This window comes from Mucilaginibacter polytrichastri, from assembly GCF_001911425.1.
GTDB lineage: Bacteria > Bacteroidota > Bacteroidia > Sphingobacteriales > Sphingobacteriaceae > Mucilaginibacter > Mucilaginibacter polytrichastri.
Genome location: NZ_MPPL01000001.1, coordinates 2,784,265 through 2,841,935, shown reverse-complemented (window position 1 = coordinate 2,841,935; position 57,671 = coordinate 2,784,265). Strand labels below are relative to the sequence as shown.

Annotated in this window: 40 protein-coding genes and 1 tRNA gene (1 of these 41 running past the window's edge); 22 read left to right on the top strand and 19 right to left on the bottom strand. The window is 40.7% G+C overall.

All coding sequences use genetic code 11. The features are described 5' to 3' along the window. Positions 1-1,782, bottom strand: the 5' portion of a protein-coding gene (locus RG47T_RS12055) for a DUF3858 domain-containing protein (RefSeq protein ID WP_074489697.1). The gene continues 198 nt to the left of window position 1, outside the view; only the first 1,782 of its 1,980 coding nucleotides appear in the window; it begins with the start codon at positions 1,780-1,782; the stop codon falls past the left edge of the window. A 124-nt stretch (positions 1,783-1,906) separates the two neighbouring features. Between RG47T_RS12055 and RG47T_RS12050 the strand changes: the two genes are divergently transcribed. Beyond that, positions 1,907-2,938 carry a 3'-5' exonuclease gene (locus tag RG47T_RS12050; protein WP_074489696.1) on the top strand — a complete coding sequence of 344 codons (1,032 nt, stop codon included), beginning with the start codon at positions 1,907-1,909 and terminating at the stop codon, positions 2,936-2,938. A gap of 105 nt (positions 2,939-3,043) precedes the next feature. Here RG47T_RS12050 and queG read toward each other — a convergent pair whose 3' ends face one another. Beyond that, a complete protein-coding gene (gene queG, locus RG47T_RS12045; RefSeq protein WP_074493387.1) occupies positions 3,044-3,979 on the bottom strand; it encodes a tRNA epoxyqueuosine(34) reductase QueG in 936 nt (311 codons plus the stop codon). Positions 3,980-4,235: 256 nt separating this feature from the next. Here queG and RG47T_RS12040 point away from each other — a divergent pair, with 256 nt between their 5' ends. Both RG47T_RS12040 and RG47T_RS12035 read left to right on the top strand, forming a co-directional pair. After that, positions 4,236-4,454: a hypothetical protein gene (locus RG47T_RS12040; protein ID WP_074489695.1), complete on the top strand. Its 219-nt coding sequence runs from the start codon at positions 4,236-4,238 to the stop codon at positions 4,452-4,454. Positions 4,455-4,763: 309 nt separating this feature from the next. Next, positions 4,764-5,750, top strand: coding sequence for an alpha-L-fucosidase (locus RG47T_RS12035; RefSeq protein ID WP_074489694.1), 987 nt, complete (start codon positions 4,764-4,766; stop codon positions 5,748-5,750). Between the two features lie 97 nt (positions 5,751-5,847). On the opposite strand, the gene RG47T_RS12030 is transcribed toward RG47T_RS12035, so the two are convergent. The 7 genes from RG47T_RS12030 to RG47T_RS12000 form a co-directional block, all read right to left on the bottom strand. Beyond that, positions 5,848-6,690 carry a polysaccharide deacetylase family protein gene (locus RG47T_RS12030; RefSeq protein WP_074489693.1) on the bottom strand — a complete coding sequence of 281 codons (843 nt, stop codon included), beginning with the start codon at positions 6,688-6,690 and terminating at the stop codon, positions 5,848-5,850. Between the two features lie 142 nt (positions 6,691-6,832). Next, a complete protein-coding gene (locus tag RG47T_RS12025; RefSeq protein WP_074493385.1) occupies positions 6,833-9,118 on the bottom strand; it encodes a GH92 family glycosyl hydrolase in 2,286 nt (761 codons plus the stop codon). Between the two features lie 25 nt (positions 9,119-9,143). Further along, on the bottom strand, positions 9,144-10,166 hold the full coding sequence (gene ruvB, locus RG47T_RS12020) for a Holliday junction branch migration DNA helicase RuvB (protein WP_074489692.1): 1,023 nt from the start codon (positions 10,164-10,166) through the stop codon (positions 9,144-9,146). Between the two features lie 148 nt (positions 10,167-10,314). Then, positions 10,315-11,046, bottom strand: a complete 732-nt coding sequence (locus RG47T_RS12015) for a polyprenol monophosphomannose synthase (protein ID WP_074489691.1) — start codon at positions 11,044-11,046, stop codon at positions 10,315-10,317. 46 nt (positions 11,047-11,092) lie between these two features. Further along, positions 11,093-12,595: a POT-type proton-dependent oligopeptide transporter gene (locus tag RG47T_RS12010; RefSeq protein WP_074489690.1), complete on the bottom strand. Its 1,503-nt coding sequence runs from the start codon at positions 12,593-12,595 to the stop codon at positions 11,093-11,095. Between the two features lie 112 nt (positions 12,596-12,707). Then, positions 12,708-13,613 (bottom strand): hypothetical protein, encoded by a 906-nt coding sequence (locus RG47T_RS12005; RefSeq protein WP_074493383.1) that lies wholly within the window; start codon positions 13,611-13,613, stop codon positions 12,708-12,710. 7 nt (positions 13,614-13,620) lie between these two features. Next, the gene (locus RG47T_RS12000; RefSeq protein ID WP_074489689.1) at positions 13,621-14,799 is read right to left on the bottom strand and encodes an acetyl-CoA C-acyltransferase; all 1,179 of its coding nucleotides are present in this window, start codon (positions 14,797-14,799) and stop codon (positions 13,621-13,623) included. A 227-nt stretch (positions 14,800-15,026) separates the two neighbouring features. Here RG47T_RS12000 and RG47T_RS11995 point away from each other — a divergent pair, with 227 nt between their 5' ends. From RG47T_RS11995 to RG47T_RS11980, 4 genes are all read left to right on the top strand, one after another. Further along, positions 15,027-16,037, top strand: a complete 1,011-nt coding sequence (locus RG47T_RS11995; RefSeq protein ID WP_074489688.1) for an SDR family oxidoreductase — start codon at positions 15,027-15,029, stop codon at positions 16,035-16,037. Between the two features lie 123 nt (positions 16,038-16,160). Continuing rightward, positions 16,161-18,224, top strand: coding sequence for an HD family phosphohydrolase (locus RG47T_RS11990; RefSeq protein WP_074489687.1), 2,064 nt, complete (start codon positions 16,161-16,163; stop codon positions 18,222-18,224). A gap of 78 nt (positions 18,225-18,302) precedes the next feature. Beyond that, a tRNA-Ser gene (locus RG47T_RS11985) sits at positions 18,303-18,389 on the top strand. 259 nt (positions 18,390-18,648) lie between these two features. Then, positions 18,649-18,939 (top strand): Arm DNA-binding domain-containing protein, encoded by a 291-nt coding sequence (locus RG47T_RS11980; protein WP_074489686.1) that lies wholly within the window; start codon positions 18,649-18,651, stop codon positions 18,937-18,939. Between the two features lie 359 nt (positions 18,940-19,298). Here RG47T_RS11980 and RG47T_RS11975 read toward each other — a convergent pair whose 3' ends face one another. The 3 genes from RG47T_RS11975 to RG47T_RS11965 are packed head-to-tail and all read right to left on the bottom strand — an operon-like array spanning position 19,299 to position 22,569. Further along, positions 19,299-20,219 carry a hypothetical protein gene (locus RG47T_RS11975; protein WP_074489685.1) on the bottom strand — a complete coding sequence of 307 codons (921 nt, stop codon included), beginning with the start codon at positions 20,217-20,219 and terminating at the stop codon, positions 19,299-19,301. 24 nt (positions 20,220-20,243) lie between these two features. Beyond that, on the bottom strand, positions 20,244-21,272 hold the full coding sequence (locus RG47T_RS11970; RefSeq protein ID WP_074489684.1) for a cupin domain-containing protein: 1,029 nt from the start codon (positions 21,270-21,272) through the stop codon (positions 20,244-20,246). Between the two features lie 34 nt (positions 21,273-21,306). Further along, positions 21,307-22,569 (bottom strand): alginate lyase family protein, encoded by a 1,263-nt coding sequence (locus RG47T_RS11965; protein ID WP_171972523.1) that lies wholly within the window; start codon positions 22,567-22,569, stop codon positions 21,307-21,309. Positions 22,570-23,260: 691 nt separating this feature from the next. On the opposite strand from RG47T_RS11965, the gene RG47T_RS11960 reads away from it, so the two are divergent. The 7 genes from RG47T_RS11960 to RG47T_RS11925 all read left to right on the top strand — a co-directional run bounded on the left by RG47T_RS11960 (position 23,261) and on the right by RG47T_RS11925 (position 35,485). Continuing rightward, positions 23,261-23,842: an RNA polymerase sigma factor gene (locus RG47T_RS11960; protein WP_074489682.1), complete on the top strand. Its 582-nt coding sequence runs from the start codon at positions 23,261-23,263 to the stop codon at positions 23,840-23,842. A 125-nt stretch (positions 23,843-23,967) separates the two neighbouring features. After that, positions 23,968-25,083, top strand: coding sequence for a FecR family protein (locus RG47T_RS11955; RefSeq protein ID WP_074489681.1), 1,116 nt, complete (start codon positions 23,968-23,970; stop codon positions 25,081-25,083). A 156-nt stretch (positions 25,084-25,239) separates the two neighbouring features. Next, the gene (locus RG47T_RS11950) at positions 25,240-28,662 is read left to right on the top strand and encodes a SusC/RagA family TonB-linked outer membrane protein (RefSeq protein WP_074489680.1); all 3,423 of its coding nucleotides are present in this window, start codon (positions 25,240-25,242) and stop codon (positions 28,660-28,662) included. Positions 28,663-28,673: 11 nt separating this feature from the next. Then, complete coding sequence (locus tag RG47T_RS11945; RefSeq protein WP_074489679.1) at positions 28,674-30,080, top strand: RagB/SusD family nutrient uptake outer membrane protein; 1,407 nt, start codon at positions 28,674-28,676, stop codon at positions 30,078-30,080. 193 nt (positions 30,081-30,273) lie between these two features. Further along, complete coding sequence (locus RG47T_RS11940) at positions 30,274-31,410, top strand: TlpA disulfide reductase family protein (RefSeq protein WP_074493380.1); 1,137 nt, start codon at positions 30,274-30,276, stop codon at positions 31,408-31,410. A 617-nt stretch (positions 31,411-32,027) separates the two neighbouring features. Continuing rightward, complete coding sequence (locus RG47T_RS11930; RefSeq protein ID WP_171972522.1) at positions 32,028-33,365, top strand: M16 family metallopeptidase; 1,338 nt, start codon at positions 32,028-32,030, stop codon at positions 33,363-33,365. Between the two features lie 38 nt (positions 33,366-33,403). After that, complete coding sequence (locus RG47T_RS11925) at positions 33,404-35,485, top strand: M16 family metallopeptidase (protein WP_074489677.1); 2,082 nt, start codon at positions 33,404-33,406, stop codon at positions 35,483-35,485. 217 nt (positions 35,486-35,702) lie between these two features. Here RG47T_RS11925 and RG47T_RS11920 read toward each other — a convergent pair whose 3' ends face one another. Further along, entirely contained in the window at positions 35,703-36,776 is a 1,074-nt protein-coding gene (locus tag RG47T_RS11920) for a glycoside hydrolase family protein (RefSeq protein WP_216351048.1), read from the bottom strand. 413 nt (positions 36,777-37,189) lie between these two features. Here RG47T_RS11920 and RG47T_RS11915 point away from each other — a divergent pair, with 413 nt between their 5' ends. From RG47T_RS11915 to RG47T_RS11880, 8 genes are all read left to right on the top strand, one after another. After that, positions 37,190-37,948 (top strand): DUF72 domain-containing protein, encoded by a 759-nt coding sequence (locus RG47T_RS11915; protein ID WP_074489676.1) that lies wholly within the window; start codon positions 37,190-37,192, stop codon positions 37,946-37,948. 218 nt (positions 37,949-38,166) lie between these two features. Next, a complete protein-coding gene (susR, locus tag RG47T_RS11910) occupies positions 38,167-39,783 on the top strand; it encodes a SusR family glycan utilization regulator (protein WP_074489675.1) in 1,617 nt (538 codons plus the stop codon). Between the two features lie 549 nt (positions 39,784-40,332). Continuing rightward, positions 40,333-43,503, top strand: a complete 3,171-nt coding sequence (locus RG47T_RS11905; protein WP_083627389.1) for a SusC/RagA family TonB-linked outer membrane protein — start codon at positions 40,333-40,335, stop codon at positions 43,501-43,503. Between the two features lie 22 nt (positions 43,504-43,525). Further along, a complete protein-coding gene (locus RG47T_RS11900) occupies positions 43,526-45,022 on the top strand; it encodes a RagB/SusD family nutrient uptake outer membrane protein (protein WP_074489674.1) in 1,497 nt (498 codons plus the stop codon). Positions 45,023-45,103: 81 nt separating this feature from the next. Beyond that, positions 45,104-46,531 carry a Gfo/Idh/MocA family protein gene (locus RG47T_RS11895; protein WP_074489673.1) on the top strand — a complete coding sequence of 476 codons (1,428 nt, stop codon included), beginning with the start codon at positions 45,104-45,106 and terminating at the stop codon, positions 46,529-46,531. A gap of 71 nt (positions 46,532-46,602) precedes the next feature. Then, the gene (locus RG47T_RS11890; protein WP_074489672.1) at positions 46,603-48,336 is read left to right on the top strand and encodes a GMC family oxidoreductase; all 1,734 of its coding nucleotides are present in this window, start codon (positions 46,603-46,605) and stop codon (positions 48,334-48,336) included. Between the two features lie 13 nt (positions 48,337-48,349). Further along, on the top strand, positions 48,350-48,985 hold the full coding sequence (locus RG47T_RS11885) for a gluconate 2-dehydrogenase subunit 3 family protein (RefSeq protein ID WP_074489671.1): 636 nt from the start codon (positions 48,350-48,352) through the stop codon (positions 48,983-48,985). A gap of 49 nt (positions 48,986-49,034) precedes the next feature. After that, the gene (locus RG47T_RS11880; RefSeq protein WP_074489670.1) at positions 49,035-51,494 is read left to right on the top strand and encodes a glutaminase family protein; all 2,460 of its coding nucleotides are present in this window, start codon (positions 49,035-49,037) and stop codon (positions 51,492-51,494) included. A gap of 30 nt (positions 51,495-51,524) precedes the next feature. Here RG47T_RS11880 and RG47T_RS11875 read toward each other — a convergent pair whose 3' ends face one another. From RG47T_RS11875 to RG47T_RS11850, 6 genes are all read right to left on the bottom strand, one after another. Further along, positions 51,525-52,793: an Hsp70 family protein gene (locus RG47T_RS11875; protein ID WP_074489669.1), complete on the bottom strand. Its 1,269-nt coding sequence runs from the start codon at positions 52,791-52,793 to the stop codon at positions 51,525-51,527. A gap of 145 nt (positions 52,794-52,938) precedes the next feature. Beyond that, the gene (locus tag RG47T_RS11870; protein ID WP_074489668.1) at positions 52,939-53,706 is read right to left on the bottom strand and encodes a hypothetical protein; all 768 of its coding nucleotides are present in this window, start codon (positions 53,704-53,706) and stop codon (positions 52,939-52,941) included. A 2-nt stretch (positions 53,707-53,708) separates the two neighbouring features. Further along, the gene (locus tag RG47T_RS11865; RefSeq protein WP_074489667.1) at positions 53,709-54,629 is read right to left on the bottom strand and encodes a helix-turn-helix domain-containing protein; all 921 of its coding nucleotides are present in this window, start codon (positions 54,627-54,629) and stop codon (positions 53,709-53,711) included. A 15-nt stretch (positions 54,630-54,644) separates the two neighbouring features. Then, positions 54,645-55,607: an SDR family oxidoreductase gene (locus RG47T_RS11860; protein ID WP_074489666.1), complete on the bottom strand. Its 963-nt coding sequence runs from the start codon at positions 55,605-55,607 to the stop codon at positions 54,645-54,647. 211 nt (positions 55,608-55,818) lie between these two features. Then, a complete protein-coding gene (locus tag RG47T_RS11855) occupies positions 55,819-56,886 on the bottom strand; it encodes a metallophosphoesterase family protein (protein ID WP_074489665.1) in 1,068 nt (355 codons plus the stop codon). Continuing rightward, positions 56,886-57,671, bottom strand: a 786-nt coding sequence (locus tag RG47T_RS11850; RefSeq protein ID WP_253187514.1) for a universal stress protein, incomplete at its 5' end; no start/stop codon positions are given. The genes RG47T_RS11855 and RG47T_RS11850, both read right to left, overlap by 1 nt.

Sequence of the window (57,671 nt, the reverse complement as noted above, 5' to 3'; positions counted from 1 at the left end):
TTTAGTGCCGCTTTCTACTACAAAATTGGCTGGTAAATGTATGGTTAGGTTAAACCTGTCTTCCGTAGGCATACCCATATCTATAGGGAAACTCCTGTCTTCTAATTTAAAGGGATTTACTTTAATATGGCCAAAAATAAATGGGTTGAGGCTTAACGATTGATGATCCAGCCCTTTGTAAGCATTTATTTCAACCTCATAAGATTCGGCCAGATATCCGCTAAGGCTATCCAAGCCTTGTATTTCTGATTTTAGAATCTTAACTTTAGGATAACGGCCATCCAAATCTTCTACATATTCATCAACAGAATTAAATTTTTTAATTTCTTTGCGTTTCAAATATCCGGCATACCCGCTCGAAAACTCTTTAAATGTGCCGGTCAGTTTTCCATCCGGCTGCAAGGTAAGATCGAAAGCGGTAGTTGTAGTTTTCTTTTGCGGTTCTGTAATGTCGAGCCAGTAAGATGGTTTCTCAAAACTAATTACCCGGCCCTGGTCATTAATACAACGAAGTGGCAACATGCCAAATGCAAGCAAGGGGTCTGAGGCATCTAGCAGGTAACTTTTGTCGCCAATGTTAATCTTGGCTACTACGTAATCAAAGTCGCTCGCCACTGGGAAAAGCCTGTTGATAACCCCATGGTCACGAGTGGATATTAACACGGCTTCTGTATTAATATCTGCAGCTTTAAGTGCGGCAATTAGCGAAAGGTTTATATCGCCTATGTTACCTGTATGTATATCCTGTGCTTTGCGTATGCCATCTTCGCTAAATACACCGTAGTAGTCATTCCACTTAAATGTTTTTTGCATGTACTGATAAATGGCCTGCGCTTTTGAAAGGTCATCTGGCTTATTAGCAATTAAACCGCCAATGCGGTCTTTCATTAAACCGCTCCGTTTTATCTGGCTGCCAAAAAGCTCATGGGTTTTAAAAAGATAATCTATATCCTTCCACTCTTTGGTAAGCTTCATTTTTACACCATTATTAAAGTTAACGTATTCTGATAGCTCGAAATAAATGGCCGACATGAAGTTTTTAGATGCCGTCATATGCTCTTCCTCAACAAACGCGGGGATATTATCCATTATAAACGTGAGGTTGCTGCAATCGCACTTGGTGCCGTAAAACGAAAAGCAATCCCTATCCAGTTCTGATGTGTTTTTTGTAAGTTTTAAAGCGCCTCTTAAACTAATGTTATATTGATAAACAGCCGGGATATTAGCATGGTACTCCGAATGTATTTTAGGAATCTCTGACTGAAATTTCCAGGTTTCAAAATTGAATACAAATGGCGACTCTGTGGTATACTTATATTCAATAACACAGCCTTTACGCATATTAGGCATATCAAACTTAACCAGGTTATGGTGTTTGTTTTGGTTAACCTTGAAAATTTTTGCCGGGTCTAATTGTGTTTGCCGCATAATACCATCATTATCAAGGTAAGTGGTTACGGCATCAATATTACCCGCTGTTTCAAAACTGTCGTTATCTTCCTTATAAAGGTCTATAACAATGTTGCCTTGCTGCTCAAAAGCCTTGCTGTCAAAAATCTTAATTTTAACGTGGTGCTCAAATTGCAGCCTGATATGGTCGCCGCCAGTGGTCATGTAGGCTTTGCCGTATTCATTCAATACAACGGCGTGCGCACTGGTATCCTTGTCATAGCTTTTCATCTGCATTTCCTGTTCGGTGGTTTTTCCGAAATCAAAATTCTGGGCAAATGATTGATAATAAGTAATAAAGGATAAAAAAAGAAGGGGTAAAAAACGCTTCATTAAAATTGCAATTAGGTGGGCATTAAATTAATACTTTATCTCAGAATGCTAAATACATTTAAAAAATATATTGTGCGGGTATAAGCAGACTTTTTCCGATTTTTGCAGTGTAGACTTTACACAAATGAAATTGAATTTAAAGCGCCCATTGGCTTTCTTTGATCTGGAAGCAACAGGTACACACATAGGGGTTGATCGTATTGTAGAAATTTCTGTTATCAGGTTATTGCCCGATGGTAGTGAAGAGGTGAAAACATGGCGTGTAAATCCCGAAATGCCGATCCCTTATGAAACATCTATCATCCATGGTATATATGATGAAGATATTAAAGATGAACCTAACTTTAAAGCGTTAGCGCCAGCCGTTGCCGAGTTTATTGGCGACAGCGACCTGGCCGGGTTTAACTCTAATAAATTTGATATCCCGATGATTATGGAGGAGTTTTTGCGTGCCGGGGTACCGTTTGATATTGATAACCGCCACCTGGTTGATGTGCAAAATATATTTCACCAAATGGAGCAGCGTACTTTAAAGGCGGCCTACCGCTTTTACTGTGGCAAGGACATTATTAATGCGCACAGCGCCGAAGCCGATACCCGTGCCACTATGGAAGTATTGCTTGCACAACTGGAACGTTACGAAAACACCGAGTTTGAAGATCGTGAAGGCAATAAATCTGTACCTGTAGTTGCTGATGTTGAGGCGTTGCATGTATTTACCAACATGAATAAAAATGTTGACTTTGCCGGCCGTATGGTATTTAATGCCGATGGTTTCGAGGTGTTTAACTTTGGCAAACATAAAGGCAAAAAGGTAGAGGATGTATTTGATGTAGAGCCAAGCTATTATTCATGGATGATGCAGGGTGATTTTCCGCTGTATACCAAGCGTAAAATAGAAACCATTTACAAACGCTGGAACGATGCCCGTAATGCCGCCAGGCTTAAGCCTGTGCAGCAGCCCAAGCCGGCCCCGGTAGCAAAACCGGCAGAAGGCGCCGCAACTGCTGCAAAACCTGCAGAACAACGCCCATACACTAAACCATACCAGCAAAACCCTAACCAGCAACAACCGGTTAGGAAAAAAGACGAACCGGCTAAACCTGTTAATGAGGATATGCTGAAACTATTGGCTGATAAGTTTAAAAAGGGATAATTTCCTATTTTGTCATTGCGGGCGAAGCGTGGCAATCTCATCGCGTGCTATATCTGTATAGCTATGAGATTGCTTCGTATCTCGCAATTGACAAATTTTTAATTACTATATTTTCTTCAAAAAGCTGATATTCCTGGTCAGCCCGTCAAATTTGGTGCGCTTTACGGCCGAGTTTTTAAATACTTTTCTAAACACATCTTCGGTAATGTCATTCCAGTCGGCGGTGTTCATGCCTAAAAGTTCGGGATGGGGGGCAAAAGATTGTTCCTGATGTAATAAAGAAAACTTGTTCCATGGGCAAACGTCCTGGCAAATATCGCATCCAAACATCCATCCATCCATTTTGCCCTTAAATTCTGCTGGTATTTCGTTTTTAAGTTCGATGGTAAGGTAAGATATACAACGGCTGCCGTTAACTACCTGCGGGGCCACAATTGCCTCGGTAGGGCAGGCATCAATACAACGGGTGCAGGTACCGCAATGGTCGGCAGTGGGTTCAATGTCGTACTCCAGTTCGATGTCTACAATCAGTTCGGCCAAAAAGAAAAATGAGCCGGTTTTTTTACTAATGAGGTTGGAATTTTTACCAATCCAACCCAACCCGGCTTTTTTTGCCCAGGCTTTATCCAGCACCGGGGCCGAGTCTACAAATGCACGGCCGCCAACTTCGCCAATCTGTTCGTTAATTACTGCCAGTAGTTGCTTCAGTTTATCTTTAATTACCGTATGGTAATCGGCCCCGAAGGCATATTTGGAAATTTTAGGGGCGTTGGGGTCTGACTGTTGATGATCTGAGTAATAATTTAAGCCTAGCGATATCACCGACTTTGCACCATCCACGAGTAACCGTGGATCGAGCCGCTTATCGAAATAGTTTTCCATGTAAGCCATTTCTCCGTGCATACCCTTTTGCAGCCAGCTTTCTAAACGGGGGGCTTCCTGCTCCAAAAACTCGGCCTTAGCTATACCGCAAAACAAAAAACCAAGCTTTTGGGCCTCAGCTTTAATGAGTTGACTATATGCGTTGCGGTTATTGAGCATTGATGCAAAGATACGCATCTGCATTTAAGTTAATAACAGTAGGTTTTAATTTGCAATTAATTAAATAATCCTTGAGTTTAAACTGGGCAAACACATTGCGATGTATAACGTTGTACTTATAACAAAGAGAGGTTGTTAAAATAATAAACAACACTCATTTATTTACCTGTAAAACAACAATTATGATGAGCGATCAAATAAAAACAGCCGATCCTAAGAATAAGGATATAGCCATAGTACAGACAAAACTGATGATATGCTTGGCGAAAACGTAGGGGATTCGGCTCTTGACCAGAGCGACAACGACCCCAACGTACAGGATAAGCCATACGAGAACCGCGTTAAAACGGTTACCCCATCTAGAGATGGAGATCCAAGCCCAGAAGATAGGAAACCGATTACCAACTCATCTGCAGAGCAACCGGTAACCAATTCATCCAACAAAGGCCAGGGCCCATCGGGCGAAAATTTATAAGAAGCTGTCTCATAATTATGGCAATATCCTCTTTTTCTTTAAATTATTCGGGTAGGTGGTGGCAAACGTTTTCGTATAGACGATACTCAGAGTCCCGGTTTTACTTATGAGACGGCCTCTTGCATTTAACTATATAAATATGAGGCATATTTGTGTAGTTAAATGGTTTTAAATATCGTCTGCGTGTTTTGCACTCATTTGTTTACAGCATTAACTATCAATATGGGTATTATTTGTGCCAGGTAATATTTATAATATAAATGGAGCCACATTTAATATTACTTAGACATATTACTAACTCAACACCTTATGAAAAAAATCGGTTTATTATCTATTATATTATTTACATTAACAAACTGTCTTTTTGCTCAAAGGGCAAAAACTAAAAAAATGCATTTTGGCGTTTTTTTTCACTATTTGCATTTTTTTCAAAATGAAAAGGAACCATGGAATCAAGGAAAAACAACCTCTTGGGATAGTTGCGTTAATTCTTTAAATGTTAATTTAATTGCAGATCAAGCAAGTAAGATGAAGGCAGAATATGTGATTTTTACAACCCAACAAGCAGACCAATTTTTATGCTTGCCGAATGCAACTTATGAAAAAATGACAGGTTATAAAAGAGGAGAAGTAACCCCTAATCGCGATTTGATTTCCGATTTATATACAGCATTGGCAAAAAAACATATTAAACTATTTTTGTATGCAACGGGCGACGGACCCCGTGCTGATAGAAAAGCAAGTTTAGCCTTGCATAACCCAAGTATCAATCCTGATGCTAAACCAAACACTTTTAATGTAGATCAACAATGGGTAACAAGTTGGTCAACTATTATTCGTAGTATTAGCCTTAAATATAAAAATAAAATTTCGGGATGGTGGATTGACGGATGTTACCCTTTTATTGGCTACAACAAAAAATTCTTAATTCAAATGGTAGCCGCTGCAAAGGCCGGCAATAAAAATGCGCTGGTTGGATTAAATAGCGGCCCGGCGGATAAAGTTGTTGTTTATAATGTAGATGGTTACAATATTGGTAATTATACAGCAGGCGAATCAAATAAATTTGAAGATTTGCCTGCTGTTAAATCTAAAAAAGGGGTTCAATGGCATATACTGTCGTACTTGGGTTCCAATTGGGCTCAACCTGGATTACGTTATTCGCCTGAATATATGTCACTATATATTAATAAGATCGCAAAGGCTAACGGTATGGTTACGGTAGATTTGAATTTAAGGCGAGACGGTTCTATTGATCCGCAACAGTATGATTTTATGCTGAAATTAAAACACTAATATGTTCAGAAAATTTAAAAGCAGATACACTTATTGAGTATCTGCTTTTAAGTTATAATCATTTGGCCTTGCCTCTTATTAAATATTCTGCTACTTACTAAAAACTATGTTTAATGCTGTTGCTTAAAGTTTTGGTGCTCCAGTAACCGCTATCCAAGATACGCCTTACGGTCATTAGCGGGTCATTAGCACCACGTTTATCAGCTAATTGAAACGCCATAATAAAGCCACGTTTGTGCAGCTCTGGCAAGCCTTGTTCGTTCCATAAACCAAACGGGTATGCGAAGTATTTAATTGGTTTGCCGGTAATTTCAACCAGTTTTTTGGTTGGTTTATCAATCTGGGTTTCCCAGTCTTTACCTGCAAATTTTTTAAAGTTATGGTGATCCCAGGTATGGCTGCCAATTACGTTGCCTTCGTCAGATAATTGTTTTACCTGCTCTTTGCTCATGTAATGCGGTCGTCCCAGCGATACCGTCATAATAAAGAATACGCCTTTAAAGCCATATTTTTTCATTTCCGGGCGGGCAATGGTAAATTGGTCGAGGTCTGTATCGTCAAACGTTAATACAATAGGTTTGCTTGGCAATGAGCCTCCGTTAGCCAGGTAGGCGTATAGCTGATCTGGCAATATGGTATGGTAACCACTATCGGCCAGCATTTTCATATGTTCTTTAAAGGCAGCAATAGGGATGATATAATCTTTAGCTGTTTTAGAGTCGGTAGGGCGCCAATCGCGGATCTGGTGGTAACATAATACCGGCACTTGTTTGCGACCCATAATAACCGATGCCGAAGCAACCGGACCAGATGTTACCAATTTACTAACTGATGTTTCTGTTGATGTTTTAGTAGTGGTGGCTTTTTCAACCGGTTTTGACTGGCATGAAGCTGCAGCCAGCAGACAGAGGGGTAGGATAGTAGATAACAACTTTGACATATTAGAAATATAATTTATTAGCGGCTAAATTAAGATAATAAATGTACTGTAAGTAAAATTATTTAACGTAATGGCACCTTATGTATAACAAAAAACCACCATGAGGCAGAGAATAAACTGCATCATGGTGGTTGGGTATATTTTATTTGTCGCCTTGTACAGACAGTGAATAAGGGAATGACGTTTCCTTAGTACCCCTGCTTTTATTGGGCTGGGCAGTCATGTTAAAGTTGATAGTTGCGCCCTGCATTAAACCGCTATGGCTTACCCAGTTTAAATCATATGGTTTGCCATTGTATTGCATGGTATTAACATACTTGTTTGTAGCGCTGTTGGCAGGTGCGTTAATAACAACTGTTTTACCATTCTCTAATTTTAAGGTTACTTTCTTAAATAACGGCGCACCCAGTACGTATTGGTCTACCGCGGGGCAAACCGGGTAAAAGCCCAGTGCCGAGAATACATACCAGGCCGAAGTTTGGCCGTTATCCTCATCACCGCAATAACCATCTGGTGTTGCTTTATACAGGCGGTTCATTACCTCGCGTGCCCAGTATTGGGTTTTCCATGGCTGGCCTGCATAGTTGTACAGATATATCATGTGCTGGATGGGTTGGTTGCCGTGTGCATATTGGCCCATGTTCATGATCTGCATTTCACGGATTTCGTGAATTACCTGACCGTAATAGCTGTCATCAAATGTAGGTGGAAGCAAGAATACAGAATCGAGTTTGTTTACGAAATTCTGTTTACCACCCATTAATTTAATAAGGCCGTTCATATCATGCATAACGCCCCAGCTGTAGTGCCAGCTATTACCTTCGGTAAAGGCATCGCCCCATTTAAGCGGGTTAAACGGCGTTTGGAAACTTCCATCCTTGTTTTTACCTCGCATTAAACCGGTTTGCGGATCGAACAGGTTTTTATAGTTTAGTGAACGGTTTTTGTAAAGATCAGTTTCTTCTTTAGGGCGATGAAGTGCCTTGCCTAGCTGGTAAATTGCAAAATCGTCATAGGCATACTCAATTGTGCGGGCAGCATTCTCGTCAATTTTTACATCGTAAGGTACATAACCCAGTTTGTTATAATATTTTACACCGTAACGGCCAACAGCCGATATAGGGCCTTCATTGTTCGCACCGTGCAACAAGGCTTCGTATAGTTTATTAATATCGTATCCGCGTAATCCTTTGGCATAAGCATCAGATACTACCGAGGCCGAGTTATTACCCACCATAATATCTGAATAGCCAGGGCTAGACCATTCGGGCAGCCAACCGCCCTCTTTGTAATCGTTGATCAGGCCTTCCTGCATTTCTTTGTTTATAGAAGGATACATCAGGTTTAAAAACGGATACAATGCTCTGAAGGTATCCCAGAAACCTGTACCGGCAAACATATAACCAGGCAATGTTTTACCATTGTATGGGCTCCAGTGCACAATTTCATTTTTGGCGTTAACCTCATACAGTTTGTTTGGGAAAAACAGCATGCGGTACAAGCACGAATAGAAAGTACGCATCTGATCTATGGTGCCGCCTTGCACATTAATGCGGCTTAGGGTTTTAGTCCAGGTATCATGCGCTTTTTGTTTGGTTACATCAAAGCTGTCGTGGCCCAGTTCGCGCTGCAGGTTTAACTCCGCCTGGTCTGCACTGATAAATGATGAAGCTACACGCAGGTGTACCTGTTCGCCTTTAATTGTTTTAAAGCCGATGATAGCGCCTGCATGGTCGTTCTGCAGTTCTAAAGTATCTGCGCCTGCAAAGGTTTTTCCATGCCAGGTACGTTTGTAGGTAAATGGCTTATCGATATATATTACAAAGTAGTTTTTAAAATTGGTGTACTTACCGCGCGAGTAACGGGTAGTATAGCCGATTATCTTTTGTTCTTTAGGCAAAATTTTAATGTACGACCCTTTATTAAACGGATCAACTACAATAAAAGAACTGTCTGTTTTAGGGAAGGTGAAGCGAAATTGTGCTGCACGTTCTGTAGGGGTTATTTCTGTAGTTACATCTGCATCGGCGAGGTAAACACTGTAATAATACGGTTTAGAGATCTCCGCTTTGTGGCTAAACCAGCTTGCGCGATCATCTTGTGTAAATTTAGCCTTGCCGGTTACAGCCATAATAGCAAACTGCCCATAATCATTCATCCATGGCGATGGCTGGTGGGTTTGCTTAAATCCACGAATTTTGTCGGCATCGTAAGTGTACATCCAGCCGTCGCCCATAACGCCCGTTTGCGGCGACCAAGTGTTCATACCCCATGGCAGGGCAATGGCAGGGTAGGTGTTCCCGTTAGAAAGATCTACTTTAGATTGGCTGCCCATTAAGGGGTTAACAAGATCAGCGGGATCGGTTACCTGCTGGGCAAACGTGTTAATCCCCGCAAGGAGCAGTAACGGAAGAAAAAGTTTTTTCATGTTTGATATAGAATGGATGGTTGTATTAAAATAAGGTAGCATTGCCTCCGGCTCTAAATAATCCTAAATGTTTGTAAGCAAAATCGGTAACCTCACGGCCGCGTGCGGTGCGCATCAGGTAACCTTCTTGTATTAAAAAGGGCTCGTATACTTCTTCAATAGTGCCTTCGTCTTCGCCTACAGCGGTGGCAATGGTTTTAAGCCCTACCGGCCCGCCTTTAAATTTCTCGATGATGGTTACTAATATTTTATTGTCCATTTCGTCGAGGCCATGCTCGTCAACATTCAGGGCATTCAAGGCATACTTGGCAATCTCGGTATCAATGGTTCCATTGCCTTTAATTTGAGCAAAATCGCGCGTGCGGCGTAATAGGGCATTGGCTATACGTGGTGTACCACGGCTGCGGCGTGCAATTTCATAAGCGCCCTCATCATTAATGGGTGTTTTTAATATGTCTGATGATCGTAGTACAATGGTAGTTAATAACTTGGCATCGTAGTATTGCAGCCTCGAGTTAATACCGAAACGTGCACGAAGCGGGGCTGTAAGCAAGCCGGAGCGGGTAGTAGCGCCAACCAGTGTGAATGGATTTAAAGAGATCTGCACCGAACGGGCATTTGGGCCAGATTCGAGCATGATATCAATCTTAAAATCTTCCATGGCCGAGTATAGGTATTCCTCAACCAGTGGGCTCAGGCGGTGTATCTCATCTATAAACAGGATATCGCCGGGTTCGAGGTTGGTAAGCAGGCCGGCAAGGTCGCCGGGTTTATCCAGCACCGGGCCCGAGGTGATCTTGATACCCACACCCATCTCGTTAGCAATAATTTGCGACAGGGTAGTTTTACCCAAACCCGGGGGGCCATGCAATAAAACATGATCGAGCGCTTCGCCACGCTGGCGGGCAGCCTGTACAAAAATCCTTAAGTTGGCTAATATTTTATGCTGACCGGTAAAGTCTTCAAATGATTGCGGCCGCAACACTTTTTCAATGTCGCGCTCTGCAGATGTGAGGCGCTCGTGGTCGGGATCAAGATTTTCATTCATTACCAACGAAATTAGCAAAAATAGTTGATGTGCAAATGTGCGGATGTGCAAATGTGCAGATAATTAACAAGGGCTGTTGGCTTCAAATGATGAAAGGCATTTAACACCAACAGCCATCTCATTCGCACATCTGCATATCTGCACATCCTCATCCTTCCGGATACTTCCTGAATATACTGTTGATCTTCATCTGGATCACACCGATAAAGGCTTCGCGGAAAATACCTGTCGACATTTTAGAGGTGCCTTCGGTACGGTCTGTAAATATGATTGGTACTTCTACCAGGTTAAAACCATGTTTAATAGCCGTATATTTCATCTCTATCTGGAAGGCGTAGCCCACAAACTTAATTTTATCGAGATTTAATACATCAAAAACACGGCTTTTGTAGCATACAAAACCGGCAGTTGAGTCCTGCACATTAATGCCGGTAATAAACCGCACATATACCGATGCAAAATAGCTCATCAGTACCCGGCTCATGGGCCAGTTAACTACGTTTACACCTTTAATATAACGGGAGCCCACAGCAACATCGGCACCGTCAACACAGGCCTGCCTTAATTTAATAAGATCATTGGGGTTGTGTGAAAAGTCGGCATCCATTTCAAAAATGTAGTCGTATTTGCGTTTGGTAGCCCATTTAAAACCATGGATATATGCAGTACCCAAGCCTTGTTTGCCTGCGCGCTCTTCTAGAAATAATTTGTTTGGATACTCATACTGCAGATTTTTCACAATGTTGGCTGTGCCATCGGGCGAGCCATCATCAATGATCAGCAAATGGAAATCATGAGCAAGAGAAAACACCTTACGGATCATCCGTTCAATGTTCTCTTTTTCATTATAGGTGGGAATAATGACTAAGCTGTCGGGCACTTAATAAATAGGATAAGTTAACTAATGTACAAAACAAATGTTTTTTTTAGACAATCGGGTTATCCGGATGTATTTCGGTTGTTGTATTACCATGTATATTTAAACCATCTGCTAGTGTAGCATCCTCTGCCAGGTATACCTTTTCTTTAATATAAGGGCTTACCAGCAAAAACAGCACAAAAAAGAAAGCCATGATACCAACAAACAGCCAGTAATATTTCTCTCCCGAAAAATAGGCAAAAAGGCCTTTGTTGGATATGTTGACGTTAATTAAGGTAGTAAAAAATGTACCGATAGAATAGGTTAAATACCAGATGGCGGTCATGGTGCTTTTCATTGACGGGGGCGATTGCGTATAGGCATACTCCAAACCAGTGATAGATACTAATACCTCACCGGCAGAAAGCATAAAGAATGCAAAGATCTGCCACCAAACAGATGGGTGGCCGCCTGCATCTATATCACGTTGCAGGAGCGCTACAATTACAAAGCTAAAAGCGGTAATAAATAAACCGGCACCAATTTTTTTTAATGGTGTAAGCTTAATGCCCATTTTGCCCACAAGTGGATAAATGCCGTAGTTAAACACAGGAATCATCAACAATAGAAACAACGCATTAACAAACTGAATTTGCGATGGTAAAATATGGATGTTGTAGAAACCGATGCTCAGATCGAGTTTTGTAGCCTGTAAAATCCATTCAGAACCGTTCATGTCCCACATGCCCCAAAAAATAGGGATAAAGGCAAACACAGCAATTACACCCCAAACGGCTTTTATGGCTTCTACTTTCTCAATGCCATACTTGTCTATAGCTTGTTCCCAGGCTGTTTTGCCCGGCGCTTTTTTGGCAATAAAGCTTTTTAAAACAAAAAAGTTTACGGTTACAAAATTGTCTTTCTTAATGCCTCCGGCCGGTAGCTTTACATACCGTTTACTCCCAGAGAAGAAGATAAGCGTTGCTAAAGCCATTAATATACCCGGTACGCCAAAGGCCCAGGCAGCGCCGAATTTATCATATATTAAAGGGATCAATAAAAGGCTGATCATAGAACCTGCGTTGATACTGAAATAAAACCAGCCGTAAATACTGCTCATTAAATGCTGGTTCTTATGATCGAACTGATCGCCCACATTGGCCGATACGCAGGATTTTATAGCGCCTGCCGAAAAAGCGATCACTATTAAACCGGTTACAAAACCCGGTAAAGAGGTATCGAACATGGACAATAAGAAGTGCCCGATTGTATAAATAAGCGAACCAATTAAGATTACCCGGTATTTACCAAAAAACCAATCGGCCAGTATGGCACCCAGTAAAGGGGTAAAGTATACTAAGGTTGAAAAAGCGTGGTTTATGGCGTTGGCTTTGGCGTTAGCTACATCAGAGGTTTCGTGACTGAAAAATTGATGTACTAAAAATACGGCAATGATGCTGCGCATGCCGTAAAAACTAAACCTTTCTGCAAATTCATTCCCTATAATAAACGGAACGCTACTTGGTATTTTCCCTATTTGCTTATTTTGATCGGCAGTTTTTTCTTGCATTATTGTTATATAAAAAATTTTCTAAAAATAGGATAAATCTTACAAATCAAAATTAAATTCTGTTAACACTGGTATTGGTTACTATTGCTTCTGATAATGCGATGTAGATCAGTTAATTATGCCCGGCCCTGGCGGCGGCTCCGTCCTGGCGTGCCTGCTTCTTAGGGTCTATGTCTACATCGTTGGGGTCCGCAACATTGCGCAGATCTATGTTCTCCTGAAATATCCATACAGCATTTTGTAGGCGGTAATTATCGTAACTTAGGTCAGGGCCAAACGTATCGGGCTTATCCTTAAATCGCTTATCGGGCGGCGAAAGGTGATCGAAAATAATGGTGTGCTGCTCGGGCAAATACTTTAACATCATAGATACCTGGCGCGAGTATTCAAATACCACCCGGTTTTTGGACCCAAGCTTATCAGTAAATACGGGTAAGCCCAGCACCGGCTTGCCGTTTTTAAAAGATAAAACCTCAATTACTTTTTTTGTTGATTTTACGGTATTGCCCTTCCAACCTAATAATACATAATAAGGGTTAGCGGCATTTACCGGGATAATCTGGTAATACTGTGCACCATACCAATGGGTGTTGTCTGTTACAGTATCTTGCGGATTAGCTATAAACGGCGAATAATCTGCAAGAGGATACATTTCGAGCGGGGCAGTACCTGTGTTTATTTGTATAGTACCGTAAAAGCGGTAACTGCCGTCCTGGTTCATTACATGCCAGCTAAAAATACGGAAACGGTCATCGGGCGAGGTAATGATGCTTACAGTTTTAACAGAATCGAATTTAAAGCCAAATGATCCCGGCAGCTTTAACGTGGCGGTTAATGTTTTAATGAAATCGTAATTGGCGCTCTTGCGTTCCACATCCTCTTCATTGTTTATCATTTTATAGCCGAGGTGCTTAAGGCTGTCCTGATAAACGGTTAGCATGCTTTTTTGCGGCCGAACCTGTGCCTGTATTAACGCCGGGACGAAAATTAAAAAACAGATGAGCAGTCGTTTGATCATAAATTTATTAACGCAAATTTTCAATAACCATTGCGCTGGCACCACCACCGCCGTTGCAAATTCCGGCAGCACCGTAGCGGGCTTTGTTTTGTTGGAGAACATGCACTAAAGTAACAATAATTCGGGCACCCGATGCACCCAGTGGATGGCCTAATGATACCGCACCACCATTTACGTTTACTTTTGCTGGGTCGAGCTTCAAAATCTGGTTGTTTGCAATAGACACGACAGAGAAAGCCTCATTAATTTCAAAATAATCAATTTCATCGGCCGGGAGCCCTGCACGCTGCAAGGCCAGGGGGATAGCTTTAGACGGGGCGGTGGTAAACCACTCCGGTGCTTGCTGTGCATCGGCATAACTTATAATGCGGGCAATAGGCTTTATACCAAGGGCTTCGGCACGCTCTTTACTCATAAGTACCAATGCGGCAGCACCGTCATTAAGGCTCGATGCGTTGGCCGCAGTTACTGTACCTTGTTTGTCAAACACGGGTTTTAACCTGGCTACTTTATCATATTTAACAGTACCGGGTTCTTCATCCTGGTCAAAAATAGTAATGTTGCCTTTTTTATCTTTGATTTCAACAGGGGTTATCTCTGCCTTAAAAAGGCCATCGGCCTGTGCATTTTGTGCACGGTGATATGATTCAATAGCGTAAGCGTCTTGCGCTTCGCGGCTAATATGGCATTCTGTAGCACATAATTCTGCAGCTGAGCCCATGTGATAATCGTTGTAAACATCCCATAAACCATCTTTTACCAAGCCGTCTGTTATCTGGCCGTGGCCTAAACGATAACCTGTGCGGGCTTTATCTAAATAGTAAGGTACATTGCTCATGTTCTCCATGCCGCCTGCTACAATAATATCTTGTTGGCCTAATGCAATACTTTGGGCAGCCAACATAATGGCTTTCATGCCAGATGCGCATACTTTGTTAACCGTGGTAGCGGGGATATCGGGCAAACCGGCAAAGCGGGTAGCTTGGGTTGCAGGTGCCTGCCCCAAATTGGCCGACATAACGTTGCCCATGTAAACTTCCTGCACATATGCGGGTACTAGTCCGGCTTTTTCTACAGCCGATTTAATAGCCAGTGCGCCTAATTGCGTTGCAGTAAAGGGGGTAAGGCTGCCCCCAAAACTGCCAATGGCTGTGCGGGTAGCAGCAACTATATATACTTCTTTCATAATCTGCGTTATAATTTGGTGACGCAATTTAACTTTTTGCTTTGAATGATAAAGATTAACTTATTACCATGATTGTTTAAATACTGAAAATATAGTAGTTAATGTAACGCACAGAAATTTTTTAATTTCGGAGGCGAATGTGTGAGAATATGAGTAATATTGAACTAAATGCGATGCTAACAATATTAAAACTCCTACCCGGATTATAGTAATAATTTAATTAATACATGAACTTATATAATTCAAAATATCACCTTCAAGACATATCTGCAAATACTTTTTTAGTAACTGGTGGCGCTGGTTTTATTGGCAGTAACCTGGTTCAATATTTAATAACACATGGTGCAGGTCATGTTAAGGTACTCGACAACCTGTCTAACGGTTATTACAGTAATATTGAAGAGTATGAAGGGCTTGGTAATTTTGAGTTTATTAAAGGTGATATACGTGATCTGGAAACCTGCAAAGCGGCACTTGCCGGGGTTGATTATGTTAGCCACCAAGCGGCACTAGGCTCGGTGCCTCGGTCTATTACAGACCCCATCACCACTAATGATGTAAATATATCGGGCTTTTTAAATATGCTTACTGCCGTTAAGGACACACCCTCTGTTAAAAGAATGGTTTATGCGGCCTCATCGTCTACTTACGGGGATAGTAAAGCGCTGCCAAAGGTAGAGGGCGAAGAGGGTAAGGCGTTATCGCCTTATGCTGTTACTAAAGCAGTTAATGAAATGTACGCCGATGTTTTTAGTAAAGTATATGGTTGCCATACCATAGGGTTACGTTACTTCAATATTTTTGGGCCAAAACAAAATCCGGATAATCCTTATGCTGCGGTTATCCCTATTTTTTGCAAATCTTTTATAGACGGTGTACAACCTGTTATTAACGGTGACGGAAAAACGAGCCGCGACTTTACTTTTGTAGCCAATGCGGTACAAGCCAACATAAAATCGATGTTGTTTGAAAGACTTACCGGGCACGAGGTTTTTAATGTAGCCTGCGGCGGCCAAATTGATTTAAATGGTGTTATAGATATCTTAAAACAAATCACCGGTAAAGATATTAGCCCTATATACAGGCATGAGCGCGCAGGTGATGTGAAGCATTCGCTTGCCAGTATTGACAAAATAAGAGGGGCAATTGGTTATGAGTGCGAATACTCTTTTAAACAAGGCCTCGAGCTTGTTTATGAATGGTATTTAAGCAATAATAACCAAAAGGTTTTAAGCTAATTGTTATCTTTCAATTGGTTTTCAGGAGTTTTATGTGTTAATTGTTTTTTAGCTTAAACAGTTAATTTGCACACTTAAGGTAAGTGGCAGAAACTTTCTTAATTTTGTGAGCTAATATATTCAATGGCAAAACTCTCGTCTTCGCGCCAAAAGGCCCTTTTACGCAAGTATGCATTTAATCTGAAGATCGTAATGATTCTGACGAGTATTTGTGTAATTGTTTTTACGCTCCCCAAACAAGCCAAATTCAGATATGAATATGAAAAAGGCCGGATCTGGAACCAGAAAGATCTGATATCGCCATACAATTTCGCGATCCTGAAAACCACTCAGGAAATAGAGAGCGATAAGGCATCGGCGCTTAAAACTATAAAGCCTGTTTACCAGCTTGATAATGATATAAAGCAGGAACAAGAAGATGGCTTTAAAAACGATTTTGAAATTAAGTGGCATGATGCTGGCTTAAATGACCGTTTAAAGGCCCGTTATCTTACGGTAGGGCTTAATCTATTGGGCGATATTTATGATAAAGGCGTATTATCATTAAATGTAAAATATCAGCACAATGCAGAGAATTACCCGGTTACGGTATTAAACCATAACGTGGCCGGCGAAAAGAATACGGCCGACCTTTTAACTAAGGAACGCGCACAAAGCTATTGTGAAAAGGTGCTTAATACCACCAATCTTGATAAGGCATTTTTACTAAACCTGCTGCAGAACCGGATACAGAATAACCTTATTTATGATGATAAGCTTACCAACCGTTTAGAGAAAGAAGTACTGGAAGGTATTTCTGTAACCAGCGGAATGGTACAAAAGGGAGAGGTTATTGTAATTAAAGGTTCTGTTATCAATAATGATGTATATCAAAAGCTTGAATCGTACAAGAAAGCATTTGAAGACAATGCCCGTATAAATGGTAACAGAAACCTGGTACTGCTGGGGCAATTTTTGCTGGTTTCTATCGTAATTACGTTACTTATCGTTTTCCTTTATCTTTTTCGTAAGGATATCTATTACGATAACCGGCTGGTCGGGCTTATTTTATTGGTAATAACGGCCATGCTGGGTACGCTTTCATGGGCAATTAAAATACAGTTACCCAACCTTTATTACATTCCTTACTGCATTGTGCCGCTCATCATCCGCATATTGTTTGATACGCGTTTGGCGCTTAATATACACCTGCTGGTTATATTGGTTGCAGGCTTTTTTGTACCAAATAGTTTCGAGTTTGCCTTTTTCGAGATCACCTCGGGTATGGTTGCCATCTACAGCATTAAAAATCTTATCCGTAGAGACCAGTTCTTAACATCGGCAGCTATTATTACCTTTAATTATTTTGTGGCCTTTGTGGGGATCTCCTTTATTCGTGAGGGTAGCTTTATGAATATAGATTGGATGGACTTTTTTCCATTTGTGGTAAGTGTACTATTAACTTTATTAGCCTATCCGCTTATTTATGCTTTTGAACGTGTGTTTGGCATAACATCAGAAATTACACTGATAGAGCTTACCAATACCAATGCTACTTTACTGCGCGAACTGGCATTTAGTGCACCGGGTACATTTCAGCACTCTTTGCAGGTGGCAAACCTGGCCGAGAATGCTATTTATAGCATCGGTGGCAATGCATTGCTGGTTAGGGCGGGGGCATTATACCATGATATTGGCAAGTTGGAGAATCCTTTATATTTTATAGAAAATCAGAGCTCGGGTTTTAATCCGCACGATAAGCTGCCTTACGAAGAGAGCGCGCAGATCATTATCCGCCATGTAAGCAAGGGTGCAGAACTGGCGAGGAAACATAGCCTGCCCGAAATTGTGGTTGATTTTATACGCACCCATCATGGCAATACGAGGGTAGATTATTTCTACCAATCGTTTTTAAAGAACTATCCGGAGAAGGGAATAGATGAAAATATCTTTCGTTACCCCGGCCCGGTGCCATTTTCTAAGGAAACGGGAGTGTTAATGTTGGCAGATTCTGTAGAAGCTGCATCCCGGTCTTTACGCGAACCTGACGCACAATCTATCAGTAATTTGGTAGACCGTATTGTGAGTTATAAGCTTGACCAGGGGCAACTTAACGATTGTGACATTACCCTTAAAGACCTACAAACTATAAAGGACATTTTTAAGAAAATGCTTATGAGCATATACCACGTGCGAATTGATTACTAGAAATTGTAAAATTTATTTTGACACGCTTTCTGTTTTACTATATTTGCAATCCCAAAACGGGACATTATATTCACAAAAGGTGAGGTGCCTGAGAGGCCGAAAGGATCAGTTTGCTAAACTGACGTACGGGAAACTGTACCGAGGGTTCGAATCCCTCCTTCACCGCTGATAACGCTATCAAAGAGTAACAAAAGCCTGTAAATCTACTGATTTACAGGCTTTTGGGTTTTACAAGATATCAAAATGAATCATTGAATTTGGGTGAGTGATTCGTGGAGTCATTCATGCTCTAAAAGAATGACTCACTCAAAGTAGTATAAATCGCTATTAACTACGTGTTCGATTATTATACACCATTTTATTTTCCTATTTCATAATCGATATTTAATCACCTTAAAACTATCGTTATGTTAGAAAAAGCTTCGTGTTACTATTCTATCTGAAAAAGCCAAAGTATTATGAACAGGGACCAATTCCTGTTTATTTGAGAATTACTGTCGATGGGTTGGAAAAAGACCTTTCCACCAAAAGAGCCTGGGAACCCTCCAGGTGGAACAACAAATCAAACCGTTCCTCAGGTACGAAAGAGGACAGTAGTTCGCTTAAGGAGTACCTGGATGTTTTGCAAAACAAGGTTTATGATGCGAGAAAGTATCTGATCGATTGGGGGAAGATAGTAACCGCCGGCGAAATTCGAAATTTGGCTGGATATTAAATGATCCCTTTGCGAAATTTTCAATGTCCAGAGATGACGTCGATACGGTTTATTAGATAAAAAGGAACTCCAGGCAATTACTACAACAATGCCCTGGCACTCATTTGTTTGTAGAGGGCTTAAGTCATTTCATTGCCCGGTTTTCATAGTTTGAAAATTTATCACTCACCAATATTGGCATCAATGATTAGAAATACACTATAAGTTATGTGTTATGCTAGTATGCGGAATATCCCTGCGCCAATAATTCCCCATAATATATTTAATTATAATTCTTAAAGATATTAATTTCATAAGATCGCTATTTGTAAGTTTTTACACAAAAATATAGTGACGAATTTTATATCATCCCAACCATTTTACTTCACCTTATCAATTGATATCAGTAAACTAAGCATATTTTGTTGGAGAGATCTAATACTCGCCTGTAATTGGTTATTCATACTTTCGATTTTTTGAAGATCTTCTGCAGAAAATAGACCGCCTTTTTTAAAGAATTGATTTGTCGTTTTTTCAGATATACTTCCATCAAAAGAATACTGTAACCAGCGCTTTTTTATACTTTCTGCAAGCGATACTTCCCCCGAGTTGCTAAAAGCTTTTTCGTTCATTATTTTCCAAATTGGCATTGGAAAAGCGTTGTCAGTGTTTTGATTGTTCCAAATATTTGCAACCAAACTTCTTGAAAAACTCACTTCTACCTTTCTGCCTTTGGGGTTTAGCGTTAAAAATCCTAATCCTGCACTAGCTACTCCACCACTAATGTTCACGGCTATATCGGTATTTTTATTGCCAATTAACGAGGATGCTATCGCCACTAATGCTCCTGTTGAAATAGATGCTATTGTTACTTTTCTAAGGTTTTTATTGTTAATATCATTTAAGTAGTTGGAAAGTTGAGAATACCTTTCTCCGTTACAGTCCAGTTCGGCAGAAACGGCATTTAACTCTGTATTTACAAGAAATATTCTATCGCTAATCTTTTGTCTGTAAGCCATTTTAGCTAATGTATCTTTAGTCAAAACGAAATCTGAAAGCAAAGAAAGTATACCGATATTCTTTGCAAAAAGATAATCACTTTTCTGCATTTTACCAACTAATAAACTGTCTTGAAGATTCGATACCCTATCTTGATATTCTTCCTTAGAAGAAAAATAATCTGATTGAGGTTTGCAATAATCTGTAGTTAAAGCTAAAACTTGGGGATTTCTCAAAACAGATGAACAAGAAAATAAAGCGACTGCTAAAAATAAAAAAAGCACAAGTTTTATTTGTTTCATTCCAAAAATTACGATTTGTAAGTCTTATTTTTTTAAAAATCTTTTGGCGTTTTTAGGTAGTTTATCAGCAATATCTTCTGAAATCTGAAAATTACCTTCTAATATATCATTGGGATTTTTTGCTATCCAATCGCTTAAGTCTACAGATTGGTAATGTCCATTATTGAATCCAATCAACACTTTCAAAACCTTATCTCCAGTATTTTTTATATAATGTCCAGCTCCCATTGGAGCATAACCAATATCGCCTGCTTCGTATTGATCTATTACAATATTTCCTTGTGCCAAAAAAATGCCTACTTCTGCATTTCCTTCAATAAAATATTGCCACTCATCGGCATTAGGATGCCAATGAAGTTCACGCAAAGCATTTGGCTGAAGCTCTATAACAGAACCGCATAAATTTTGTGATATAGGAAAATCGTCTTGTGTTACCACTCTTTGTATACCTCCTTCAAAAATGCGGGGTGTTTGTGCCATTAAAGGATATTTGTGCATAGTAGTGAGAGAACATTCCTCACGAGTTGATAGCAGTCCATTTTCGTTTGTTGGTATTTCACACTTTGCAAAATAGGCTTCCCCTTGATATAATTTTTCAAGTTGTTCCAAGGACAAGCCTAAATTTTGAGCTGCAATTTCTTTTGGTACGCTTGAAACAAAATCGGTGATACTGAATGTATGGTCTTCAGAAAAATTTCCATTATCGAATATCAGGATAAAATGGGCATCCTCATCACTTACGCCTTGTAAAACATGTCCATATCCTTTTGGAAAATACCAAACGTCGCCGGGATAGAAATAGTCTATGTAAAAACTACCATCGGGGTGCAATATGGTAGTGCGCACACAACCCTTTAATACATATCCCCATTCCGATGCATTGGCATGCCAATGCAATTCACGTATGACACCGGATTCGAGATGCATGCTAACTCCTGCCAAGCCAATTGATGCAGGAAAATCTTTTACTGAAGCCCCTCTGGTAACACCCCCATTGCCTATACGGGGTTCTTTTTTTTCGAGTTCAAATTTAAATTTTGGTAGTTGGCCCATGATTGTTTGTAACTTTGTGAAATAGTTTTATTAATTAACGGGAAAAGGTTAAAGTCCCAAATCCCAATTGGTCATAGCTGCCGCTTGTAGTTCCATAGTCTCCACCACCGCCTTCTGGCCTTACCTTGGCGGCAAATTGTGTTGTAAAAGGCGCAGCTTTACCTTTAAATTTAACGTAATAGTTGTATATCAGTTCCCAGCCCGGTCGTATGGTACCCCTGCCATTACTTGAAATAGCTGTTTGGTTTACATTGTCGCAATTATTGTAGGGAGTATAGGGCACTGTATTGGTGCTATCCATATTATAGCTTGCCACATACTCGCTTGCACCCAATAAACGTGGATTAACCTCATTCCACGGGTTATAATCCAAAAGGTTTTTTCCTTGATTGGTGGCCATTGTACAAAATGCGCCTAAGAGAGGTACAATCATACTGGCATGACCCTGATCTCTTCCAGCTTCCTGAGGTTGAGACATACCATTTGGATAAACGGCAGCACACACCCGGCCAATGTACCCGTTACCAACTCCATTGTTTTTGTAGTAATTAATGGCATAATTCACTTTTGCTGTGTCGTCACATAAAATGCCTATAGCAAGCACTGTACACATGTTTGACATATCCCAATTTAACCAATAATGTGTATTACAAGTTCCGTTGTGCCTGTTCAAAAAATCGTACGATACTGGATAGTAAACATTGAGCATCCAGTTTTTAAAAGCCTTAAAGTCATCAGGGCCCCATCCGCTGTAATCCCTCATAATTTCTGCGGCGTTTGCCCATTGGTAACCCTGTAATCCTGCAGCCAGATCCGCATTAGAATCTCCGTCAATTGATGTGCAGGTCTTCGCCCACGCATTCATTATTTTTATGGCATTATTTCCACATGCCACATCTCCCTTTATTTTCCAGCGCAGTGCTTCCTGATAGGCTGCGGCTGCATCCTGGCAAGCTAAAATATAATTCTCCGGCGCTTTATTGGCTGGGGTGCCCCTTACTATGGTTTTCACCGGCCTTGGTGTATAGGTTGAAGAGGAGTGAGGGTTAGCAACTAGCTTGTTCCATCCGCTAAGCCAGGGTTGGGTTCCTGCATTTACATTAGTTGTCATTCTGATAAAATCGGTCGCGTTATGGAGCATGCCGGGGTGTGCAATTGAGGTTACCGCGTTGGATGTAACTTCGGCCATGCTCAAAGTTTCAGCAGCAGGAGATTGCTGTGACAGTGTTTTTTTACAGGCTAAAATAAGTAACAATATAACACAACCAGCAACTATTTTTAGAGAGATTATCTTCATGATTATATTTTGTTTGCTCATATCTAAGATGGAAAAAAATTCAGCAATGTACCACAAATGTTAACGAATAATAGTTGATGAGTTATCGCTTACTGTATAGTGGCCTTGGTAATATTGAACAATGCGAACGCAAATTCCGGTAGCTATTTTTTGTTAAAATGAACTTCACATTATAGCTGGCAGATTTATTATCCTATTTACCAAGGATAAAAAAATAGCTTTCAAAACTAAAGTACTGTTGCTATTAGCATGTTAGTCTTGCATATTTAAAAAGAATATATATTCTATAGATTTTATATAAATTGTTATACTTGCATCTTATCAGTTCAATAATTAGGAAATATGCCAACGAAAGCCTGAAGACTTTTAAACTATAGTTAACAGCGGTATAAATGTAAGTTTCATCAGTAAAATCGAAAGTATTTGTAACATCGTTATTGTTCTGACGATGAATCTCTTATTGTTACAAGTATAATAATGATGAGTTAACGATATTACAAAATAATTAATACTTCGGTTGGATAAGAGCCCAATAAGCTATCTTAATTAGGAGGTAAAAGTCTTTATATTCTGCCTGGGATTTTAATTATCTGCGCTTTTGTCGTTGAAATTGTGCTGCTTAGATGTTGCAAACGGTCGATTGAAATTTTAATGCTTTTTATTATATTGGTCGTTCTTGTGTTTTAAGAATATGGCTTTGTACAACGAACTTCATGATCAAGAATTAGTTGCCCTTTTAAGAGCGGGTAAACATTCTGCATATGAGGTTATTTACCGCAGATATTGGGCCTTACTTTTTAAACATGCCCGAAGGATATTGCAAAATGATGAGGAAGCCAAAGATGTGGTACAGGATATATTTGCAATGGTGTGGTTAAAAGGGCCGGCGCTATTTGTAAACACAACTTTGCCAGCATTTCTTTATTCGGCTTTACGTAACAAGATATTTGACTTGATTGATCGAAATAAGGTTAAAGACGATTATTTTTCTTCTTTAGAAGTTTTTATTGATCGTGGTGAGTTTACAACAGATAATTTGCTAAGAGAAAAAGAATTGAATACAAGGATAGAACTGGAAATTGCCTTGTTACCACAAAAAATGCGGGAAGTATTTGAATTAAGCCGAAAATCAAATCTGTCTTACAAAGAAATTGCTGAAAAAATGAATATTACCGATAATACGGTAAAAAAACAGATTAGTAACGCTTTAAAAATACTCCGTATAAAGTTTGGAGTTTTATTATTGGCTTTTTTGTTCCTTTTTTTTAGATAGAATTAACTTCGGTAGCATTCAATTATGCTATTCTAAATATTTTTTTACTTTTTTTTCAATTAGTATTACACAAGAGCCTTCCAAAACCGTCTTATTCATATACACAGCATTGCTGATTTGGATTTATGGAAAATACCAGGGCAAAATCGTTAATTAAAAAATATATTGCAGGCACTTGTACAGCTGAAGAGCAAGCAATTGTGGAAAGTTGGTATGAGAAAACGCTATCAACGCGTGAGGTTACGTTAGCCGAACCAGATTATGACAGCATAGAAGAAGAGATCTGGAGTAAACTTTCCAAGCAACAGATGCCTGTTATCAACATATGGCCCCGTATAGCTATTGCTGCTTCCATTTTGATGATTCTTTCTGCTTCGGCTTATTTCTTTTGGTACTATCAGCCATCGCAGCAGCAAATCGCAATTATTCAAAAACAGGATATCCCACCCGGAAGCAATAAAGCAATTTTAACTTTAAATAATGGCCGGCAGATTACGCTTACCGGAGCTAGAAAAGGAATATTAGCCAACCAGGGTAATACTAAAATTAATAAAGCCGCCGATGGTGAAGTTATTTATAATGCCCCTGCATCTGGTCAAGATGAAGTAATGTACAATACTATGACTACTCCCCGAGGCGGGCAATACCACCTTGTTTTAGCAGATGGTACCCATGTTTGGTTAAATGCTGCGTCATCTATTAAATATCCCACCGCTTTTACGGAAGATTACAGAGAGGTAACTATTACCGGAGAGGTATATTTTGAAGTGGCACATAACCCGGCTAAACCCTTTAGGGTGGCTGCCGGCAACCAAACAACAGAAGTACTTGGAACGCATTTTAATATTAATGCTTATGCCGATGAACAAATTATGAAAACAACTTTATTGGAAGGAAGCATTAAAGTTTCGACTTCGGGGCAGGTTAATTTATTAAAACCGGGCCAGCAGGCACAGTTTGATGGTAATAAGATGCAGGTAATTGATCACGCTAATACCGAAGAAGCAATAGCCTGGAAAAATGGATACTTTAGGTTTAATAATCAAAATATCAGGGATATAATGTCTAAGTTATCCCGTTGGTATGATATTGATGTTGCATACGAAGGGATGGTTTCTAATGAAGGATATTACGGAACTATTTCCCGTTACAAAAACATCAGCGAGGTTTTAGAAATGCTTCAACAAACAAAAGGTGTACACTTTAGCATCAAAGGAAGGAGGGTTACTGTGATAGGATAATATACTTACCCTTAGTAATCCAAAAATAAAAGTCACCCCGGGTGGAGCCGGGATGACTAAAGCCGGATTACATAACAATTAATATTATTAATAACCGCGAAGCGCCTGCACCATCTCGAAAATGAATAGGCACAACGCAATAATACAGCCATACAAATGTACAAATTTTACCCTAAGAATTTTGCACAGCCCTTGGGTCGTGTGAGCAAATTGCTATTGATCATGAAGTTAGCTACTTTAATTTTAATGACAGCTATCGTTCAGGTAAGCGCAAGTACCTATGCGCAAAAAGTTTCCCTTGCGGCAAAGGCTGTACCCCTGACTAATGTTTTTGAGCAAATCAGGGCTCAAACCGGTTATGATTTCCTTTTTACGGCATCAACACTTAAAGGCGCTGCACCCGTAAGCGTTGATGTAAAGGATGCCGAACTAAAAGATGCTTTAAAGGAAATATTTAAAGGGCAGCAGCTGGAATATAAAATTGAAAATAAATCAGTAATCGTTTCGAAAAAAGAATTGTCGCTGTTAGATAAAGTAACCAGGCTATTAGCTTTGTTTGAAAATATCAATGGCGTTGTTACCGGCGAAGGAAATCCGCTGGCAGGTGCCACTGTTATCAACAAACGAACCGGTAAAGGAACGATTACTAACCTGAAAGGAGAGTTTAGTTTAAACGATCTATATGAAAACGATGTTTTAATATTCAACTACATCGGTTATGAAAAATTAGAATTTGTTGTAAAGGAAAAGAAATCTTCTGTTATAAGCATAGCCATGAAGCTGAGTACCTCTAAACTGGATGAGGTACAAGTAGTTGCCTATGGCCAAAATACCAGCCAACGCCTCAGTACAGGTTCCATAGCAAAAATAACCGCTACAGATATTGCCAAGCAACCCGTAACTAATGTTTTGCAGGCTTTATCTGGGCAGGTACCTGGTGTGCTGATTACGCAAAACAGTGGTACGCCCGGGGCAGGTATTAGTGTGCAGATACGTGCAGCAAAATCCCTTCCCTCTGTTGATGGTGTGCCAGCTACCGGCACTAACCCATTATATATTATAGATGGGGTTCCTTTTCTGTCTGAACCCATTTACACGGCAGGGGGAAATACGGTAGGGTACTTACAGCCATCTTTTGGCAATAGCCCGTTAAACACCATCAATCCATCAGATATTGAAAGCATAGAGATACTTAAAGATGCGGATGCTACTTCTATTTACGGAAGCCGCGGTGCAAATGGTGTAATACTAATTACTACTAAAAAAGGCAAATCTGGCAAAACCAAATTGGATGTTAATTTTAGCAACGGCCTGTCTGACGTGGCCAACCTGCACCGGGTTTCTGATATGACGCCAGCGCAATATCTGCAAGTACGCAGAAGAGCCTTCGCTAATTCAGGAAGGACACCTACGGCTTCTAATGCGCCCGATTTAGTGGTTTGGGATACCACCAAAACCACCGATTTTCAAAAGCTGCTAATGGGCCACACCGCACGAGCTACAGACGGGTCGCTTTCGTTTTCGGGTGGTAACAGCCAAACCAATTTTCTTTTAAGTGGCACCTATCACCGCGAAACGACGGTAATACCGGGCGGGTATGATTACAATAGGGGTGGTGTTCATTTTTCGGTTGAGCATAGTTCGTTAGACCGTAAGTTTACAGCCAATATTACCACCACCCTAACTTTTGATAAGAACGATAATGTAGCCAGGCAGGGTTCCAGTACAGATTTAGGCGCTGTAGCTTTTAGCCAGGCACCAAATTTCCCCCTTTACAACGCCGCAGGTAATGGGCTTTACTGGTTTAATCTTAATACTTTCAGTTTAGCCTATGATAACCCGCTCAAGTACATGTATGAAAAATACCAAGCCAAAAACAATAATTTAATTGGCGGCATTTTATTAAAATATACTCCGGTTAAGGGCCTAAATATTAAGTTAAATACTTCATACAATAAAATTACCGCAGATGCACAAAATTTAAGCTATTCCCAAAGTATTAATCCTTACTCAGGTGAATTGCCATTTTCATCCAGGCAACAAAACAATGCGCAAACCTGGAATGTAGAGCCGCAGATTGATTATACTTTAAAAATTAGCCAGGGTAACCTCAACATTCTTACAGGTGCTACCTATCAGGATAATCAATATGATGAGCCGGTATATGTCGTAGGCACCAACTACACTTCAGATGCACTACTAGGCTCAGTAGCCGCAGCGGGTGCGGTTAATGTTTACAACTTTAATTCCGAATACAAATATCAATCGCTGTTTGGGCGCCTGAATTATAACTGGCTAAATAAATATATCCTAAACGTAAATTACCGGTATGATGGTTCCTCCAAATTTGGTGTAAATAACCGTTTCGGTAGTTTTGGTTCTGCTGGTGCCGCATGGATTTTTACAGAGGAAAGTTTACTGAAAAATAGCCTTCCCTGGTTAAGTTATGGTAAGCTTAGGGGTAGTTACGGCTCGTCTGGCAATGATCAGATTCCAAATTATCAATATCTAGATACCTATCAAACCACTTATTACAATTACAGTGCTGTAGGTAGTCTAGTTCCCACAAATTTGGCCAATCCAGATTTAAAGTGGGAGGTTAATAAGAAACTGGAATTTGCTTTAGACCTGGGTTTTTTAAAGGACAGAATATTGTTAACCGGTGCCTGGTTTCGCAACCGTACCAATAACCCATTAGTAAGCAGCCCTTTAACAAATGTAACTGGGTTTAGCTCGTATTACGCTAACCTGCCGGCCACCATCCAGCAAAAGGGGCTGGAGTTTACACTTACTACACAAAACATAAAATCAAAGAATTTTAACTGGACTACCAATTTCAACATCAGTTTTGCGCAAAGCAAGCTGTTAGCGTTTGATAATATTGCCAATACAGGTTATGCAAATTTAATGGTGGTAGGGCAATCCATGAGTACTATTTATGCTTACCATTATACCGGCTTGTCTCCGGTTACCAATTTGCCAACTATTGAAGATGCTAATAAAAGTGGATCTACTGATATTATCAACCCGTCCGAAACCGGCCTGGCAGCAAATGGCCTTGGCGATAAGGTAGCTGTAGGCAAAACAGATCCCAATTTTTATGGCGGGCTCAATAACAGTTTCAAGTACAAAGGCTTTCAGTTAGATATGCTGATTCAGTTTGCAGGTCACAGTACTAAATATGGTATAGATTACTATGCCGGCACAGCGCCCCCGGGTTATAACGCGGTAAATATGTCCAGCTATATTTATCAGTTATTCCAGCAAACCAATGGTAAAATTGCAACCCGCACATTTGGATATAACACAGACGGTACACCATATAACAGCTTTGTTAAATACGTACAATCTGATGCCGTATTGAGTGACGGCGCCTACCTGAGGTTTAAAAATGTTGCCTTCTCATATACATTTAAAGACAACTGGGTTAAGCACTTAAAAATGAGTTCGGCCCGCGTGTATCTTCAGGGACAAAACCTGCTGACCTTTACCAAATTTAAGGGTTATGATCCGGAAACGCCGGCCAGTAATATCCCTCCCTTGCGGACCTTTATTGCAGGTATTAATTTCTCATTTTAAAATCCCCGGACATGAAAACTTTAAAAATTAATTATAAAATATGGATCTCTACACTGGTTATAACCATTGGTATGGTAACCAGCAGTTGTAAAAAGTTTGTTGATGTTGATCCACCCAGTAACCAACTGGTTACCGCTACTGTTTTTACAAGTGATAACACGGTAAAGTCTGCTTTAGCGGGTATGTATGTTACATTTGCCATCACTAATTCGTACGATACGGAATTTTCGCTGTCATTTGTCACCGGGAACTCTGCAGATGAAACACAGTATTTTACAAGCGTGGCCGATTTTGATCCTTTTGTTCAGGATGCCCTTCAAACAGATAATAGTTACTGCCTTTCCATGTGGTCCAGCCTTTATAAGTCAATCTATCAGGCAAATGCAATTATCACAGGCGTAAACAATAGTACCGGCGGTATTAGTGATGCTTTAAAAGCAGAGGCAATAGGTGAGGCTAAATTTATGAGAGCGTTATGCTACTTTTACCTCACTAATTTGTGGGGAGATGTACCGCTGGCATTGACTACAGACCAAAAAGTGAACAATCAATTAACCCGTAGCTCTAAAGCTTTGGTCTATCAGCAAATTAGCAAGGATTTAACCGATGCTAAAAATACATTACTTGCCGATTATTCATTTACAAGCAGCCAGCGTACCCGCCCTAATAAGTATGCAGCTATTGCTTTGCTGGCACGCCTTAATCTATACAACAAAGATTGGCCAAATGCAGAGACCAATGCAGGCACCTTAATAGGGGCCAGCAGCTTATATAGCTTATTAAATGCATCGGCTTTGAGTGGCATTTTTGCTAAAAATAATACTGAAGCGATTTTGCAGTTTGATAACGCTAATTCGAGTGATTATACAACAGAGGGCCAGTATTATGCATTTGATAACACAACTATTCCTGATTTTCAGTTAACCTCTAATCTTGTAAATGCATTTGAAACTGGCGATCGCCGGTTTACAAGTTGGGTTGGGGTAAGTAATTATCAGGGAGCTAATTATTATTACCTGTCAAAGTATAAAAACACCGCAAACAATACAATAGCCGGCGGTGAATATTGTACTTACATGCGACTGGCCGAACAGTACCTGATACGGGCCGAAGCACGGGCTCAGCAAAATAATTTAGGCGGTGCTATTGCTGATATAAATGTAATAAGGAGCCGTGCCGGCCTAACCGGAACAACTGCGGTTACGCAAGCCAATATTTTACTGGCTATTGAGCAGGAGCGCCGTATTGAATTATTTGGCGAATACAGCCACCGTTGGAACGACTTGCGAAGAACGGGAAGGGCTGATGCTGTTTTGGGCGCTGCAAAATCTGGCTGGAAGGCTAATGCAGCCTTATACCCTATACCTAAAACAGAAATCCAGAATAATAACAATCTTACACAAAATTCAGGTTATTAGTTTTAAGCGAACAAATTTTTAGTAGAAAGTATGGAGTGATTCAGTTCTCTTTCAAACTTATTGCTCTTTACTTTCTACTTAGTTGCTGATGTGGGGCATACAGCTTCCGCAGTTACTAATGCCGCATATTTCACACGTCATTTTTTTATCGTCCATAGCTGATTTATCAGTTATCGGTCAAAAATTACTCATCATGAAAAAAATTATTTTATTATTTGCAGCACTTTGCCCATTAGCTGCGTTGGCGCAGGGCGGACATTTTGTATTAAAGGCTAACGTTAGCGGCCTTAAAAAGCCGGTTACAGCTTATTTATATTATTTTGAAAGTGGCAAGTCCAGGCTCGATTCTGTAAAATCTGCAACAGGAAATTTTGAGTTTAGCGGCGATATTTCCGGGATTTGCAGTGGCCGCCTTACGCTGGATCATACTGGTGTAGGTTTATTTAAGCTTGGTGCAAAAAGAGATGCGCTTCCTGTTCTTCTTGAAAAAGGTGAGATTAAGGTATCAGCTGTTGATTCCATTTCTAAGGGCATATTTACCGGTTCGGCCATTAATGATCAAAATGGCCTCTACCTAAAAACGATGTCTAGCACCGATAAGGCAATTGATGCACTCATTGCTAAATCTGAAGCAGCAACGCCCGAACAGCGTAAAGACCAACAGTTTCAGAAGACTATGCATTTAGGTTTTAAAAGTTTGGCAGCCGAGCAGGAGGCATTACAATTAAAATTTATTACACAACATCCTGATTTTTACATCAGCTATTTAACGCTTGTTGATGTAGCAGGGCCAATAATAGACGTTGATAAAATTGAACCTTTGTATAATAAGTTATCTCCAAATATCAGGAATAGCCGCGAGGCGCTTGAATTTGGAAAATTAATAGCTATGGCCAAGGTTACCGCCGTTGGCACCATGGCACCAGATTTTACTCAAAATGATACTAATGATCAGCCTGTAAAGTTATCGGATTTTCGCGGGAAGTATGTATTGCTTGATTTTTGGGCTTCGTGGTGCGGGCCTTGCCGTGCCGAAAATCCAAATGTGGTAAAGGCTTATCATCAGTTTAAAGCTAAAAATTTCACAGTGCTTAGCGTTTCATTAGACCAGCCTGGAAAAAAGGATGCTTGGTTGGCAGCGATCAAAGCAGATGGATTAGAATGGACCCAGGTATCTGATTTGAAATTCTGGAATAACGCGGCCGCCAAGCAATATGGTATCAGAGCAATTCCACAAAATTTCCTGATTGATCCAACGGGTAAAATCATTGGAAAGAACCTAACCGGGGAAGATCTCAACAAAAAATTAAAGGAGATTTTCGGTTCCTGAGTTCATCTGTTACACAGGTATAAATTCAAAATTCGCTTTGGCGGTATCAAAACAGTGTCACCAATAAATGGGCAAACAAATATTTTTTTGGAAAAGGTTGGGCTATGCCCTTCCTTTTCTGTTTAGTTCGTTACTTTTTAGTTGTTCAACTCAAAAACTCAGGCATAAATTGCCGTTTGACTCGATAAGTGGCAATTTGGTCGTTTTAGTTGATCAAAAGCGGGGTAGTGAAATTCTTGCAACGTTGTCAAATTACCCTTTATACATTAAGATAGTTGAACAATCCGCGTTGGTCAAAAACAATGAATATCTATCATTGATAACCGTATTTCCAATGCCTGGATAGATTGCAATTCAATCAAATTATAAGCAGATTAGCTGGTGCCAATTTGGGAATTAAAGATATCCGTTTTCAGGAGGGTTTATAGTTTGATGCAGCCATATCTATATGAATAGTTAGTAAAGTTTATGAAAGCTTTAAGGGGCACTCGATAACAGCTTTCATACTAAAAATGCTTATATCCGATGTTAGATATTTCTGTATGAGACAAATAATATACCCAAGTTACATCTATATTTACCATTACATTACTTTCAACCAAAAATCAATAATTTATATGCAAATACGAAAACATGTTTGGATCACAACAATAGCTATGTCTATGCTGGGTATTCAGGCTAACGCACAAAAAATAGAATTTACAGAATACGATCTGCCGAACGGCCTGCACGTTATTCTTCATCAGGATCATAACACACCCGTAGTGGCGGTATCTGTAATGTACCACGTAGGTTCAAAAAATGAGGTTGCCGGTCGCACCGGTTTCGCCCACTTTTTTGAGCACCTTTTATTCGAAGGATCTGAAAATATCAAACGGGGTGAGTTTTTCAAAATCGTGTCGTCAAATGGTGGACAAAATAACGCCAACACTACACAGGATCGCACTTTTTACTACGAGGTTTTCCCGAGCAATCAGTTACAGTTAGGCCTTTGGCTGGAGAGTGAGCGTATGTTGCATCCTGTTATCAACGAAATTGGTGTGAAAACACAAAACGAAGTTGTAAAAGAAGAAAAACGCCAAAGCCTGGATAACCGCCCTTATGGTAATGTTATTGATGATATTGCAAAGGGTTTGTTTATTAATCACCCTTATCGTAATGGCGTTATCGGGACGATGACCGACCTTGATGCCGCCAAACTGGATGAGTTTAAAGCTTTTTTTAAACAATTTTATGCACCAAACAACGCCGTACTTACGATAGCTGGTGACATTGACCCGGCTAAAACTAAAGCATTAATTAATACTTATTTTGGCCCTGTGCCGCGCGGCGCGGATGTGGTTTATAAAAAGGCCGAAGAAACTCCGATTACCAAAGCAGTAACCGATACGGCTTACGATGCTAACATCCAGATTCCGGCTATTTTGGCTGCGTACCGTGTACCCGGTAAAGACACACGCGATTCAAAAGTAATGGAAATGATATCTTCCATATTATCAGGCGGATCAAGCTCAAGGATGTATAAAAAGATGGTTGACGAAAAGAAGGATGCGCTGCAGGTTTTTGCTTTCAACTACGCGTTGGAAGATTATGGGATGTATATTGTAGGTGCGCTGCCTAACGCAGGGGCCGCCCCCGCCGGATTATTGACCGATATGGATGAAGAAATAAAGAAACTTCAAACAGACCTGATCAGCGAAGCTGATTACCAAAAATTACAGAACCAGTTTGAGGATGGCTTTGTAAGCGCCAATACTAAAATGCTGGGTATTGCCGAAAACCTGTCCAACGGTTATACTTTTTACCACAAAGATACCAACCACATTAACGAGGAATTGACCGAGCTAAGAAAAATAACCCGTGAAGAGATCAGGGATGCAGCACGCAAATACCTCAACAATAACCAGCGCCTTATATTGTATTATATGCCTGCAAAAGGTAAAACAGCGCAATAATCAATTATACATCAATCAAAAAGAATTATACATTTATAATGAAGAAATATATCATCATAGCGGCCGGTGCATTGCTGATGCAGTATGCCCAGGCGCAAACTATAGATCGTAACCAAAAACCAAAACCAGGCCCGGCCCCGGTTTTAAGTATCAAAGACCCGGTTATATATAACATGCCTAATGGTATTACCGTGCTTGTGGTTGAAGACCACCGCCTGCCCAAGGTATCAGCCAGTTTGCTGATCGATGCAGGCCCAAGAACTGAGGGTAGTAAAGCCGGGGTGATCAGGCTAATGGGCGGGATGCTGAATGAAGGTACCAAAACCCTACCTAAAGCTGCTTTTGACGAAGCTGTTGAAAAGCTGGGAGCTAACGTAAGCTTAAATTCATCGGGTGGTAGTGCGTCGGCATTAACGCGTTATTTTAAAGAGGCTTTCACGCTAATGGGGCAAGCTTTAAAGGAGCCGTCGTTTACGCAAGAATCATTTGACAAGCTTAAATCACAGGCCATCACAGGCTTAAAATCTGAAGAGAAAAATGCTACAGCCATTGCGAGCCGTGTAACCAATGCGCTTGCTTACGGTAAAACACACCCTAATGGTGAATTTGAAACCGAGCAAACCGTGCAAAGTGTAACCCTGGCTGATGTTAAAACAGCCTATAACCAATACATCACCCCATCAAGAAGTTATTTAACTATTGTTGGCGATATTACTCCTGCAAATGCAAAAGCCTTAGCAACCGAGGTTTTTGGTACATGGAAGGGTGCTGCACTCACGCTGCCTAAGTTAACTCCGGTAGCTAACGTTGCTAAAACAGAGATAGATGTAATTGATGTGCCAACTGCAGTACAATCAGAAATCAGAGTAGTAAATTTGATTGACCTGAAAAAAAGCAATCCAGATTATTTCCCCACTTTATTGGCTAACTACATATTGGGTGGCGGTGCAGAAAGTCATCTATTTATGAACCTTCGCGAAAAGCATGGTTTTACTTATGGTGCTTATTCAAGCGTAGGCTCGGGCAGATGGCAGTCTTTGTTCAGTGCCTCGGCTTCTGTACGTACAGCTAAAACAGATAGTGCGGTAACTGAATTTTTGAACGAGATCAAACGCATCCGCACCGAAAAAGTATCCGCCGAAGAATTGAGCAGCGCGAAAGCTTTATACAATGGCTCATTTGCTCTAGGACTGGAAGATCCGGCACGTACGGCAACATTTGCCAGTACCATTCTCATTAATGGTTTACCTGCCGATTTTTACAAAACTTACTTGCAAAAGTTTAACGCCGTTACTGCACAGGATATTCAGCGTGTGGCTCAAAAATACCTCAATTACGATACCCGTATAGTTGTGGTAGGCAATGCAGCGCAGATAATGGAGGGGTTGAAAAAAAGTGGTTACCCGGTAAAACTGTATGATAAATATGCAAGTCCGGTTACAGAAGGGGCAAAAGCTGCGGCGATGCCTAATGTTAAAGCCAGTGATGTAATTAAAGATTACATTGCTACCATTGGGGGTGTTGCAGAATTAAAAAAAATAACATCTATGCAGGCAGTTGGTACTATGGCTGTACAGGGGATGACCCTGAATGTTGACCAGAAAAAAATGGCACCGAACAAAGAGGTAATGACAATCACAATGGGTGGCAACGTGATGATGAAATCTACTTTTGATGGCGAAAAAGGTTACCAGATGCAAATGAGTAATAAAAAAGACTTAGTTGCTGACGAAGTTGCCCAAAAGAAAGTTTTTACAGGTACAACCGAGCAGTTGGATTACCTTAACAACCCGGCATTTAAATTGGAGGTTAAGGGAATTCAAAAGGTAGGGAGTTCAGATGCTTACCAGATAGCCGTTACCGACCCTACAGGAAAAACCACTAGCGAATATTATGATACAAAGAGCAAACTATTGGTAAAAAAAGAAAGTACAACTGTAGTGAATGGCACCAATACTGTAAGCACTGTTGAATTAAGTGACTATCGTAAAGTGGGTATGGTAATGTTTCCGTATAAACAAACCATTACCCAATCGGCAGTAGGGCAAGAGCAAAGTTTTGCCATAACCATTACAGACATTAAGTTAAACTCAGGTGTAACAGCCGATGATTTTAAATAGTATTTGAAACTTAACCTGATCTAATATTTATCGCAGTATATAGAACAAATCCGGGAGGAAGCGATCCACCACCTCCCGGATTTCACCAAAAAATTATTAGCAAAAAGCAATAAGACTGCTAGATTTTATCCAGTGGTGTTAAATAATAAAGCTCCAGCATGTATATGTCTTTAGTATCCTGATGTCTATGTTTTCATTTAGATTTTTCCGGGTTGACCTATTTTATTTTTAGTGGCAAATCTATCCAGGCCAATGCAATATTTCGTTGCATGTGGCTTATAGAGTTTCCTTCGGCGCCGTCGTAAAGCATGGCCAGCCTTTTACCTACTCGTATTACTGATGGCATACCGATAGCACCCTTTGCCCAGGTGCAATTGGTTTTATCCAATACTATTGCTTTATGATCGGTTTGCCAATGAAAGATATCTTTTGACCAGTATACCCATATCGCATCGGTATACTCCGTTCCGGAATCTGTTATTCCAATATGATTGGTAAATAAATACCATGTTTTGGCTCCTGCATCAAAATATATCGATGAATTTTCTACCTGTTCTGTTAACGGAAAAACAGGATGCTGCCGTATAACCCATGTAGCATTTAAATCGCGCGTAGTGGCAAGCCCCAGTGTTCTCTTTGTGCCTGTGCTATCCTGGGTGGCACCGCTAAAGAATTGGAGATATTGACCTTTGTATTTTACAATAAATCCGGGGCTGGAAGTAACGCTGTAAAAGCTGTTTTTCTTACCGGAAAAAGGCTTAACATCGTATTGTTTGATCCATGGGCCTGACAGCGATACGGATTTTGCCTTCATTGTTAAATATGGAAATGCGGGCACACGGTCTGGCCCAAGTGAGGTATTAGGCGTACCGAGGTAAAACATATGCCATTCGTTCCCTGCTTTTATCACCCATGGCGAGGATGCACTTTTATGATCTGGTTTATTGGAGGTACCTAATGATAGTATTGTACCCTTTTTTGTCCATGCGTTCAAGTCCTTACTCGTTGCAAGGCAAGCCAGCCAGCCTGTGCTGCCTGCACCGTCGTAAAACAGATAATAAGTGCCGCCTGCTTTGTTAACTATCGCTTCCCTTGCACCATAAGCGTCGCAACTGTCGGGGCCGTTTCCATGGGTTAAAACAACACCAGCATCAGTACACGCTACCCTTAAATTGGTTGACGGGCGACCATCAATATATTTACCTTTTTGGGCAAACGAGTAAAATCCGCTAAATATGAGAAGGCTTACCATCCATATTTTAGCTTTAATGTTTGTTGTTTTATAATTCACTTTTGTTGTTACGGGTTAAGTGTAGCCTAAGAAGATGCTATCGTCTGGTTTACAGCAATATTATGTTAGTGTAATGCTGATAAATTAAACTCTTCTCATTTTATTGAAAGGTAATAAGAACTAATCTGTATAAGAATAAAGTATTGATTGAAATAATTAGCACCAATAACCCTTTTGGTTTTTATTCAAAGTAAGAAAAAGCATTGTTTTTTTACAACGGTTGAAGTGACGGGGGTTAAATAAACTAGTGATACCATGCTAACTTCGAGTATTCAAAAGGAGCTTAAACGCACTTAAAATTAAGTGCAATATTTTACGCATCAAAAACAAATGCAATCGCATCGTTATTTAACTAAAAAACTTATAATCCAACAGCTAATTATGCTATTAATTATTAATCAGCCTCATTAAAAGTGTTAAGTATAAAGCCCAACTATTACTCCGGAACCAGCGGGCTTTTATTGCCTGTTGCTAATAAAACCCTTTATCCAATTGAGTTTAAGGATAAGAGCAGGCTAGCCTATTATGCTTCGCTGTTTAATAGTATCGAGATCAATTCGTCTTTTTACAAAATACCGCAGCCCGCTACTGTACGTAAATGGGCCGAAAGTGTACCCCAACACTTTAAGTTTACCTTTAAGTTGTGGCGGGAAATTACGCATAACAAAGGCTTGGTTTTTAACCCTGATGATGTAGCGCGTTTTATACAAGCATTTAACGAAACAGGAGATAACAAAGGCTGTTTGCTGGTACAGTTTCCGCCGGGTATTAAAAGCAGTCAGCTGCCGCAATTAAGGGTTCTGCTTGATTGTATTCGCGAGTCAGATCAACAATTAAAGTTAGCAGTAGAGTTTCGCCATGCTTCCTGGTACCAGGAAAGCACAGCCGAAGTACTAAGCGGTTATGATGCCGGTATTGTATTACAGGATATTCCATCGTCTGCAACGCCATTAAGTTTTGCTGATGGTAAATTTGTTTATCTGCGGCTTCATGGCCCGGGTGGGAAATACAAAGGCACATATACAGATGAGGTGCTGTACGAATACAGTACTTACATTAAAGAATGGCAGGATGAAGGAAAAACCGTATTCGTTTATTTTAACAACACAATGGGCGAAGCACTTCGTAATTTAAATACACTTAATAACTGGCTGAAAACCTCGGCTGGTTAACCTCATATAACAACAGGCGTGGCCCTTCTCTGCTAATATACACACTCGTATAAAAGCAGGTTAATATTTGTTGTTTAACCATCGCATTATCAAAATATTACTTTATTTAACCATCGCATAGTCAATATTTTAACCTGTTTTATAATGTTAACTATTGGGTATATTTTTAATGTGTATATTAAAAATATACCTTAGCTGCCGTTATAAACTATCTTTTGATGAAAATATTATTGTCGATATACTTGGTATTGCTGTTGCCTTTTTGTGCCAAATGCAATTCGTCTTCCGACAGTCTTTTAAGTGTATTAAAGTCTGAAATAAGTAGAAAAAAGTTTTATGATGGTGAAAAAAACCGTCGCATACGTTTACTTAAGCAAGCACTAACTAATGCCCCCAAAAATGATCTCCGTGCCCAGTATGTTATTTGCGACAAGCTTTACACAGAGTACAAAGATTACCTGTTTGACTCTGCACATGTATACACAAAAAAGTTATTACAGCTAAGCAACCAGATGCATGATTTGCCAAAACAGTACGAAAGCAAAATTAAACTGGGCACCATTCAATTATCATGGGGGATGTTTAAAGAAACTTTCGATTGCTTAAATCAAATTAGTGTGCGAGTGCTGCCCGACAGCATTAAACTAAAATACTATGAACTAAAATCGACAGCTTACAGCAAACAGGCATCTTATAATACAGACGTATTTTATTCGCCGGCCAATCGTGCCCAATCAATCCGCGCACTGGATTCTGTTATCATTTTATCCAAACCCAACACCTTCGATAAATATAAATACACGGGCGAGCTACTCACTATTAACGGCAAAAAAAACGAAGCTTCTGTCTGTTATAAAAAGTTGTTATTGATGCCTATGCTTACAGATCATCAACGGGCAATGGTAGCCAATGATCTCAGTAGTTTAACCCATGGAGGCGAAGTAGTTAATTTGCGAACACGTGCTGCTATATACGATATCCGGTCGTCCACAAAAGAAACACTTGCTATTTTTACCTTGGGCAAGATGTTGTTTCAACAAGGTAATATCAGGGATGCTGAGCTTCTGTTGGTAGAAGCAAAAACTCAGGCACAATTTTATGGTAACAGGCTACACAAAACAGAGGTTGTGGCTATTTTAACCACGGTATCTGCACAAAAATTAATCAATTCCGAAAGGGAAAAAATTAGCGTGCTAACCTATTTAACAGGTATTTTAGGTTTGGCTATTATTGGTACAATAATAATCTCAGTTATTGTACGGGTTAGGTTAAACAGGGTAAGGCTTAGAGAAATGATGGTGCAGGAAAGAAACCAATACCTGGACAAGATCAATAAAAAGCTACTGGAAGATGCCCACATTAAAGAAGAGTACATTGGCTACTTTTTCGAAGTTATTTCGGGTTATATTTTAAAACTCGAAAAAATTAAGAGAAGTATAGAACGGAAAGCAAAAACAAAAAATTATGACGAGTTACTGCAAGTGGCCAATGAAATTAATATTAAACAAGAGCGGTATAACCTGTTTTACACCTTCGACAATAGCTTCCTGAAGCTCTTTCCCAACTTTATTTCAACCTTCAATTCGCTGTTAAAACCCGAAGATCAGATCTGGCCTAAAGACAATGAAATTCTAAATACTAACCTGCGCATATTTGCGCTGATGAGGCTCGGTATAAAAGATAACCAAACCATAGCTAATATACTGGAAAGTGCTGTAAGCACCATCTATACTTATAAAATACGTATCAAATCAAAAGCGCTTTTTCAAGGCGATGATTTTGAAAATAAGATCATGGATATCAAGTTTGTTGACATCATTAACGAGAAGTCTTAAATCGGTTTTTTTAAGGAAAAATTACGTAAAAAATATTCACTTGCAGCACTTTTTCCTGCAATTTGTATTGTAATTAGATGGATTAAAATTAGATTTTTCAATCTCCAGCTATCTTTAATTACCTGTATGTTAATAATTTAATTTTTGGTTAAGTTAGATTTTTTCTGGATTTCCTCTTAAGGTAGGTTGATTACACTTCTGTATGTACAACTTTGTTTGTCCCCCAATTATTTGATTAATCGGCATCAAGTATTGGCTGTATACCAATAACCGGGCACACGTGATAACCAATTACTAAAGCAGTATTTTTTTTCCAGGCGGGTATTTGAATAACATCAGATGCTAAGTATTAACATCCGTTTTACGGCGCGGTGATTTACTATGCATTCTGCTGCTAACTGAATAACAATTATCTATAAAAAACAAAATATGATGTACACCAAATTTAACCTCGTACCACCTTGATTTGGCTGTAAAAACAAAATTTACCATTATATCAAAACCAATTTTCAATCAACTAACCAATTGAAACTAAAACTCTAAATTATTATGAGTGTAAAATTACTTAACCCATTACAAAAAATTAAATGGTTGCCTATAGGGGTGTTGGCGGCCATTTCATTATCCGGCACATCGCTTAGTTACGGGGCGCCTGTGCGTTATCTGCACATTTCTGCCACAAACGCCCAAATTAAAACAAGCGGGAATGTTGTAGACGAGCAAAACCGCCCCTTGCCGGGAGTGAGCGTAACAATTACAGGTACTACAATTGGCACCATGACAGATGTTAAAGGGAATTATGTTTTAAACATCCCCGATACTGAAGCCCAAAAAGCGCTTAGCTTTTCATTTATAGGGTATACCAAACAAGACATTGCCATTGACGGCAAAACGGTTATCAACGTAGCCATGAAGCCAGATGCCGGAAAAGTACTTAACGATGTGGTAGTTATTGGCTACGGGACACAAAAAAGAGTAGATGTAACCGGATCTGTAGGTAGCGTAAGCGGCAAAGAGCTGCAAGAGCGGCCTGCAGTAAATCTGGAGCAGGAGCTTGCCGGAAAAATTGCCGGTGTAAATGTATCTTCAAATTCGGGCGCGCCCGGTGGTGATACCAAAGTTAGGATTCGCGGGTATAGTTCTATAAACGCCAGTACAGATCCCTTATATGTTGTAGACGGTGTAATCTGGACAGAAGGAGGAGCATCTATTAACCCAAATGATATAGCTTCTATCGATGTGCTTAAAGATGCCTCATCCACAGCTATTTATGGATCGCGTGGTACCAATGGTGTAATTTTAGTTACCACCAAAAGAGGTACCGGTAAAAAAGGCGGTACTATTAGCTACGATGGTTACGGAAGTTTAGGGGTTATGGCCAAAGAGCTTAAAGTGCTCGATTCAAAACAGTTTATGGCTGTCGAAGATCAATCTTACGCTAATATTAAAAAATACGATCCAACAGGCTGGGCTGCAGGCAAATATGCAGCAGACGACCCGAAAATTATCCGCACAGCATTAATAGGCAAATTATTTGATGCCAATTTAAACCCTTTGTATGATGTGGATTGGCAAAAGGCAACCACGCGCACGGCTTATAGCCAAAATCATAATCTTGCTTTTACAGACGCTACAGATAAAATGAACTATGGCTTGTTTTTAAATTATGCTAATGACCAGGGGATAATTTTAAACAGCTATCAGAAAAGATATAATGGCCGTTTAACAATGGATGACCAGATAAAACCATGGTTAAAAGTAGGGGCAACCTTAAATTATAACTACCGGGAAACCCGAAATCAGGGTGGGGGAACAGGCGGTAACAATATACCAAGGATGCTGATCGAGATGCCATCTTTTATTCCGATCAAATACCCCGACGGAACTTATGGTAAAAGAACAGATTACCCCAATTTAGAAGGTGGGGATAACCCGGTTGCGCAGGCTAATGAAATTACAGATTTAACGTATAACCGCGTTTTTAGCGGCAATGGATACGCCAATATTACCTTTTTACCAGGATTAGATTTTCGTTCAACTATTGGTGTTACCACATCAAGCAATACCCAGCCTCACTCACAAACCGGCCTTGTGGGTGGTTCAACAGCCAATCAGAGTTATAGTTCGGCGTCCATAAATCAGTATAACAATACTTTTTGGGAGTGGGACAATTACCTTACCTACAACAAAGTATTTAACAAGGTACATTCTTTTAATGTCGTGGCTGGTACCGAGACTATAAATTTCTCGCAGTTAACGTCTTACGGCTCAACCCAAAACCTGTCAGATAATTTTTATTCTTATTATAACCTGGGTTCTGGTTCTATACCCGGTATACCTACCTCCAATTACGATGCATGGCAAACACAATCATTTTTTGCCCGGGCAACGTATGGTTATCACGATAAATATTTGTTAACTGTTACAGGCCGCGAAGATGGCTCATCACGTTTCGGCACTAATAATAAATATGGTTTTTTCCCTTCGGCGGCTGTGGCATGGCGAGCCTCTCAGGAAGATTTTCTGAAAGATAACCGTACCATTTCTGATTTAAAATTTAAGTTTAGTTATGGCGTAACCGGTAACTCGGAGATTGGCGAGTACAGATCGCAGGCCAACATCAATACCAATAATTATGTATTTGCCGGTGCCCCGGCTATTGGTACCACCCAAACCAGCATAGGTAACGATGGCTTGGCATGGGAGAAAACAAGTGAATATAATTTAGGTGTATCGTTCGGCTTGTTCAATAACCGTTTAACCTTTGATGCCGACGCTTACCTGAAAAGAACCAAAGCATTATTGTTAAATGCACCGCTGCCCGAAACCAGTGGTTTTACTACCGTTTATAAAAACATTGGGAGCTTGCAAAATAAAGGGCTTGAATTAACCATCAATTCAATCAACATAAAATCAACCAGTTTTTCATGGACCAGTAATTTCAATATCTCATTCCTAAGCAATAAGATCTTAAAGCTGGGCGATGCTAATGATGATATCTTCTTAAGCCCGTCATTCCTGTCTAACTTCTTACTGGCCCGTGTGGGTGACCCTGCCGGTGAGTTTTGGGGTTATAAAGTATTAGGCACCTGGGGAACTGGCGAAGCCACACAGGCTGCAAAATACGGTTTGCTACCCGGCGATTTGAAAATATTGGACAAAAACGGCGATGGTAAAATTACTGCCGATGATAAAACCGTTTTAGGCAAATCAACGCCGGATGGCTATGGCACGTTTACCAATAATTTTCAGTACAAACGTTTTGATCTGGGCATCGAACTGCAGTTTGATTATGGTAACCAGATCATGAACCTAACCAAGCACTCCGGGCAGGACAGAACCGGGCAGGCCAACAGTTACGCCACTGTACTTAATGCATGGACACCCGAAAATCAAAACACCAGTATTGCAGAAGACCGGCCTGCCTATGTAAGGTATCAGACAGAAATATATTCGACCAAGGTAGAGAATGGATCATTTATCCGCGGCAGGGCAATAACGCTGGGCTATAACTTCCCTGCTGCTACACTTACTAAATTAAAAATGAGCCGTTTAAGGATATATACGCAAGTTCAGAATGCCTTTTTGATCACAAAATACAGTGGTTATGATCCTGAAACTTCAACCTATAACGGAAGCAGCAATTTTACCCAGGGAATCCAATTTTATGATTACCCCAAGCCCAGAACCTTTCTGTTGGGTTTAAATGCAAGTTTTTAATTAAATATTTAAATAGATCATCATGAAATTTAATTTTAAAAAATATAGGATTGGATATCTGTTATTAGTCCTAACGGCTATTAATAGTAGCTGTAAAAAATATTTAGACGAAAAGAACAATAGCAACTTTGTACAAAGCACATATTTCGAATCGGCTTCGCAAGCCCAGGCTTTTGTAAACGGCATCTACAACAAGCTTTACATGTTTCAAAATGGCGACGCTTATGGCGAAAGTCCATTTATAACCATTGAATTATTTGCCGGCCATGCTACCTCGCTTGGGCAAAGTGTAAATAATGGCAACGTAATCAATGAGCGTACCGACCCGGTGAACCCTGGTTTTGAAACGGTTTGGCAAAACAGTTATAGCGCCATTGCAAACGCTAACCTTGCTATCGCAAAAATCCCCGGTATTGCTATGGATGATGCCGTAAAGAAGAAATTATTAGGAGAAGCATATTTTTTAAGGGCATTTTTTTATTACCATTTGGTAAGGCTATATGGAGATGTACCATTAATTACAGCCCCGGTTACGGTTGATAGTCCCGATCTTTTCCCTACCCGCACCCCATTGGCACAAGTTTATCCCTTAATAATTAGCGATCTGCAGGCTGCCGAGATATCCGGGTTGCCGGAAACCGATCAAACAGGGCATGCCTCCCTGGGGGCTGTCAGGACATTGTTGTCCAGCGTTTACTTAACAACCGCGGGTTTCCCGTTAAACATAACCGCCAATTATGCTTTAGCAGCTGCCGAAGCGCAAAAGGTATTGCCGGATTATACATTGTTTACAGATTATGCCTACCTGCATGACAATGCACACAAAAACCAGGGCGAATTAATTTTTCAGGGTAGTTATTTGGTGGGGGTTTCAACCAATGCTATACCTCAGCTCACCGTCCCTTTCAATTTACCTGTAGGCGCTTATGGCGATCATTTAGGCGCCATGATACCCACCAACCAATTCTTTAACAGTTATGAAGCCGGTGACAAGCGCACCCAGGAGCGGCAATTCTATTTTTCCAGCTACCCGCAATATGGCGATGCAACAAAAACTGTTGTATTTGGCGAGCACTGCCTTTATAAATACTTCCATGTAGAAAGTGCTTTAGGTACAGGTATAAGCGACGAAAACTGGACCTTTTTACGTTTACCCGAAGCCATGCTAATTTATGCCGAAGCGAGCAACGAGGTGAGCGGGCCAACGCCGGATGCTTATACGCAGGTTAATAAGATCCGTGCCCGTGCCTTATTGGCGCCACTTAGCGGCCTTACAAAAGATCAGTTCCGCGAAGCTATCTGGAAAGAGCGTTATCATGAGCTGGCGTATGAGGATAAAGCCTACTTTGATATCCAGCGAACCCACATGATTTATGATGTAGTGAATAATAAGTTTAGTGATGCATTTAGCACTGCAAACGAGCAGGGCGTAGTTATGAAGCAGCAGTATTTGCTATGGCCTGTGCCGCAAAGAGAAATTAACAATAATAAAAAGCTTACCCAAAATACGGGTTGGTAGAATTTGAGATTCAGAGACTGGTTTAATGCCGGTCTCTGTTTTTAAATTAAAGACCCTGCATTAAACCTATAAAACATACCTATGGAAAAGAAAGTTGAAAGTACCGTACCCGATACCTCCAGGCGGGACTTTATTAAAAAGGCCGGTTTAGCAGCCGGTATTATGATTGTGCCGCGTTATGTTTTGGGTGGTAAAGGTTTTATTGCACCAAGCGACCGCCTGGTAATTGCCGGTGTGGGCGCAGGAGGCAAGGGCCAAAGCGATATAGCCAACTTTTACAAAAGCGGCAAGGCCGAAATTGGGTTTTTGTGTGATGTAGACGACCGCCGCGCGGCAAAATCGCGGGAGGCTTTTCCTAAAGCGAAGTATTATAAAGATTGGCGCGAAATGTATGATAAGGAACATAAGAATTTCGATGCGGTATCTATTTCAACGCCAGATCATAACCATGCTATCATTACTTACCACGCCATGCAGCTGGGCAAGCACGTTTACGTGCAAAAGCCAATGACGCATGATATATGGGAAGCCCGGCTATTAACAGAAGCCGCCAAAAAATATAAGGTAGTTACACAAATGGGTAATCAGGGCTCATCAAATGACGGTACCCGTTTACTATCCGAATGGTATGATGCTGACCTAATAGGCGACGTGCACACCGTTTATTGCTGGACAAACCGCCCTGTTTGGCCGCAGGGCATTCAATGGCCCGCACCGCAGCCAAATGTACCCAAAGAGCTGGATTGGAACCTTTGGTTGGGTACCGCACCACAAAAGGCATATGTTGATAAACTGGTGCCATTTAACTGGCGCGGTTGGTGGGATTACGGCACAGGTGCCCTTGGCGATATGGGCTGCCACCTGGTTGAAGCCCCTTTTAGGGTATTGGGCATACAATATGCTAAGGATGTACAGGCCAGCGTAGGCAGTGTTTATGTAGATGAGTTTAAAGAAGGGCATTTCCCGGAAAGCTGCCCTCCGTCAAGCCATATCACCTTAACTTTCCCTAAAACCAATAAAACCAAAGGCGATGTTACACTGCATTGGATGGATGGAGGCATAGAGCCGGAAAGGCCGCAGGAATTGCTGCCAAATGAACAGTTTGGTGGTGAAGAAGGTAATGGAACACTTTTCGTTGGTACTAAGGGCAAAATGTACGCCAGCACTTATTCTGATGCGCCAACATTATTACCAACAGCGCGTACCAAAAGCGCAAATGCACCACGTAAATGGGCCCGTGTACCGGGAGGGGCCGAAGGACATTACGCGCAATGGGTAGAGGGCTGTTTGGCTGGCTATGGCAAAACCGAGCTAAGTTCGTCGTTTGATAAAGCTGGCCCGCTTACCGAGGCATTATTAATGGCAAATCTGGCAGTGCGCGGGCACGAACTTAAAGGTGGCCGTATTAAATTACTATGGGATAATAATTTAATGAAGGTTACTAATTTTGACGCAGTTAACCAGTATATTAAGCGCGAATATCGTACAGGTTTTGAGCTTAAAGCTTAACAAACCGCAGATACCTTTATAACTCTTAATAAACCTTTATTTTATATTACAGGAGCGTCTATTTTATTAATATGAGCGATTTACAGATTAAAAAATCATCCACCACTTATGATGTGGTAATTGTAGGTTCGGGCGCGGGCGGCGGCATGGCCGGTTATGTTTTGGCTAACGCCGGCATAAAAGTGCTGATGCTGGAAGCCGGTGTTTATTTCGATCCTCAAAAAGATTCACAACAACTGAAGTTCTCTTGGGAATCTCCCCGCCGTGGGGCAGGCACCACCCGCCCTTTTGGCGATTTTGATGCCGCTTACGGAGGCTGGCAGCTGGAGGGCGAACCTTACACCACCAAAGATAAAACAGAATTTCAATGGTTTAGGTCGCGGATGCTGGGTGGTAAAACCAACCATTGGGGCCGTATTTCGTTAAGGATGGGGCCGCACGATTTTAAAGCTAAAGACGGCCTTACCGATGACTGGCCAATCACCTATGATGATGTTAAGCCTTATTATGACAAGGTTGACCGTTTAATAGGCATTTATGGCACCAAAGAAAATTTAGAAAACGAGCCTGATGGCATATTTATGGCCCCGCCTAAACCGAGGCTAAATGAATTGTTTATAAAAAAAGGCGCACAAAAAGCAGGCGTAAATGTAATTGCCGGCCGCGGTGCTGTGCTAACAGAAGCCTTGCCCGGTAATAAAGACCGCTCGCCTTGTTTCTATTGCGGGCAATGTGGCCGCAGCTGTAAAATTTATGGCGATTTCTCGGCTTCATCTTGCCTGGTTATCCCGGCTGTAAAAACTGGTAATTTAAAGGTAATTACCAATGCCATGGTGCGCGAGGTGCTCACCAATAAAGAGGGCATAGCTACTGGTGTATCTTATATAAATAAAGAAGATATGCAGGAGTACCAGGTAAATGCCAAAACGGTAATACTTGGTGCCAGTGCTGCAGAATCGGCCCGTATACTGCTTAACTCACGCTCGGCTGCACACCCCGGTGGGCTGGCTAACAGCAGTGGCGTAGTGGGGCGGTACCTGCATGATTCTACCGGATCTGGCGCAAGCGGGTTTCTGCCGCAATTGCTTGACCGTAAACGTTATAATGAAGACGGTGCAGGCAGTGTACACATTTATTCGCCATGGTGGCTGGATAATAAAAAGCTGGATTTTCCGCGTGGATATCACATTGAATATGGTGGGGGCATGCATATGCCATCTTACGGGTTTGGGCGCAATATTCAGGACATGAACGGCCGGGTGCCGGGGCGCGATGGTAAAATGAAAGAAGCCGGAGGCTATGGTGTAAGTTTAAAAGATGATTACCGCAGATTTTACGGTACCCAGTTTGGTATGGCCGGCCGCGGTACTGCAATAGCCCGTTACGATAATTATTGTGAAATAGACCCACAAGTGGTTGATAAATATGGAATACCTGTATTAAGGTTTCATTATAAATGGGCAGCCGAAGAGATTAAACAGGCTAAGCATATGCAGGAAACCTTCCAGGAAATTATGCATAACATGGGTGCTATATATAATGGCCCCGAAGGTGCCGATACCAATTATGGCTTAGAAGCACCAGGCAAAATTATACATGAGGTGGGCACCGTACGCATGGGTAATGACCCTAAAAAATCGGCCCTTAATAAATGGTGCCAGGCACATGATTGCAAAAACCTTTTTGTGGTTGATGCTGCCCCGTTTGTACAGCAAGGCGATAAGAATGCGACATGGACCATCCTCGCGCTATCTATGCGTACAGCCGAATTTATATTACAGGAAAGAAAAAAACTAAACGTTTAAGCTTAGCATTATTATGAACAGACGTGATTCCCTCAAAGCTTTAGGATTAACCACCCTCTCTGCCGGGTTAATATTAGAGGCTTGTAAAACAGATACCCCGCACAAAGAAGAAGTTGCAGCAGTTGCCCCAAAAACCGAAGACGAGGCCGGCCGTCAGGCGTATGAAATAGAACGTGATAAAAAACTGCATGCCGAAACGTTTTTTACCCCGGCAGAAATGCTTACCATAACTGTGCTTGGCGATATTATTATCCCTAAAGACGAAAAATCAGGCAGTGCATCTGATGCCAGGGTGCCGGAGTTCATTGAATTTATTGTAAAAGACATCCCGGAGCATCAAACCCCGATGCGTGGGGGCCTGCGCTGGCTGGATTTGCAATGCTTAAACCGTTATGGCAAAATATTTACCGATAGCACTAAGCAACAGCAATTCGAATTGTTGGATATGATTGCCTATCCCGATAAGGCTAAACCAGAAATGGCCCAGGGTGTGGCTTTTTTTAACCGAATGCGCGATTTAACCGCATCTGGTTTCTTTACAACCAAAATGGGGTTTCATGATGTGGGTTATGTAGGTAATGCGCCCAATAAATGGATAGGCGTACCGCCCGATGTTTTAAAACAGTATGGTATGGAAAATAATATTTAAACGAGTATTTCATATTACAGTAATCGTTTTCAATCATTTATAAAATTTTATGCTCAGTAATATTCGGCTGTTCCTAATTGTTTGGGTTTTTATAGGAGCCAACAACTTGTTTGCCCAAAGTAGAAAAGCCCCGGCTTATCCGCTTATAACACATAACCCATACTTCAGCATCTGGTCAACAACAGATAACCTGACAGCTTCAACCACTTCGCATTGGACGGGGGCTAACCAGTCGTTGATTGGTTTAATTAAGGTTGATGGTGCTATTTATCGTTTTCTAGGCAAAGAGCCCGAATATTATAAAACCATACTTCCAGCATCAGACGAGCAATTATATACCGTTAGCTACACAGAAACCCAACCCGAGGGTAACTGGACAGCTTTGCAATACGATGCCAAGGACTGGAAATCGGGCATGTCGCCTATTGGCAATGCCGAAGGGCAGGACAAAACTATATGGTCTACAAAGGATATCTGGCTACGAAGAACCTTTACAGTTACCAATGCAGACGAGATTAATAAGCTGGTTCTAAAACTATCTCATGACGACGATGTGGAGATCTCATTAAACGGCGAACCTTTATACAACAAAGTGGGCGTTACCAATGATTATGGAATGATCCCGATTGATAAAAATAAGCTGAGAACCGGCGAGAACGTTTTGGCTATTCATGTGGTAAATACCGGCGGGGGTGCCCGTATTGATGTTGGTTTAGTTGATAAGGAAAAAGTTGTGGAGCCCAATGCAATTTTACTGGCCGATCAAAAAAGTGTAGATCTCAACGCTACGCAAACTATTTATAAGTTTAAATGTGGAAACGTTGACCTCGATTTAACATTTACTTCCCCGTTGTTATTGAGCGATTTAGGTTTACTATCAAGGCCGGTTTCTTATATTACTTATAGCGTTAAGGCCAACGACGGAAACACACATCAGATAAAAATATACCTAAGTGCATCGACAGATCTTGCAGTTAATAAACCATCGCAGGAGGTAGTTGCCAAAAGTTATAATACACCGCAATTATCTATACTAAAGGCAGGCACAACCGCACAGCCCATTTTACAAAAGAAAGGTGACGACCAGCGCATAGATTGGGGATACGTTTATATAGCAGCTCCAAAGGTTGCCAACGCAAAGCAATTTATAACTTCACAAAAAGAAGCTGTTAATGCATTTGTGAAGGGGAGCGAGGCTTCTACAATTAAACAGGGAACAAAACTGGCTTTAAACACAGTTATTTTTTTGGGTAAAGTAGGGGCTGCGCCGGTTTTCAGGTTTTTAGAAATAGGGTACGATGATATTTACGCCATCCAATACTTCCATCAAAATTTAAGGCCATGGTGGAACCTGTCGGGTAAAGAAACCATGGAGCATCAGCTTAGTGCTGCGGCTAGCGGCTATCCGGCTATTATACACCAATGTACAGCTTTTAACAAAACCATGTATAGTGATGCTTTGAAAGCGGGAGGTAAAGACTATGCTAATTTATGTGTACTTGCTTATCGCCAGAGCATTGCAGCGCATCAATTAGTTAAAAGCCCGAAGGGCGAAATACTTTGGCTCTCTAAAGAAAACTTTAGCGGTGGTTTTATTAATACGGTCGATGTTACGTATCCATCTGCTCCGCTGTATTTGCTTTATAATCCGCGTTTGTTGCAGGGGATGTTAAACGGTATTTTCTATTTCAGCGAAAGCGGGAAGTTCGACAAAGGTTTTGCTGCACACGATCTTGGTTCTTACCCGCAGGCTAATGGTCAAACTTACGGAGAGGGAATGCCTGTTGAAGAATCGGGCAATATGATTATCCTTACGGCCGCTATTGCCAAATTTCAAGGTAATGCCAACTATGCAAAACAGCATTGGAAAACATTGAGTACCTGGGTTAATTATTTAACTAAAGAGGGCTTTGATCCTGCAAATCAGCTATGTACCGATGATTTTGCAGGCCACCTGGCACGTAATGCAAATTTGTCTGTAAAGGCAATTGTGGGTATTGCATGCTATGCCCAATTGGCCGAAGCGTTAGGGGACAAGGCAACTGCCATAAAGTACAAACAAATTGCAAAAGGAATGGCGGTAAAATGGATGCAAATGGCCAACGATGGAGATCATTACACACTTACTTTTGAAAATAAAGGCACCTGGAGCCAAAAATATAACCTGGTATGGGATAAGGTATTAGACCTCAATTTATTCCCTGAGTCTGTTTACGATACAGAAATTAAATACTACTTAAGCAAGCAGAATGAATATGGTTTACCCTTGGATAGCCGTAAAACCTACACAAAATCTGACTGGATTGTGTGGTCCGCAACATTTGCATCTAACCAAAAAGATTTTGAAGCACTAATAAAACCTGTTTATAAATATGCCTTAGAAACCACTACACGTGTGCCGCTTAGCGACTGGCATGAAACAACCGATGGCAAACAAGTTGGCTTTCAGGCCCGCAGCGTTGTTGGTGGTTATTTTATGAAGTTGTTGTATGCTAAATCTTTGCGATAAGGATAGGGTACCAATCGTTGTTAGTCAACGCTAATCCTCAAACAGGTAACCGCTGTAAGCTAAACCTTTGGCCACACTTTTAAAGTTATCGCCCGAGTTTAACTTAACATGCGGGAACTTATTTTTAAATAGCTTTTGGATACTGCCAACCATAGATGTACCGCCGGTTAAAAAAAGGCTATCAATATTTTGGGGATCAATATTGTTTTGTGTCAAAAAATCAGTCAGATAATTTTCAATCCGTTCCACATCTTTTGCTATAATCTGGTCATAAACAGGTAAGGGGATATCTTCATTAATTTTGATATCCATTTTATGATAGCTAAAGGCAGCGCTGTTTGCGCTGGTTAGGGTGATCTTTGTTTTCTCAATGGCCTGAAATACCGAATAGCCTAAATTATGATCAATGAGGGTGATCAGGTTTTTAAACTTGCGGTCTTTGCCCGAGTAATAATAGTAATCTTCAATATCCTTTTTAATGCGCGGGCCGTTAAAAAAGTTCATTTGTTCCCAGGAGCAAATATTGGCAAAAAGCGATTTCGGTACTGTGAGCACCTTGCCCGGCGTGGCTTCATATTGCGTGTGTTTACCAAAGTATGGCGTACCCTTTTCCCACATAAAAGCAGAGTCAAAGCTGTCGCCGCCTATATAAATGCCGCCGGTGGCCATCATGTCATTTTTCCTGTCTTTGCTTCCTGTTTTAGCTGGGTCGAGAACGAGGTACGTAAAATCAGTAGTACCGCCGCCCAAATCGGCCACTAGTACGTTTTCTTTTTTTGCCAAGGTTTTCTCATAGGCAAAAGCGGCACCTATCGGTTCAAATTGAAAGCGTACATCAACAAAACCTGCAATTTCGGCTGCTTTATTTAACCGGTTTTGTGCTAAGGTATCTTTCTGCACGTTGTCGTCATCAAAAAAAACAGGTCTGCCAATTACTGCTTTTCGGCAATCTTGGCCTGTCAATTCATCTGCACGCTCTTTTAATTCCTCTAAAATAATAGCAACGAGGTCTGATGCATTGTATCTTTTATTGTGGATGCGGGTTTCAGTGAAACTACTCCGGGATAGTATTTGCTTAATAGATTTAATAAAGCGGCCTTTCATACCATCGTTAAGGTAGGCTGCAATGGCTTCTTCGCCTACTACGTAATTTTTGTCACGCTCTGCATTGGGCTCATGATAGAAATAAATGAGCGAAGGAATAATAATGGTATGATTGATCTCTTTCGACTCCTCATCGTAAATAGCCAATGCCGAATTAGTTGTTCCAAAATCAATTCCGTATAAAAACCTTTTCATAACAATGCAATAAAACGACCCAATTTTAAGGGCGGCGAATGTATAAAAAAATAGATTAGAAACGAAATTGATGTTTGATGAATAGTTTAATTTGCCTTGGTTGTGGGCAATTTAGTTTTGGAATAATCAATTGTTAAACTCATTTTTAAATATTGATCAAAGGCCTGCCTTTTAGTGCACCTACAAGGGTAAAGCCAGCAAGCAATGCATACAAAAGACCTATAATTAAGGTGGCTGTAATGTCCCTGAAAACGTACCACGATAGCAGGGGTAACAACTGCAACGCATGCATGCCAATAAAATGGGCAATACGGAGGTCGCCGTATTTAGTGCTCCAGTTAAAAACAGGTAACCTTGAATATCCCTCCGGCCCGCCAACGGTATGGGTTTGCCTGGCCCCCATTGATGCACCCTGAAAAGCAAAGAAAACAAACAGGAAAATGCCGATGCGGATACTTAACACATAATAAACTGGTAGGTTAGGGAGATTTGTAGTGCAAAAAAGTATACCGATATAGCCGGTCCAAATCGTTACAATGGCAGCTGCAATGCCCATTAGTGCAGTCAAAAACTTAAAAAGTGGAGAGCTTACGTTATAGTGCGACAGTTTCCCTCTACCGGCTTGCAGTGCAATGTAAATAACCTCGAAACCCAAAAGTATAATAACAACATAGTTATATAGATTAACTGTAGCCGGTGCGCTAAGTTCATAAGTATACCAACCCATTGTCCACGAGAAAACCGCTATAGATAAAGCAAATTTAAATGGCTTAAACCAGGCATTTGCACCTCTTAGCATGGTGCTTGAAAACCGGGTTAGGAGTAGAAATATTGCTGCTGCAAACATATTACAAGCCCCGAAAATAAATAGAGGCCTGTTGCGCAGTTGTAAAATATCTAAGAAATGTATCATGATTAATTGAATGAAGCCCTGAATTTTAAAGGTGAGAGATTGGTTTTTGCCTTAAATAATTTGCTAAAGGATTGTAAATGTTCAAACCCCATTTCGTAAGCAATTTCGCTTACAGATAAACAGGTGGTAGATAATCGTTCTTTTGCTTTTTCTATCAATTTATTATGGATGTGTTGTTGGGTGTTTTGCCCGGTGACAGCTTTAAGTAATTCGCTTAAATAACCGGCGCTTAAATTTAGCTCATCAGCAATATATACTACTGTAGGCAATCCTTGTTTTACTAAATCCTCGCTGCTAAAGTATCTCGTAATAATATCTTCTACACGGCTGATGATCTGGTGGCTGGAGATTTTCCGTGTAATAAACTGACGCTGGTAAAACCGGTCGGCATAGGCTAGTATTACTTCCAATTGAGCAATTATTACATTTTGGCTAAATTTATCAATATTAGCATGATACTCCTGCTCAATGTATTTTGCTATACTGGTTATCATCGTTTCTTCCTTGTCAGATAGGTAAAGGGCCTCATGCACCGAATAACCGAAATATTCATACTGCTTAATGGTTTTGGCCAGGGGTGTGTTCCACAGAAAATCGGGATGAATGATAATCATCCATCCCGAAGATGTTTTTGTAGCGTCTTTCTTAGTCGCTATACTCCAAACCTGGCCGGGAGACATACAAAACAATACCCCTTCATCAAAATCACAATCCTGCTGGCCATATTTAATTCTTACATTTAGATCCCGTTTTAAAGAAATACAGTAGAAATCAAAAATCAAACAGATTGGCCCATCTGTTTCATAGGGGGTAAATGATTCAAGGTCGATTACACTAATCAGGGGATGCTGAGGTTTGGGTAGTCCCAATAGCCGATGATATTCTGTAATCGTTTTAATGCGGTACGGTTGCATGTTTGCCATGGTTCAATATATTAATTACTGGTTATAAACTGCTGCAAATTCTTTTGCGAAATCTTTCATCTTTGTTTTACCCATAACTTTTGGCCTGTTTAAATAGTAATGTTCGTTTACCAAACCATTATGCATCCCTATATTCATATCAACAACGCCCTGAGCTCTTGATTCGGGCATTTTAAACATTTTTAAACCGCTCAGCATTTCTTTGTCAGACATGAGTGCCCATTTTAAATAGGGTTTACCAATAGCTTCGCCTATAATTTTTGCAATTTCATTACAGGTTAATTCTTCACTGGCTACGTAACGAAATTTTCTTTCAGTAAAAGTGCTGGTAAGTTCATCGGCAGTTGCAGTTGCGATATCTATCGGCGATACCCATGGCATTTTATCTTCGGCACCATAGTTTGCTGCAATAACGCCTGTTTTACCCGTTATAGTGCTCCAAAAGCCCGAAAAACGTATAGTTAAAAATAGCCCGAGAAAGCCTTTGCCCCTAATGGTATCTTTAAAGTTGTACAGGTTGGTGTAAAAACCTACCGGGCGCATATGTTTAATAATTACGTCTGGAGGTAGTTCTTTAAAAATGCGCTCTGCCAGGTTATGAAAAGCAAGCAGTCCATTTCCTTTATCTGTGTGTGCTCCGATACTGCTCAGGTGAACAACGTTTTTTACACCAGATGCCCTAATGGCCTCTGTGTAATTACCAACCTGCCTGCGTGTGGTTGCCATAATATCGAGATTTGGATCGAAATAATCGAAGGGCGGCAACATGCAATAAACAGCATCTGCGCCGGTAAAAGTGGCTGTCAGAAAACTAACGTCTTCTATTGTACCAATAGCAGCGGTAGCGCCTAAAGCTTCAATTGCTATCCTTTTTTCGGGTTTGCTGCTAATAACGGTTACGGCGTGCCCTTTTTGTATTAACTGTTTGGTTAGTGGCTGGCTAATGTTACCTAAAGAACCTGTTACAATGATTTTCATGTTTTTCTGTTTTTGATGATACAAAGGTCGTTTGTAAAGCAAAAGCAGATTTATCCTAATGCTGGTTTGTGTTAGCCAAATTGAGGTTTGGGTTACATAAAGACGCACTCAAGCTTACAGTTTTTTCCAACATATATACTTTCATTTATCGGGCGCAAAAGGAATTATCATATTGCAATATGGGTTGCAGGAGAAATGACGAGGGTGGCTATTAGTTTTTATGAATAGGCTTACAAACTGTGAAACAATCATTTTCTATAGCAACATGGCCGCTCATGGCGTAATACTTACCGGTAAGTACCAAATTACTTTTGCTTTGTTCAATGGTGATTTTCAAAAAGCCATGCTGGGTACCATTGGCATGTTTTAAAGTAACGCCATTTACAGGTAGGCCGGCAAAACGTTCGTCACTAAGTAAGGCTATGTTGTGCAATTCGTCAAAGCCACCTGCACCCGCTACCACATAAGGTGTTTCTGTACCATCTTTATCCGTTTTATGAAACCGCTGGTAATTATGTACATGGCCGCTAAAAACCACATCGGGCCTTACGCCGGTGGCGGCATAAGCATTTTCGAGCATTTCTATCATCAACAGGCTCGACCCATGATTAATATCTGCAGAATAAGGGGCATGGTGAAGGCAGATGATCAGCATTTTATCTTTTGGTGCGGCCAGAAGTTCTTCTTTAAACCAGTTTAGCTGTTCTGCCAAAACAACACCATATTTTGGCACATTGGTGTGTAGCCCAATGATGGTTGCAAGGGGTGTTTCCAGCGTCCAGTAAACATTGGGCTGTATCATGTTTTGTCTTTTACTTTTACCGCTGAATGAAATTCTTTGGGGCACATTGCCACAAAATACGGCAGTAAAAGCGTCGAGGCTTTGGTAGGGTTGCTTACTATCGGGATTTATATCGCTGTCGTGGTTACCGGCAATAGCGAAGATAGGGCCGGGATATTGCTCAAAAGGCTCGAAAAACTGTTGTGCAAACTGGTCGGCCTCGCCATGGTGATAAACCAGATCGCCAAGGTGATATAAAAAACTTCCTTCTACTGCCTGGGCCGCCATCTGTTCAACAATGCTTTTCCGTGCTTCGGGCTGCCTGTTACCGCCCGTATCGCCTGCCATGTGGAAGCACATGCGTTTCGGGTTTATACCCGGCAGTACTTCATTTAAGGGCAGATGGTAAGGATATTTGCCGGTAGGGTTCGGTAAGGGTTGAAACTTATAACTATCGTCGGGTTGATTTTTTTTTAAAACGGGTACAGTGTAATTCATTATTCGTGTAATACGAGGATAGCTTTAACAGACCGGTTCATGATCTGGTTTACGGTGCTGCGATTAAAAAGGCGATAAATAATATTGTGGTGGTGTTTCACCAGGCACAGGATGTCGGTTTCATGTGTTTCGATGAATTCCATAATTCCGCTAAGTGGGCTGCTGTCCTTCAGGTAATTAAAATGAAGTTCGGTATGGGGAATGAGTTCTTTGATGTGTGCTTCCCCGGTTTGGATATGTTTGGTATCAGGCTTTTCTTCAACATATAATACCTCCATTTTTTTAGAGTCAAATGCTTTAATCATTTCATTGAGTGCGGTAACATCCTGTGCCGATAATTTTGTTTCATAATCTGTAGCAAGTGTAATGGCAGGCACATCCGGGAACTTACTTTCCAGCGGGATGATCAGGGTTGGTATTTTTACTTTAGTAACCATCATACTGGCATTGCTGCCCACAATGCCACTAATGCCGGTGGCACCGGTAATGCCCATTGCCAATAATTCTACCGGGTGGTTATCTATATGTTTAGTTATAACCGTTTTTAGGAATCCTACATCACACAAGGTGGTTACCTTTACTTTTTTAAAGGCATCTTTTGCTGTGTAAACTGCAGCCCAGTCTTTAAGCGCTTCTCTTTTATTACGGTAATAATCTTCTATAAAGATAGCGTTATACGTGCTGTTATTAATACCTTCTGTAGGGTGGATAGCATGGATTGCGCATACTTCCATCCGGAGCAAAAGGGCCAGCCCCATGGCATATTCCATAGCGTTAGCGGCACT

What these genes read in the sequence shown, in the direction of transcription:
- RG47T_RS12050 (WP_074489696.1), top strand. Translation starts at nt 1,907, where the DNA reads ATGAAATTGAATTTAAAGCGCCCATTGGCTTTCTTTGATCTGGAAGCA.
- queG (WP_074493387.1), bottom strand. Translation starts at nt 3,979, where the DNA reads ATGCTCAATAACCGCAACGCATATAGTCAACTCATTAAAGCTGAGGCC.
- RG47T_RS12040 (WP_074489695.1), top strand. Translation starts at nt 4,236, where the DNA reads ATGCTTGGCGAAAACGTAGGGGATTCGGCTCTTGACCAGAGCGACAAC.
- RG47T_RS12035 (WP_074489694.1), top strand. Translation starts at nt 4,764, where the DNA reads ATGAAAAAAATCGGTTTATTATCTATTATATTATTTACATTAACAAAC.
- RG47T_RS12030 (WP_074489693.1), bottom strand. Translation starts at nt 6,690, where the DNA reads ATGTCAAAGTTGTTATCTACTATCCTACCCCTCTGTCTGCTGGCTGCA.
- RG47T_RS12025 (WP_074493385.1), bottom strand. Translation starts at nt 9,118, where the DNA reads ATGAAAAAACTTTTTCTTCCGTTACTGCTCCTTGCGGGGATTAACACG.
- ruvB (WP_074489692.1), bottom strand. Translation starts at nt 10,166, where the DNA reads ATGAATGAAAATCTTGATCCCGACCACGAGCGCCTCACATCTGCAGAG.
- RG47T_RS12010 (WP_074489690.1), bottom strand. Translation starts at nt 12,595, where the DNA reads ATGCAAGAAAAAACTGCCGATCAAAATAAGCAAATAGGGAAAATACCA.
- RG47T_RS12005 (WP_074493383.1), bottom strand. Translation starts at nt 13,613, where the DNA reads ATGATCAAACGACTGCTCATCTGTTTTTTAATTTTCGTCCCGGCGTTA.
- RG47T_RS12000 (WP_074489689.1), bottom strand. Translation starts at nt 14,799, where the DNA reads ATGAAAGAAGTATATATAGTTGCTGCTACCCGCACAGCCATTGGCAGT.
- RG47T_RS11995 (WP_074489688.1), top strand. Translation starts at nt 15,027, where the DNA reads ATGAACTTATATAATTCAAAATATCACCTTCAAGACATATCTGCAAAT.
- RG47T_RS11990 (WP_074489687.1), top strand. Translation starts at nt 16,161, where the DNA reads ATGGCAAAACTCTCGTCTTCGCGCCAAAAGGCCCTTTTACGCAAGTAT.
- RG47T_RS11975 (WP_074489685.1), bottom strand. Translation starts at nt 20,219, where the DNA reads ATGAAACAAATAAAACTTGTGCTTTTTTTATTTTTAGCAGTCGCTTTA.
- RG47T_RS11970 (WP_074489684.1), bottom strand. Translation starts at nt 21,272, where the DNA reads ATGGGCCAACTACCAAAATTTAAATTTGAACTCGAAAAAAAAGAACCC.
- RG47T_RS11965 (WP_171972523.1), bottom strand. Translation starts at nt 22,569, where the DNA reads ATGAAGATAATCTCTCTAAAAATAGTTGCTGGTTGTGTTATATTGTTA.
- RG47T_RS11960 (WP_074489682.1), top strand. Translation starts at nt 23,261, where the DNA reads ATGGCTTTGTACAACGAACTTCATGATCAAGAATTAGTTGCCCTTTTA.
- RG47T_RS11955 (WP_074489681.1), top strand. Translation starts at nt 23,968, where the DNA reads ATGGAAAATACCAGGGCAAAATCGTTAATTAAAAAATATATTGCAGGC.
- RG47T_RS11950 (WP_074489680.1), top strand. Translation starts at nt 25,240, where the DNA reads ATGTACAAATTTTACCCTAAGAATTTTGCACAGCCCTTGGGTCGTGTG.
- RG47T_RS11945 (WP_074489679.1), top strand. Translation starts at nt 28,674, where the DNA reads ATGAAAACTTTAAAAATTAATTATAAAATATGGATCTCTACACTGGTT.
- RG47T_RS11940 (WP_074493380.1), top strand. Translation starts at nt 30,274, where the DNA reads ATGAAAAAAATTATTTTATTATTTGCAGCACTTTGCCCATTAGCTGCG.
- RG47T_RS11930 (WP_171972522.1), top strand. Translation starts at nt 32,028, where the DNA reads ATGCAAATACGAAAACATGTTTGGATCACAACAATAGCTATGTCTATG.
- RG47T_RS11925 (WP_074489677.1), top strand. Translation starts at nt 33,404, where the DNA reads ATGAAGAAATATATCATCATAGCGGCCGGTGCATTGCTGATGCAGTAT.
- susR (WP_074489675.1), top strand. Translation starts at nt 38,167, where the DNA reads ATGAAAATATTATTGTCGATATACTTGGTATTGCTGTTGCCTTTTTGT.
- RG47T_RS11905 (WP_083627389.1), top strand. Translation starts at nt 40,333, where the DNA reads ATGAGTGTAAAATTACTTAACCCATTACAAAAAATTAAATGGTTGCCT.
- RG47T_RS11900 (WP_074489674.1), top strand. Translation starts at nt 43,526, where the DNA reads ATGAAATTTAATTTTAAAAAATATAGGATTGGATATCTGTTATTAGTC.
- RG47T_RS11895 (WP_074489673.1), top strand. Translation starts at nt 45,104, where the DNA reads ATGGAAAAGAAAGTTGAAAGTACCGTACCCGATACCTCCAGGCGGGAC.
- RG47T_RS11890 (WP_074489672.1), top strand. Translation starts at nt 46,603, where the DNA reads ATGAGCGATTTACAGATTAAAAAATCATCCACCACTTATGATGTGGTA.
- RG47T_RS11885 (WP_074489671.1), top strand. Translation starts at nt 48,350, where the DNA reads ATGAACAGACGTGATTCCCTCAAAGCTTTAGGATTAACCACCCTCTCT.
- RG47T_RS11880 (WP_074489670.1), top strand. Translation starts at nt 49,035, where the DNA reads ATGCTCAGTAATATTCGGCTGTTCCTAATTGTTTGGGTTTTTATAGGA.
- RG47T_RS11875 (WP_074489669.1), bottom strand. Translation starts at nt 52,793, where the DNA reads ATGAAAAGGTTTTTATACGGAATTGATTTTGGAACAACTAATTCGGCA.
- RG47T_RS11870 (WP_074489668.1), bottom strand. Translation starts at nt 53,706, where the DNA reads ATGATACATTTCTTAGATATTTTACAACTGCGCAACAGGCCTCTATTT.
- RG47T_RS11865 (WP_074489667.1), bottom strand. Translation starts at nt 54,629, where the DNA reads ATGGCAAACATGCAACCGTACCGCATTAAAACGATTACAGAATATCAT.
- RG47T_RS11860 (WP_074489666.1), bottom strand. Translation starts at nt 55,607, where the DNA reads ATGAAAATCATTGTAACAGGTTCTTTAGGTAACATTAGCCAGCCACTA.
- RG47T_RS11855 (WP_074489665.1), bottom strand. Translation starts at nt 56,886, where the DNA reads ATGAATTACACTGTACCCGTTTTAAAAAAAAATCAACCCGACGATAGT.